Origin of the sequence: Blastomonas sp. AAP25, from assembly GCF_001295965.1 — a bacterium.
Lineage (GTDB): Bacteria > Pseudomonadota > Alphaproteobacteria > Sphingomonadales > Sphingomonadaceae > Blastomonas > Blastomonas fulva.
Window position 1 is genome coordinate 114,790 of record NZ_LJHP01000008.1, and the last position, 56,351, is coordinate 171,140.

The window sequence follows — 56,351 nt, forward strand, 5'->3', positions numbered from 1 at the left end:
TTGGCCTCGCTCTCGACTGAGAAGGTCGCGACCCGGGCCTGGGAAGACAATGGCGCGATCATCGTGGTCGACAGCCTCGAGGACGCGATGTCCTTGGTCAACCGCCTCGCCGCCGAGCATCTCGAGCTCGCGGTGGACGATCCGCAGGCGCTGTTCGCCAAGGTGAAGCACGCTGGATCGGTGTTCCTCGGCCGGCTTACCCCGGAAGCGGTGGGCGATTATGTCGCCGGGCCCAACCATGTGCTGCCCACTGGGCGGCGCGCACGTTTTTCTTCCGGGCTGTCGGTGCTCGATTTCATGAAGCGCACCAGCTTTATCGAGCTGGGTCGCGAAGGCCTGCAGGCGATCGGCCCTGCGGCGGTGGCGCTCGCCGAGATGGAGGGCCTGCCCGCGCATGCCGACAGCGTCCGGCGCCGCCTGACATGATGGAACCCAGATGAACCCGAAATCCCAATCCCGTTCCGCCGCGCGGCTTGCCGCGGTCCAGGCGCTGTACCAGCACACGATGGAGGAAACGCCCATCGCGCAGCTGCTGCACGAATTCCACATGCACCGGCTGGGCGCGGAAATCGAAGACGATCAGTATGCCGATGCGGATGTCGATTTCTTCGACGACATCGTGCAGGGCACCACCGCGCGGCTGGTCGAGATCGACGGGCTGATCGAGGCCAAGCTCGCCAGCGGCTGGTCGCTGACCCGGCTCGACCGCACGCTGCACCAGATCCTGCGCGCGGGCGCCTATGAGCTGCTTGCGCGGCGCGACGTGCCGGTGGGCAGCGTGATCAACGAATATCTCGATGTCGCGCACGCGTTCTTCGATGCCAAGGACACGCGCTTTGCCAACGGGCTGCTCGACGCGATCGCCAAAGATGTGCGGGCTTAACGGCCACTCCCTGTCATTCCCGCGAATGCGGGAATCCCGCTTCAGCGGGAACCTGAAGAAGAAGCGGGACCCCCGCCTGCGCGGGGGTGACGATAGAGGCAAGGTAGGTCGATCTTGACCACCGAGCCCGCCTATATCGACCTTCTCCGCAGCATCGCGACCGATCCGGCAGCGCGGGGGCTGGCCGACGATGCAGCGGTGCTGACCATCGGCAAGCAGTCCCTCGTCCTGACCAAGGACATGCTCGCAGAAGGCGTGCATTTTCTTCCCGCTGACCCGCCTGCCGATCTCGCGTGGAAGCTGGTGGCGGTGAACGTCTCCGATCTTGCCGCCAAGGGCGCCACCCCGCTGGCCTGCCTCACCGGGCACACGCTCAGCGGTGATGCCGCGTGGGACAGCGCGTTTGTTCAGGGGCTGGGCGAAGCGCTTGACCATTACGACATGCTGCTGATCGGCGGCGACACGATCAGCGCGGCGGCAGGCGCGCCGCGCGTGCTCTCGCTGACCGCGATCGGGCTGCCCTCGGTGCCGGTGCCGCCCTCGCGCTCCGGCGCGCTGGCAAGCGACGGACTGTTCGTCACCGGCACCATCGGCGATGGCTGGGCCGGGCTGCAACTGCTGCAAAGCGGCAAGACCGAACCCCGCTCGCTGATCAGCGCCTATCGCCGCCCGCAGGCCCGCATCGCCGACGGCCGCGCGCTGGCGCAGATCGCCCACGCGATGATGGACGTCTCCGACGGGCTGCTGATCGATGCCGCGCGGATGGCAAGCGCGTCGGGGCTGGGCGTCGATGTCGATCTGGCCAAGGTGCCGCTGTCCCAGGATTTCGTCGAGGCGTTCGCGGCGGATCAGGACGCAGCGCTTTCAGCGGCCACCGGAGGCGATGATTATCAGCTGCTTTTTGCCGCCGACGGACAGGCGCATCTGCCGGTACCGGCCGTGCGTGTCGGAGGCTTTGCCGAGGGCTCGGGGCTCACGATCAGCTGGAACGGAATGCCGGTCGACCTGCCGGCAAAACTTGGTTGGCTGCACGGCTGAAGCCGCCGATCCTCACTAACTTTATTAAGTTGCGCCCCCGCAAACCCCGCTTATACCTATGCGCCGGGACGCTGACGTTCATGTGAAGGGCGCGGTGATCACCGACCTTGGCCAACAGGCCTTCGCTTTTTTGGGGGAGCGACGCATGAATGTTGTTTTGATAGCCATCCTGTGTGGGGTGGTTGCAGTTCTGTACGGTATCATCACCAGCCGCCAGGTCCTCAGCCAGTCACCTGGCAACGCAAGAATGCAGGAAATCGGCGCCGCCATCCAGGAAGGCGCACAGGCCTATCTCGGCCGCCAGTATCGCACCATCGCCATCGTCGGAGTCGTCGTGCTCGCGCTCGTCTGGGCGCTTCTCGACAAGTTCGGCAATCCCGTTTCCGCCATCGGCTTTCTGCTCGGCGCGGTGCTCTCGGGCGTGGCAGGCTATATCGGCATGAACATCTCGGTGCGCGCCAATATGCGCACCGCGCAGGCCGCCAGCGTCTCGCTGCAGGCCGGCCTCACGCTGGCGTTCCGGGCGGGCGCGATCACCGGCATGCTCGTGGCTGGGCTCGGATTGCTCGCCACTGCAGGCTATTTCTATTATCTCTACGCGATTGCGGGCCATGGCCTGAGCGATCCCGAAGACCGCAACATCGTCAACGGTCTCGTCGCACTTGCCTTCGGCGCCTCGCTGATCTCGATCTTCGCGCGACTGGGCGGCGGCATCTTCACCAAGGCCGCAGACGTCGGCGCCGACCTCGTCGGCAAGGTCGAGGCCGGAATTCCCGAGGATGACCCGCGCAACCCCGCCGTCATCGCCGATAACGTCGGCGACAATGTCGGCGACTGCGCAGGCATGGCCGCCGACCTTTTCGAAACCTATGTCGTCACCATCGGCGTTACCATGGTCGCGATTGCGCTGCTGGTGGCAGGTGACGATACGGCCTTGCTGCCGCTGGTCGGCCTTCCGCTCGGCATCTGCGGGCTTTGCATCATCACCTCGATCATCGGCACCTATTTCGTCCGGCTGGGATCGTCCAACTCGATCATGGGCGCGATGTACAAGGGCTTTGCGGTCACCGCGGTGCTCTCGGCCATCGGGCTGTATTTCGTCACCGATGCCATCATCGGCATGGGCAGCGCCTATTCGCTCAAGCCCGAAGAGGGCGTGATCACCCAGACCTTCACCGGCATGGACCTGTATCTCACGATGCTGGTCGGCCTGGGCGTTACCGGGCTGATCATCTGGATCACCGAATACTACACCGGGACCAACTACCGTCCGGTGCGCTCGATCGCCAAGGCATCGGAAACCGGGCACGGCACCAACGTCATCCAGGGTCTGGCGATCAGCCTCGAGGCGACCGCGCTGCCGACGCTGCTGATTGTGGTCGCGGTGATCGTCGCGCATCAACTGGCGGGGGTCGTCGGCATCGCCTTTGCCGCAACCGCGATGCTCGCGCTCGCGGGCATGGTCGTTGCGCTGGACGCTTATGGTCCGGTGACCGACAACGCAGGCGGCATCGCCGAAATGGCGGGGCTGGACGACAGCGTGCGTGAAAAGACCGATGCGCTCGATGCGGTGGGCAACACCACCAAGGCCGTGACCAAGGGCTATGCCATCGGTTCGGCCGGGCTTGCCGCTCTGGTGCTGTTCGGCGCGTATACGACCGACCTCAAGGAGTTCTTCCCTGATGTGCCGGTCGATTTCTCGCTCTCCAACCCGTATGTCATCGTCGGACTGCTGCTGGGCGCGTTGCTGCCCTATCTGTTCGGCGCCATGGGCATGACCGCAGTGGGCCGTGCCGCAGGTGCGGTGGTCGAGGAAGTGCGCGAGCAGTTCCGCACCAATCCCGGCATCATGCTGGGCACCTCGAAGCCCGATTACGCCCGCACGGTCGATCTGGTCACCAAGGCTGCAATCAAGGAGATGATCATCCCCTCGCTGCTTCCGGTGCTCGCACCGATCGTGGTGTACTACGTGATCACCGCAGTAGCAGGCCAGGCCAACGGCTTTGCCGCGCTGGGCGCTCTGCTGCTGGGCGTGATCGTCTCCGGCCTGTTCGTTGCCCTCTCGATGACCTCGGGCGGCGGCGCATGGGACAATGCCAAGAAGTACATCGAGGACGGCCATCATGGCGGCAAGGGCTCCGAAGCGCACAAGGCGGCAGTCACCGGCGACACCGTGGGTGATCCGTACAAGGACACCGCCGGGCCTGCGGTCAATCCGATGATCAAGATCACCAACATCGTGGCCTTGCTTCTGCTCGCGGCGCTTGCAGCGGGCTGAGGCTTGCGTTAGCCTCTCCAGTCGAACGACAACTCGCCCCGCCGGTCCATTCCGGCGGGGCTTTTTCTTGCCCGCAGCGCCGCGACATGCTCGCCGCACACGCTTAACGGGTTAACCAATGCACTTAAGCTGTTGTTTCGATGTCTGGGCCTATAGCATCCCCGGGGGGTCCGTGAATGTTGCGGACTGATACAGGACTGCTTTAGCCGCATGGATCAGGGCTTGGTCATGGCCGCATCGACACCCGCCCCGGCGGATGCAGGCGCGGTGCGTCTGACGATGCTCGACCCTGCCGCGCTGGATGCGGCGTTTCTGCGCAGCTGGCGCCTGCTCGCCGATGCAGCCAGCGAGCCCAATGTCTTTCACGCTCCCGAGTTTCTGGTCCCGGCCATCGCGCATTGCGATGCGCTGCGCCGCGCGCAGATCGCCGCGCTGCATGTCGATGGCCAATTGTGCGGTCTGATGCCGATCGCGCGCGAGAAGCATTATGGCCGCTGGCCTGTGCCGCACAGCCAGAACTGGCGCCACCCCAACTGCTTCCTCGGCACGCCTCTGGTGCGGCCAGGGCATGAGAGCGCATTCTGGCAGGCAATTCTCGCCGATCTGGACCGCGACCCTGCCGCCGGGCTGTTCCTCCACCTCTATGGCATCGCAACCGACGGCCCGGTGTTTGCCGCGCTGGAGCGAGTGTGCGCGCGGCAGAAACGCGCCTGCGCCATCGCGCTGGCCGAGGAGCGCGCGATGCTGGCGACCACGCTGGATGGACAGACCTATTACGAGCAGGTGGTGCGCAAGAAGAAGCGCAAGGAGCTCGCGCGGTTGCGCAACCGGCTGGCGGAGCTGGGCACGGTCGAAACCGTCCAGGGCTGCGATCCCGAAGGTCTCGACGCCTGGCTGGACGAATTCCTGGCGCTGGAGCAATCGGGCTGGAAAGGCCGCAACGGCTCGGCGCTCGCCGACATGGCGGAGACCCTCGCGCTGTTTCGCGAGGCGGCGCGTGCCACGCATCAAGCCGGACGGCTGCACCTCATTGCGATGCGGCTCGACGGGCAAGCGATCGCGATGCTGGTCAATTTCCTCAGCCCGCCGGGCGGCTTTTCGTTCAAGACCGCCTTTGCCGAGGACTATGCCCGCTTCTCGCCCGGGGTGCTGCTGCAGATCGACAATCTCGACATCCTCAAGGACTATGGCCTCGCCTGGATGGACAGTTGCGCTGCCGAGGGCCATCCCATGATCGACAGCCTGTGGGCCGAACGCCGCCATGTCGCGCGGGTGTCGGTGGCGCTCAAGGGCTATGGCCGCCCTGCCCTGTTCGGCCTGTTCCGCCAGGGCGAACGTTTCATGGACCGCCGCCGCGCCGCCGCCGCGGGCGATCCCAAGCCTTCCCATTCCGTGGAGAATGATGATGACTGACCAGCCCCATCCGGACCACTTTGCAGGCGCGCTGACCGGTTCGGTGTTCACCGGCGATGCCAAGGCGCGCTTTGCGCTGTGCTATCCAGAAACCCCGCACGTGCTCAGCCACTGTTTGTTGCAGCACCCGCTGCTCGATCTGGAAGCTTTGGCGCTGCTGGGGGAATTGCTGCCCGAAAAGTCGCTCGAGTACAATCGCGGCGACCTGCCGATCGGCATCCGCCCCGAAGACGTGCCCTCGAACGGTATGAGCATCGGCGAGACGATCCGCAGCATCGACAGCGCCAACAGCTGGTGCGTACTCAAGAACATCGAGCAGATCCCCGCCTATCGCGATCTGCTGCTGACGCTGCTGGGCGAGCTTGAGGACGTCACCAAAGGGACGACGGGTGAGATGCTGCGGCCCGAAGGCTTCATCTTCGTCTCGTCACCCGGATCGATGACCCCCTATCATTTCGATCCCGAGCACAACATCCTGCTGCAGCTGCGCGGCTGGAAGACGATGACCGTGTTCCCCGCAGGCGATCCGCGCTTTGCCGCACCTGAGGCGCATGAGGCGTATCACTCGGGTGGCGGCCCGCGCAACCTGCCCTGGGACGATGCGTTCGCGCTGCACGGTACCGATTACCGGCTGGAGCCCGGCCAGGCGATCTTCGTTCCCGTCATGTCGCCGCATTACGTCCGCAATGGCGACAGGCCCTCGATCTCGCTCTCGATCACCTGGCGATCGGAATGGAGCTATGCCGAAACCGATGCGCACGCGATGAACAGCGTGCTGCGCCGGTTCGGCCTCAACCCTTCCCCGCCGCGGCGCTATCCGGTGAACAACGCGGTCAAGTCGTTAGGCTATCGCGTGCTGCGCAGGCTCGGGCTCGATTGAGCGCACCTGCGGCGCGCAGTGACTGGACCTGAAGCGGTTTTTCGCACACAGGTCGGTGCATGTCCGATCGCCTGAGCATCCTGTTCCAGCACCTGCTTCCCAAGCAGCTGGTCACCACGCTTGCCGGGCGCGTCGCCGGAGCGCGTGGCGGCGGCGCCACCACTCGGCTGATCCGCTGGTTCGTCGCCCGATACCGGGTCGACATGAGCGAGGCCGACAACCCCGATATCGCAAGCTACGCCAGCTTCAATGACTTCTTCACCCGCCCGCTGCGCCCGGGCGTGCGCCCGCTGGCAGCGGCCGATTTTGTCTGTCCGGTCGATGGCGCGATCAGCCAGCTGGGCGATATCGACGATCATCACATCGTCCAGGCCAAGGGCCACCGCTATACCATCACCGATCTGGTTGGCGGCGATGCGACCCTGGCAGAGCAGTTCCGCCACGGCCGCTTTGCGAACCTCTACCTCTCGCCGCGCGACTATCACCGGCTGCACATGCCCTGCGACGGCAGGCTGGTGCGGATGATCCATGTTCCCGGCGCGCTCTATTCGGTAAACCCGGTCACCGCACGCGGGGTGCCCAATCTGTTCGCGCGCAACGAGCGCGTGGTGTGCGTGTTCGATTCGCCCGAACATGGGCCGTTCGTGATGGTGCTGGTCGGCGCGACCGTGGTGGGCAGCATGGCGACACCCTGGCACGGTGTGGTCAACGCGGTGCGCACCGGCAGGCCCTCGCAATGGGACTACACCGATCAGGCGATCACGCTTGCCAAGGGCGAGGAGATGGGCCGCTTCCTGCTGGGGTCGACGGTGATCATGCTTTTCCGCCCGGGTGCGATCGCGCTCAACCCGGACTGGACACCCGAACGGCCGGTGCGCCTCGGCGAAATGATGGGCAACGCCCCGCGCTGACCCGCGCGGGCGTTGCGCGTACCGATCAGAGATACCGGTCGAGCGCCTTGAAGATGTCGCGGATCCCCTGCAGGTCGCTGGTCTTGCGCAGCTTGGCGATCGCGGGCTTCACCTCCAGCACATAGTCCTGCACCCCGCCGTCCCATTGCTTGAGCTCGCCGCCGATCGAGCGGATGAAGCCGATCGCTGCGTGGTTTTCCGCCAGCGTCTGGATGTCGAGCACCTGCAGCTGCTCGGCGCAGCAGTTGATCAGCAGCACCGCGGTCAGCATCCGTCCCAGCCCGATGCCGTGATAATCATCGAGGATCGCGACCGAAAACTCGCCCGACCTTCGCTCATCGGTGCTGCGGATCGCGTGCACCGCGCCGATAGCCGGATTGTCCGCCCCATCCAGATGGATCGCGCCCCACGCGATGTGGTCATGCCCGTCGGCGTCGACCAGCCGCGCGATGACGCTGTCCGAGGGCATCGGCTGCAGCGAGAAGAAGCGCAGATAGCGCGATTGGGTGGAAAGGTGCGCGATGCCTTCGCGCATCTGCTCGGCATCGCTGCTGCGGATCGAGCGGATGCAGATGCTCTTGCCGTCGCTGGCGGTGGTGTGAATGATCTGGTCGATGAACTCGCCGGTGTTCTGTTTGCCCATCGCGTATCGCCCTTGCGCATGCCCAAGCCCGCTGGTGCCGATCGACACGCTTCAAGAGGTCGGTCGCATGGCCCGAATGTCAAGGGACGGTAGCTGCCGCCGCTGCACATTTCGCGCTTGGGGTGCGCAAAGGCCATTCCAGCCTAGCAATCTGCAGCGCGCAGACGATATAGCATCAGGCCTTGTTCCCTGGCCCATTAGCCTCGCCCATCGGAAGGTTCTCCCGCGAATGCCTACCCTCCCCCTCGCCGCCGACACCCCAGTGCAGCACAGCCGCGCCGAGACCGTCGAGCTGCTGACCCAGATCGAGCAAAGGCTGCGCTGGCTGTCGTCGTGGATGATCCACAACGCCAACACGCTGCGCGAGAAACGCGACGGGCTCAAGGTCGGCGGGCACCAGGCAAGCTGCGCATCGATGACTGCGATCATGGCGGCGCTGTATTTCCATGCTCTGCGCCCGCAGGACAAGGTCGCGGTCAAGCCGCATGCCGGGCCCGTGCTCCACGCCATCCATTATCTGCTGGACGAGCAGACCCGCGAGAAGATGGAGCGCTTCCGCGGGCTTGGCGGGGTGCAGAGTTACCCCTCGCGCACCAAGGACAGCATCCCGGTGGATTTTTCGACCGGATCGGTGGGCCTTGGGGTTGCGGTCACCGCCTTTTCGTCGCTGGTGCAGGATTATCTGATCGCGCACGGCCAGATGCGCGAGGAGCAATCGGGCCGGATGATCGCGCTGATGGGCGATGCCGAGCTCGACGAGGGCAATATCTACGAATGCCTGATCGAGGGCTACAAGCACGATCTGCGCAACTGCTGGTGGGTGGTCGATTACAACCGCCAGTCGCTCGATGCGACCACCGCTGACCGGATGTTCCGCCGCTTCGACGATATCTTCGAGACCTGCGGCTGGCGCGTCGTCACGCTCAAGCACGGCAAGCTGCAGCGCGCCGCGTTCAAGCGCCCCGGCGGCAAGGCGCTGGAGGACTGGATCGAGACCTGCCCCAACGCCGATTTTGCCGCATTGACCTATCTCGGCGGAGCGGCGTGGCGCGAGCGGCTGATGCACGACATCGGAAAGAAACGCAGTGTGGCCGACCTGCTCGGATCGTTCGACGATGCCGAGCTTGCCCGGCTGATGACCAATCTGGGCGGGCATTGCATCGAAACCCTGCTGGACGCGTTCGACAGCATGGATGACGAGCGGCCCACGCTGCTGATCGCCTATACCGTCAAGGGCTATGGCCTCCCGCTCGCGGGGCACAAGGACAACCATTCGGGCATGATGAACACCGGCCAGATCGAAAGCCTGCGCGATGATCTGGCAATCGCGCCGGGCGAGGAATGGGGCAAATGGTCGGGGCTGGGCGACAATCTTGCGGCCACGCTGCAGGCGTTCGTCGACAGCAGCCCGATCGCGCGCAAACAGGCCGAGCATGCCGCGCCTGCGATACCCCTCCCCGATCGTCTGCCCGTGCCCGAAGGTGCGGAGCAATCGACGCAGGCGGCGTTCGGCAAGGTGCTGCACGACCTTGCCAAGTCGAGCGAGCCGCTCGCCGACCGGCTGGTCACCACCGCGCCCGACGTCACCCAGACCACAAACCTTGGCGCGTTCGTCAACCAGCGCGGATTGTTCCGGCGGCAGGAGCTCGCCGACGTGTTCCAGCGGGTGAAGATCCCCAGCGCGCAGAAATGGTCGGCGCACCGCGCAGGCCAGCATATCGAGCTGGGGATTGCCGAGAACAACTTCTTCCTCGCGCTCGCAGCGCTTGGGCTCGCCGCCCCGCATTTCGGCACCCGGCTGATGCCGGTGGGGACGGTGTATGATCCCTTCATCGCGCGCGGGCTCGATGCGCTCAATTATGGCTGCTATCAGGATTCGCGTTTTCTGCTGGTCGGCACGCCTTCGGGCATCACGCTGGCAGGCGAAGGCGGCGCGCACCAGTCGATCAACACGCCGCTGATCGGCATGGGCCAGCCGGGGCTGGAGAGCTTCGAACCGGCGTTTGCCGACGAGGTCGCGCTGATGATGTGCTGGGCCTTCAGGCACATGCAGGCGGATGGCGGCAGCTCGGTCTATCTGCGGCTCACCACACGGGTGATCGAGCAGGTCGCGCGCGACAGCAGGGCGTGGGAGGATGACGCAATCGCGGGCGCTTATTGGCTGCGCGAACCTTCGGGCGCGGCGGAAGCCGCGATCGCCTTTTGCGGCGCGGTGGCGCCCGAGGCGATGGCGGCGTGGGAAGCGCTCAGCGACGACATTCCCGGGCTCGGGCTGCTTGCCGTGACTTCGCCCGACCGGCTGCACCGCGACTGGTCCGCCCAGCGCGCGGCACGCTGGACCGGCAAGGCGCAGGGGCCGAGCCATATCGAGCGCCTGCTGGGCGCGCTCGGTCCCGATGCGGGACTGGTCACGGTGCTCGATGGCTCGCCTTCTGCGCTCTCGTGGCTGGGCGGTGTGCATGGCCATCGCGTCAGCCCGCTGGGCACCGATCGCTTCGGCCAGACCGGCGACCTGCCCGATCTCTATCGCACCTACAGGCTCGATAGCGAGGCGATCATCGATGCGATGGCCGACCTGCTGCTGCAGCGCGGATGAGGACGGGCGCGCGATGAGCCAATGGCGGCTGGCAGCCGAAATCGACGACATCCGGCCCGTGCTTCTCGCCGAGCGCGATCGTGCCACGATGTGCGCCATCGCGACCCTGGTCGAGATTTCCGGCCCCGCCCCACGCGATATCGGCGCGCAGATGCTGATCACCGACGATCAGCATTGGGGCTTTCTGTCGGGCGGGTGCATCGAGGCCGATGTAGCGGCCCATGGCCGCGCGGCGATGGCCGATGGCGCACCCAGGCTGCTGCGCTATGGCGAGGGCAGCCCGTGGATCGACATCAAGCTGGCCTGTGGATCGGGGATCCTGGTGCTGGTCGAACCGCTGGCGACAAGCGACCCAGCGGTCGCGACACTGCTCAGCGGCTTTGCCGAGCGCACGCCGGTGCTGTGGTCGAGCGACGGGTACGTGCGAGATGCGCGGCCTGGCGGTGATGCACCCGACCGGGCCTGGGATGGATCGCGCTTCGCCAGACTGTTCGAGCCTGCACTGCGGCTGGTGATCATCGGCGAAGATGCCTCGGCGCTGGCGAGCGCCGGGCTGGCGCGGCAGATGGGGCTGGATGTCGTGCTGGTCACGCCCAATGGCCCTGAGGCAGCCCCGTTCGAGGGCATCGGCTATCACCGCAGCTCCCCGCGGGATGCGCTCGACGCAATCGGGCTCGACCGCTGGACCGCAGTCGCAGTGATGTCGCACGACCGCGAGGACGACGAGCAAGGCCTGGCGTACGCGCTCAAGTCGGATGCGTTCTACGTCGGCGCCATCGGCGCACGCGCGCGGCTGGAGATGCGGCGCGACAAATTGCGCGGCCATGGCGTGGGCGAATCCGCCATCGCCAGGCTGCACGCGCCGATCGGGCTTCAGGGCTTCGGCAAGGCGCCGCGCGATATCGCGCTGTCGCTGGTCGCCGACGTGGCGCGCGAGTTCCATGCGCGCTCGGCGGTCAGCAGGTCTGCCGGTGAATCGATGTCGAGTATCGCGCCGATATCGTCGGTCGGCAGATAGCCGATATCGCTGCGCTGCCTGAGACCGAACGCTGCCCCCTGATCGCCTGTCAGCAGCGAAAGATCGCGCACCGCCTCCCCCACAAAGCACACCGGATGGCCGGGCTTGTCCTTGACCACAGGCCGCGCGGCATAGCCGGCCTGAATGGCGATCTCCGCCAGTTGGGCTCCAAGATGCGCAGGCACCAGCGGCATATCGCCCAGAAACACGAACAACCCTGACCTGCACGACGCCAGCGCGGCGCTGCCGGTGCGGATCGAGGCGGCCATGCCCTCTTCCCAGCCAGGGGTCGGAACGATGCGGCAGGACAGCCCCTGGAGCGCGGCGTCGATCCGCGCATGCTCGGCCCCGGTCGCCACCACGACATCGCCGAACCCTGCCGCCAGCACCGCCTCGGTGGTGCGGCGGATCACCGGCGCACCGCCCAGATCGGCGAGCAGCTTGTCCCCGCCAAAGCGCCGCCCGGCGCCCGCCGCGAGGATCAGCGCGCCCCAGCCCTGCAGCATGTCAGCCGCGCCCGGTCAGGCCTTGGCCTGGGTCATCAGCGGCAATGTGCGGATGCGCTTGCCGGTCGCGGCGAACAGTGCGTTCGCCAATGCTGGCGATGCCGGTGGCACGCCGGGCTCGCCGATCCCGCCCATCTTCGCCCCGCTCTCGATGAAATGCACATCGATCACGGCAGGCGCGCCTGCGAGCTTCAGGATATTGTAATCGTTGAAATTGCTCTGCACCACCGCGCCCTTGTCGATGGTGATTGCCTCGCCGATCGCCGATGAAAGGCCCATCACCATGCCGCCTGCGATCTGCGCCTCGGCATTGAGCGGATTGACCGTGGTGCCGCAATCGACCACCGCCCACGCCTTGAGCACCTGAGGGCTGCCATCCTCACGCACCGTCGCCTCTATCACCTCGGCGACGATCGTGCCGAAGCTCTCGACGATGGCGATCCCGCGCCCGACACCCTCGGGCAAAGGCGTGCCCCAACCGGCGCGCTTTGCAACGGTGTCGAGCACCTTGAGATGCCGCGAATCCGCGGGCAAATGCTTGCGGCGGAACTGATAGGGGTCCTCGCCTGCCGCCTGCGCCAACTCGTCGATGAAGCTTTCGTTGTAGAAGCCGATCTGGGTCGAATTGACCGAGCGCCAAGGCCCGTCACGCTGGTTCGACTGATAGCTGAAATGCCTCCGCGAGGTTGCGGGGATGTCGTAGATGAAGCTCGTCTCGCCCTCGGCATCGCCGCTCTGCACATAATCGGTGCGCCACGCGCTGATCTTGCCGTCCTTGCCCAAAGTCGCCTTGAGCTGAGCCGAGGATTGCGGGCGATAGGTGCCGTGCCGCACCTCTTCCTCGCGGCTCCACACCAATTTGACCGGATAGGGCAGCTGCTTGGCGAGCAGCGCAACCTGATCGATGATCTCGGTGACATCGGGGAAGCGGCGCCCGAAGCCGCCACCCATCAGCATGGGGTTGAAGACGACGGCATCGACATCGATCCCGGCCGCCTTGGCCGCACGCACGCGGGTCGACAGCGGGTCCTGCAGACCGCCCCACAAAGTGAGCTTGCCGTCCTTGTAGTGCCCGGTGAGCGTGAACGGCTCCATCATCGCATGGTGCAGGAAGGGCACGCGATAATCGGCGGTAAGCGTCTTCGCGCCCGCCACTCCGAATGCGGCATCGACATCGCCCTCGCCGCCCTCGTTCTCGGGCTTGCCCGATGTGCGCAGCTTTTCCTGCGCGGCATGGATAGTGTCGCTCGACAACGCGCCATGGCCGCCATCGGAGAACTTGGGGCTCAGCGCCTTCAGCCCCTTGAGTGCCTGCCAGTAGCGCTTGGCGACCACGATTACCGCATCGTCCAGCTTCACCACCTTTTCGACTCCGGCAACGCCAAGCGCAGGCTCTTCATCGACCGAGAGCAATTTGCCGCCACGCACCGGCGCCGCCGCGATCGTCGCGACGCGCATGTCGGGCAGAACCAGGTCGATGCCATAGACCGCGCTGCCATCTACCTTGGCGGGGATGTCCAGCCGTGCAATCGGCTTGCCGATGAGCTTGTACTGTTCGCGTGTCTTGAGCGCGGGGCTGCCCGTCAGCGAGCGTTCCGCCGCACCCGCGGCCAGTTCGCCATAGCGCAGCGACTTGCCCGATCCTGCGTGGATGACCTTGCTGTCCGCGGTAATCAGTTCGCTTGCCGGAACGCCCAGCCGGTCGGCGGCCTCCTCGATCAGCGCCAGCCGCACGGCCGCCCCCACCGTGCGCATGCCGACCTGCCCGGTATAGCGCACCGCGGACGATCCGCCGGTGATCTGCAACGGCATCGACCGGGCGATCATCCCGATGATCGCGTTGGGCAGCGCGTTGATCACGCCGGGTGCACCCGACATTTCGGCCAGAAAGCCCTTGCCCAGCGCGCTGTTGGCAAAGGCGAGATCGGCCGGAGCCTGCTCGACCCTGACCTTGCTCCAGTCGGCATCGAGCTCGTCCGCCAGCATCTGGCCCAGCGCGGTGTGCGTGCCCTGGCCAAAATCGATGTGCGGCGAATAGACGGTGACGGTGTCGTCCTCGGCGATCTTCATCCAGCCGAGGAAATTGTGATCGTTGCCGGTTTCGGTAAGCGCCTTGGCGCGGGCATTGGCGGACCTGTCGCTCCAGTAGACGCCGAAGACCCCGCCGCCGACCAGCAGCGCGCCACCGATCAGAAAGGCGCGGCGGACCATGCCCTTCTTCTTTCTGGGCGGAGCAGCTTCCAGCGGAGCATCGAGGTGCGGTGTGGGATTGTCAGCCATCATGCCTCTCCCTTGAGCGCGGTTGCGGCCTGACCGGTCGCCGCCAGAATGGCCTTGCGGATGCGTGGATAGGTGCCGCACCGGCAGATGTTGGTCATCGCCTCGTCGATCTGCGCATCGCTCGGACTGCCGGTCGCCTCGATCAGCGCCACTGCGGCCATGATCTGACCCGACTGGCAATAGCCGCATTGCGGCACCTGCGCGTCGATCCACGCCTGCTGCACCTTGTGCAGCGCGCCATCGGCGCTTTTCAGCCCCTCAATCGTAGTGACCGACTTGCCCGCGATGTCGCTGATCGGCACGCTGCACGACCGGGTGATCTGGCCATCGACATGCACCGAGCATGCGCCGCACGCGGCGATACCGCAACCGAACTTGGTGCCGGTAAGCTCCAGTTCCTCGCGCAGCGCCCAGAGCAGCGGAGTGTCCGCGTCCGCCTCGACGCTGACCTGCTTGCCGTTGACCTTGAAATCGATTGCCACTGCCGCCACCCCCGTCGCCTGGATCAGTCCTGTATGACAACCTAATGGCCGGGGGGCCAATGTAAATACCGCATTGCAGCAAATCCCGACGATTGCGGGGATTGCACTGCGACCCGGGCCCTCTCCAGTGCTCTCGTCATCTGCCGCCAACTGGTGCATGGTCGCAGCATTGCAAGGGACACGCGCTGCATGATCTATATATGGCTGAACATCGCTCCCATTTTCGCCGCGACCCTTGCCGGGCTTGCCCTGGGAGTTGCCTGGGCGAGGATATCGGGGCTGCGCCTGTCGATCGGCTTGGGGATCGCCGCGCTGCTCGCCCAATTCTGGCTTGTCGCGATCCTGGCGGGCGCGGTGATCCTTGCGCCGGATCAGGCCCCGCCCTGGACCATGGCGCTGGGCAGCGCCTTCATCATCTGGATCGGGTTCGTGCTTCCGGTGCTGGTGGTGACATTGGGGGTCGGCAGGGCGAGTGTCCGGACCATCGCCAGCGCGGCGGGATATTGGCTGGCGACGATGCTGCTGCAGGCTGCGCTGCTGCAGGCGATCGGGCTGGTACCGCCGCCTGCGGGATGATCCGCGCGGCTGCAACTGGCGGTCGGCGCAACAATCGCCTATTCGCATCGTATAGAACTCTGGTGCCCACCCGGCGCCTGCCGTCTCCCAAGCCCGTGTTTCAACCAAGGCCAGACATTTCATGACCGCCGCCAGCCCCGAAACCTTTGGTGTCGTGAGCTACAACATCCGCAAGGCGATCGGCGCCGACCGCAGGCACGATCCCGAACGGATCATGCGGGTGCTCGCCGAAACCGGCGCAGACATCGCCGTGCTGCAGGAGGCGGACCGACGCCTCGGCGAGCGGCACAGCGCGCTTCCTGCAGGGCTGGTGGCAGAGGCAGGCTGGCAGGTGGTGCCGGTCTCGACCGCGCGCAACGGCATCGGCTGGCACGGCAATGCCATCCTCGTTTCCCCACGGGTCGAAATCCTGCGCGGCGAACGGCTGAAGCTGCCGATGCTCGAGCCGCGCGGCGCGGTGCTCGCCGATCTGGCGATCGACGGCCACCCCTTGCGCATCGTCGGCGCGCATCTCGATCTGTCGGGCCTGTGGCGCCCGCGCCAACTCAAGGCGCTGGTCGGGCATGTCCACGCTCAGGACGAGGAACGACCGACGCTGATCACCGGCGATTTCAACGAATGGCGGCGCGAGCCTTCGGGCCTGCTGCATCTGGTGCGGCATTTCGAGCATGTCCGCCCCGGCCCCAGCTTCCCTGCACGCTGGCCGGTGGCGCATCTCGACCGGATGTTCGTGTCCGCCGACCTGGCGGTCGAGCAGGCCGCAGTGCACGCCAGCCGGCTGGCAGCGCTGGCGTCGGATCATCTCCCTGTCTGGGCACGGCTGCGGCTGCCGGGCCTTCGCCAGCCCGAGGAATCATGAGCGCCACCGGCTGGATTGCGATTGCCGTCGCCGTTCTTGCTGGCGTGTGGATCGTGCTCCGAATCGCCTTCCGGCTGCCCACCCTGCCACCGCATCCGCCCGCTCCTCCGCCGCAGGACACGCCCGACAGCCGGATCGGCCAGGCGGTTGCCGGGCTCGAGGCCGCGCATCCCGGCCTATCGGGGATCCTCCCGCTGGTGGATTCGCGCGGAGCCTATGCCGCGCGGGTCAAGCTCATCCGCGCCGCCGACCGCTATCTCGACGTGCAGTATTACATCTGGCGCGGGGATGTCGCAGGGCTGCTGATGCTCGAAGAGCTCCGCCAGGCCGCGGACCGGGGCGTGGCCGTCCGGCTGCTGCTCGACGACAACGGCATCGCCAAGCTGGATGACGAGCTGGTGGCGCTGGAAAGCCATCCCAATGTCGAAATCCGCCTTTTCAACCCCTTTGTCATCCGCAAACCCAAGGTCATGGGCTATCTGCTCGACTTTTTCCGGCTCAACCGGCGGATGCACAACAAAAGCCTGACCGCCGACAACCAGATGACCATCATCGGCGGGCGCAACATCGGCGATGAATATTTCGGCCCCGGCGACCAGCCAGAATTCGCCGATCTCGACGTGCTCGCCATCGGGGCGATCGTGCCCGAGATGGCGACGGATTTCGCGCGCTACTGGACCAGCGCCTCCTCCTATCCCGCGCCGTTGATCCTCCCCGCCGCCACGCCAGGTGCGCTCGATGACCTCTCGGGCAGGATCGCGCAGATGATCGAGACCGACCCGCTTGCCAAAGCCTATGCCGCCGCCGTGGACACTTTGTCCTATGCCGATCCGCTGACGCACACTTCGCTCGATTATGACTGGGTGCCGGTGACGATGATCAGCGACAATCCCGCCAAGGCGCTGGGCCATGAACCGAGGTCGCGGACACCGATCGGCGAGATCGGTGCGATCATGGACGAGACGACGCAACGGCTGGCGCTGGTATCCGCCTATTTCGTTCCTGCCAGGTCGGGCGCGGCGATGTTCGAAGCGATCGCGGCGCGCGGTGCATCGGTCGACGTGTTGACCAACGCGCTGGCGTCGACCGATGTCGCGGTGGTCCATGCCGGCTATTCGCGCTACCGCAAGCGGCTGCTGCGCGCGGGCGTGCGGCTTTGGGAGATGAAGGGCGATGCGCCGCGTCACCCCTCCCCGCGCAGCGGAGTGCTGGGCAGCCTGCCGCGCTCCAGCCGGTCCTCGCTGCACGCCAAGACCTTCACCATCGATGGCGAGCGGCTGTTCGTGGGATCGTTCAACTTCGATCCGCGTTCGATGCACCTCAACACCGAGCTGGGTTTTCTGATGGACAGCCCGGCACTGGCGCAAAGGCTGCAGCAGCTGTTCAGTGAACCGATGCGCCAGCGCGCCTATCAGGTGCGACTGACGCCCCGGGGCGAGCTGGAATGGATCGACGAGCGGCCCGAGGGCACGGTGATCCACACCCACGACCCCGGCACCACGCTGGTGCGGCGGATGCAGGTGGTGTTCTGGCGGGCGCTGCCGATTGAATGGCTGCTGTAAGCGCCTGGCGCTATTTTACTGCAACCCGCTTGTAGCGCCACGCCTGCGGCTTGCTGCCATCGATCATCGAAGCTTCGGCGAGCAGCATCCCATCTTCCATCCAGTAACGGATGCGCTGGGGATATGTGTGGTTGGGGTTGACGAACACCACCTCGGCCGGCCCCGCCCTGACCGCGCGAAACGCCGCGGCGGGGTTGCCGAAGGGCGATCCGTAGAACATCAGATCGCCATTCTCGTTGCGCGCGATGCGCATGAACTCATAGCTGGTGACCGCATCGGCGCGGCCGCCGCGCCCGGTTCCCAGCATGGTCTGCGCGCGGCACCCGGTCCAGTTCTCCTCGGTCCACTTGCCTTCGGCTTCCTCGGAGACCCAGCGCCCCTCGATCCAGCACGGCAGCGATGGCGGCGCGGGCAGGCTCGGCAGGGCACCCGCCTGCAATGCCATCGCGATGATCCAGCCAGCCAGTTCCATAGCCCCTACCCCTTTTGGCGTGCCTATTTGCGTCCGTCGCGCAGCAGATAGATGCCGCTGGCGATGATGATCCCGGTTCCGCCCAGCGCCACCAGATCAGGATAATCCTGATAGAACACCACGCCGAGGCCTATCGCCACCAGAATCTGGACATAGACCATCGGCGCGACCACCGCGGCTGATCCGCGCACAGTGGCGGTATAGATCAGCATATGCGCAAAGCTGGCGGAGACCGCGACCACGGTGCACACCAGCACGACATGCTGCGTCGGCCAGCCGATCTGCAGCGGCGGATAGCCCGAAAAGTGGCCGATCGCTGCCGCCAGCAGCAGGATAGGCGCCGCAATGGCCGCCACGATGAACTGCATCAGCAGAACGCTGCCCGACCCTGCCGCGCGCGCATTGGCCATCATCAGCCCGCTCATCCCGAACGCCGCCGCCAGCGGCAGCAATGCTGCCCAGCCCAGCTCGGCAAAGCTGGGGCGCAGCACGATGATCACGCCAATAAACGCCACCAATGTCGCCAACCAGCGCCCTCGGCTGAGCCGTTCGCGATAAAGCAGCGCGGAGATCGCCGCGGTGAGCAAGGGGGCCATGAACTGGATCGACACCGCGGTCGCCAGCGGCATCAGGAAGATGCTGGTGAAGAAGGTGAGCGTGGCGACCGCCAGGAAGAACCCGCGCGCCAGCTGTACTCTGGGCAGGGGAAAGCGAAAGCCCTCACGCCCCTCGACCAGCAGCAGAACGATCCCCAGCCCGACCGCGCCGATGGTGAAGCGCAGCGCCGCAACCGCCATTCCCGGCCATTCGCCGCTGGTCGACTTGATCAGCCCGTCGCCGCCCGAGAGCAGCGCGAACCCGGCAAGCGCATAGGCCATGCCCGCTGCGACATCGCTGCGCCGGGCGTCAGCCGAAGCCGAACCTTCCGCTTTGGAACTGGAATTGTCGGGCAATGCGCACGCCTGCTTGGATGTTGTTAACTTTTGCCGGGCTTAATGCCCGATATCCGGATCGATGCAAGCCGCATCGCCGCTGCCCGGCGTTCTGCGCCAATCCCTCGCCAGCCAGGCGTTAGGATATTGTCAAAGTTTCCGGGCTATTCACCATGTAGGTCATCGGCAGATGTTTCGATCTGTCCGCAAATCCGGGAAAATCGGTCACCATGAGCGCGTTTGGCAGGAAAAACGGAATAGGGCAGATGGGCGCCGGAGCGCGCCCCAGCTTTGGCGTCGCGCGCCCGATGAAGGGCGGATCGGCCGCTCCTGCCCCGGAATCGCGACTGGGCCTGTCGCTCGACATGGGCGGCGACCAGTTCCCCGACCTCGATTCTGCAGACCTTCCCAGCCTGGAAATGCTGGACGAAACCCCCGAAAGCGTTGCGCTGAACGAGGCGATGACCCGGCTGTCGGATCGCGCCAATTCGGTCGCCGATCTGGGCCCGCGGGTCGAAGGCTTCGAAGCTTCTGTCCACAAGATCAAGGAACAGGTGCTGCCGCGCCTGCTCGAGCGCGTCGATCCTGAAGCTGCCGCCACGCTGACCAAGGACGAGCTGGCCGAAGAATTCCGCCCGATCATCCTTGAGGTGCTCGCCGAACTCAAGCTCACGCTCAACCGGCGCGAGCAGTTCGCGCTCGAAAAGGTGCTGATCGACGAGTTGCTCGGCTTCGGCCCGCTCGAAGAGCTGCTCAACGATCCGGATATCACCGATATCATGGTCAATGGCCCCGAGCAGACCTATATCGAAAAGAAGGGCAAGCTCACCATCGCGCCTATCCAGTTCCGCGATGAAGAGCATCTGCTGCAGATTGCGCAGCGCATCGTCAACCAGGTCGGCCGCCGCATCGACCAGACCACGCCGCTGGCAGATGCCCGTCTCAAGGACGGCAGCCGCGTCAACGTCATCATCCCGCCGCTGTCGCTGCGCGGCACCGCGATCTCGATTCGTAAGTTTTCCGAAAAGCCGATCACGCTCGACAACCTCAAGGACTGGGGCGCGATGTCGGAGAAGATGGCGACCGCGCTCAAGATCGCAGGTGCCTGCCGCTTCAACATCGTCATCTCGGGCGGCACCGGTTCGGGCAAGACCACGATGCTCAACGCTCTGTCGAAGATGATCGATCCGGGCGAACGCGTGCTGACCATCGAAGACGCCGCCGAACTTCGCCTGCAACAGCCGCACTGGCTTCCGCTCGAAACCCGCCCGCCCAACCTCGAGGGCAAGGGCGCGATCAGCATCGGCGATCTCGTCAAGAACGCTCTGCGTATGCGTCCCGACCGCATCATCCTCGGCGAAATTCGTGGCGCGGAGTGCTTCGATCTGCTCGCCGCGATGAACACGGGCCACGATGGATCGATGTGTACGCTCCACGCCAACAGCCCTCGCGAGGCATTGGGCCGTATGGAAAACATGATCCTGATGGGCGACATCAAGATCCCCAAGGAAGCGATCAGCCGCCAGATCGCCGAATCGGTCGACATCATCGTCCAGGTCAAGCGTCTGCGCGACGGTTCGCGTCGCGTCACCAACGTCACCGAAGTGATCGGCATGGAGGGCGAGGTCATCGTCACCCAGGAGCTGTTCAAGTTCGAGTACATGGACGAGGGTGCCGACGGAAAGATCATCGGCGAGTACCGCTCGACGGGCCTGCGCCCCTATACGCTCGAAAAGGCGCGGCAGTTCGGCTTCGAACAGGCGTATCTGGAAGCCTGTCTGTAAAAGCCGTCCGGCTTATCAATAGCCCTTGAGAGCGATCGCGGTGGCGAACACGGCGATCACTGCCGACACGATCAGGATCAGCGGCCAGGGCATGAAGCCCACCCGGTCGAAGTCGCGCCTGCGCATCCGTCGCGCATCCGCGATCGCTGCGGTGCCTGCCAGCGCGGACATGGCGATGGCCAACTGGCCCCAGATGCTGTGCAACATGCAACTCTCCTCAGATCGCGTCCATTTGGGGTGGCGCGGCGCATTGTCCAGCCCCAATCGTGCGCGATCCACAGCCATTCCTTGACCAGCGCGGGCGTTAGGTTAGCCTGTGTCACTCTGGAAACCGGGGGGCATGATCATGCGCGGTACTGGAATACTCTGGGAATTGCTCGCCAAGGCGAGCGAAACATCCACATCGACATCCAAAGCCGGGCATGGTCCGGGCCTCAACCGCCGCGACGTGCTGGCGGGTCTGGCCGCGATGGGGCTGGCCTCGACGTGGGACGGAAGCGCGCTGGCGGCAGCGGGCAAGGCATCGCGGATCGCGATCATCGGCGCAGGCCTTGCCGGGCTGGTCGCGCTCGACCGGCTGGTGGCGGCGGGGCTCGATGCGACGATCTACGAGGCGCGCGGCCGCATCGGAGGGCGGGTGCTGACCTCGACCGGCCTGCCCGAGACCAACCTGTACGTCGAGGACGGCGCGCATCTGGTCAACACCAACCACACCGACATCCTTGCGCTGGCCAGGCGCTTCAACATCGGCCTGATCGACCGCGGCGCGATGGTGGCGCGCGAGCGCTTCGTCGTGGATGGCGTGGAGCTATCCGAGGCCGTGCTGATCGCCGAGTTCCGCCCGCTCGCCGCGCGCATTGCCGCAGATGCCACGCTGGTCGACGAGGATTTCGAGCGCAACGCGCCCCGGTTCGACGCAATGTCGGTGCGCCAGTATCTCGACGGCGCAGGTGCCGCCGCGACACCGCGTGCCCGCGCGCTGGTCGAGGCAACGATCCGCACAGAATATGGCTCTGAACCCGGCGAGGTCTCCGCACTCGAGCTGTTCTTCAACCTGCCCGCGATCGCCGACGACCGCGTGGCGCTGATCTCGGGCAGCGACGAGCGCTACAGCCTCGCCGGCGGATCCTCGACCATCCCGCGCGCGCTGGCCGAGCCGCTGATGGACCGGATCAGGACCGGGCACGCGTTGCTGTCGGTCCGCCGCAAGGGCAAGGCGCTGGTGCTCGCCTTCGCCAACGGGCAGAGCGTCACTGCCGACCGGGTGATCATCACCGTGCCCGCGCAGATCCTGCGCACCATCGATTTCGGCGACACCCTTCCGTCCGCATGGCAGGCGCTGACCCAGGAGTTCAGCTGCGGCCGCAACGAAAAGATCAACGCCGGCTATGCCGCCCGCCCCTGGGAGCCGCTGGTGGGCGCAGGCGGCGCGGCGTGGGCGGCGCGGACCGGCGAGCCTGGGCTGTTCAGCGAATTCTGGGGCGCGAGCGCGGGCCAGGACTCCGTGCCGGAGGGCGTGCTGACCTGGTTCTTCGGCGGATCGCAGGTCTCGGGCCTGCAGGACCTCGGCCCCGAAGGCATCCTGCGCGCCTGCGAACGCGAGATCGCCCCGGCCGTCCCCGGCCTTGCCGCGCGCACGCTGCGCCGCACCGCATGGGCCGCCGATCCGTACGCGCAGGGCGCCTATTCGCGCTTCCTGCCGGGCCAGCTCACCCGCTACGCCGCGCATTTCTGGAGCGAGGACGACAATGGCAAGGTGACCGCGCCGCTACCATCGGGAGCGATCCTGTTTGCCGGCGAACATCTGTCCGACAGCCACACCGGCTACATGAACGGCGCCGCGCAGACCGGGCGTCTGGCGGCCAATCAGATCATCGCCGGTGTCAATCGTGCTTGATCGATCCGAACACTGCGGAACGCCAGCCTGAACGCTCGAACGGCTTCCAGTCGTCCTCGGGCAGCGCCAGGCGGTCGGCGATGGCGTACATCACCATCGGGTTGACGCCCAGGCCGCAATGGCTGGCGATCACCTCGATATTGTCGGTCTGCGGACCGGGTTTCTGCACCGATCCACGCCATGCGACAATGCCGTCAGTCTTGGTCAGGATCGATGTCGTCGGAACCGGCGGGGCTTCGTCGAGCTTGCGGAAGCGCCCCTGCTGCAGCGGCTCGGGTTCGGGGCCGTTGAGCCTGTCGAACAGCTTACGCGCATTGGTGTGCCCGCGATCGTTGGAGATCGGGCTGCCCAGCGAAATGACCTGGCGGACCTTGTCCGGCGCGTTCTTGGCAATCTCACGGGCAAACACCCCGCCGAGGCTCCAGCCGATGATCGAAACCTTGCGGCCCGACTGTTCGTGAATGCCGTGGAGCAGATCGTTCATCTGCGTCTCGCGCGCGTTGTCGATCCGGATATTGCGGCCCATGTCCCAGCCATGCGCGTCATAGCCCAGGCTGGTCAGCAGGTTGCGCATCGGCTTGGTCGAGCGGTCGCTGGCGAGGAAGCCGGGCAGCACCAGCACGCTGTGCCCATCGCCCCTGGGCAGCATCGAGAGCGCGCCACGAAATGCGTAGAACGCTCCCAGTTCGACCACCGCCCGGCCTTCCGCCAGGGTCCAGAAAAGGTGCGGCGGCTTGGCAGACTGGGTAGCGGTAGCGGTCATCAATGTCTCCGATCTGTCATGCAATATGGAGCGTCAGGGCCAAAAGACCAGACCCATCACGCAGCGACGCTCGCCTTGCTCTTGCGCTTGCGCCGGGGTGCGGCCTTTTCGGCAGGCGGTGATGCCCCAGCCGCCAGCGCGCCCATCAGGTCAGCAAACGAGGCCTGCAGGCATTCGGAATAGAATTCCGGATCGGGCATCGCCTTGCGGCAGGCGGTGAACGCGATGGTCGCCTGGTCGACATAGCTTTGCACCACATGCCCCAGCGCCAGCCCGTCGGTCAGGCACAAAAGGCCGTGCATGCTGATCATCTTGGCACCGGTCGAATAGATCGGCACCGGCGGTCCCGGGACATTGGTCACCACCGTACTGAACGGCGGCTTCACGTAATTGGCCAGCCCCAGCCGGGTATAGAGCTGCGCGCCCAGCGCCATGAACAATGCGGGCGACACCTTGCTCATTTCGGTCATCTGCCGCGCGCCGATCGCGTCGGTCATGGCCTTGGAGCGGACCGTCTGCTCATGGACATAGGCCAGGCGCTCGACCGGATCGGCGATATGGCTGCCCAAAGGCACGATCATCGCCGACACCTGGTTGCCCATGGTGTTCTTTTCCTGCTCCGCCCGCACCGAAATCGGGGCCATGGCGGTGAGGCTGCTCTCGGGCAGTTCGCCATGCGCCGTCAGATAGCGGTGCAGACCACCGCCGATGATCGCGAGGAACACGTCATTGATCTTGCACCCGGGCGACAGCGCGCGCAGCGCCTTGATATCGGCCAGGCTGAAGGTGCGCCCCTCGACCACGCGGTTGGGCGAGACGGGCACGTTGAACCGGGTGCGCGGGGCGGCGATGGCGGTGTTGAGACTGAACTCGTTGGTCACCAGCCCCTTGGCCGCACGATACAGGCCGGGCGCGGCCTTGGCGATCACGCCGGTCTGCCGCCACGGGTTGAGCCAGGCGCGGGCATAGCCCTTCAGGAACAGGCCCAGCGGATCGGGCACGCGGTCGGGTCGCCAGGCCTGGGACGCTGGCGGAGCCGGGTCATCCGGGCGCAGGGTGTGCAGCGCATCCATCAGATCGATACCCGACATGCCGTCGATCGCGGCATGGTGCATCTTGGTGATCATCGCGAAGCTGCCCTTGGGGACGCCCTCGATATTGTCGAGCCCTTCGACGACGCAGATCTCCCAGGGCGGGCGGGTCAGGTCGAGCGGGCGCGAGAAGATGCGCGCGGCTTGGATGCACAATTGCCGCCAGTCGCCCGGCTTGGGCAAGGCGACGTGGCGAACGTGATATTCAAGATCGAAATCCGGATCCTCGATCCAATAGGGGTAATCGAGGTTGAGCGGCACCTTGACCAGCCGCTGCCGCATGGTCTGCGACAGATGCATGCGCGATTCAAAGAACGCCAATATGTCCTTGAAGCGGACGAACCCGCCCGGCGCGGTCGATGGATCGTAGATCAGGATGGAGCCGATATGCATCGGCGCGTTGCGCTGCTCCAGCGCGACGAATGATGCGTCCATCCCCTGCAGTTGCCGCATAAATGCCCCCTCTCCCGGACACCGGGGCGGGCTTTTGCCCGTCCCCTTGTCCGATCAAGCTAACACACATTGCGGCTGGGGCAAGGTCTAGCGCAGACGCGCGCTTGCAGGCCGGGTCTAGCGACCGGTCCAGTTGCCCGGGCGCTTCTCGACGAACGCGGCCATGCCTTCGGTCTGGTCCTCGCTGCCGAACAGCCCGTGGAACAGGCGGCGTTCGAAGACGACGCCCTGCTGCAGCGTGGTCTCGAACGCGGCGTTGACCATTTCCTTGACCGCCAGCGTGGCGAGCGGCGCCATGCCGGCAATGGTAGCGGCGGCCTTGACCGCCTCGTCGACCAGATCGGCGACGGGCACGACGCGCGCCACCAGACCCGATTGCTCGGCCTCGGTCGCGTCCATCATCCGCCCGGTGAGGCACATGTCCATCGTCTTGGCCTTGCCGATCGCGCGCGCCATGCGCTGCGATCCGCCCATTCCGGGGGTAACGGCGAGCTTGATCTCGGGCTGGCCGAACTTGGCGTTGTCGCCCGCGATGATGAAATCGCACATCATTGCGAGCTCGCAGCCACCGCCCAGCGCATAGCCTGCAACCGCCGCGATCACCGGCTTGCGGGTGGCGGTGACACGATCATAGCCGGCGAAGAAGTTGCCGCCGTACATGTCGGCGAAGGACTGCGTCGCCATTTCCTTGATGTCCGCGCCTGCCGCGAACGCTTTCTCGCTGCCGGTGAGCACCGCGCAGCCCTGGCTGGCATCGGCATCGAACGCGGCGAGCGCGGCGATCAGATCGGCGAGCACCTGGCTGTTGAGCGCGTTCAGCGCCTGCGGGCGGTTCAGGGTGATCAGCGTGACGGCGCCGCGCTGTTCGACGAGCAGGGTTTCATAGGTCATCGGGCAATCTCCAAGGGCGTCCAGGCCTGATCGGCAGGCAGCGGCGCAAAAATGGTGTCGAGCAGCTCGTCGGTCACGCCCTCGGGCGTTTGCGGGTTCCAGCGAGGCGCGTTGTCCTTCTCGATGATCAGCGCGCGGACGCCTTCGATGAAATCGTGCATCTGCACGACGCGCGCACCGATGGCATATTCCTGCACCATTTCGGCAGCGAAATCAGGCATATGTGCGCCGATCTTCAGCTGGCGCAGCGCCACCTTGCACGTTTGCGGCGACTTGTGGCTCAGCGTGGCAAGCTCCTTGGCGCTCCATTCCGAGTCTTCGGCGGTCAGCGCGGCGAGGATGTCCTCGTAGCGGTCCGATGCGAACAGCCGGTCGATCAGCTCGCGGTTGCCCAGGATGCGCGCCGGCGGCGGCTCGACCGCAAGGCTCTCGAGAATTTCGTCGATCCGGTCGGGGTGCTCGGCGATCTGCGTCTTGGCGTTGGCAAGCGTGTCGGACGGCAGATAGTGCGTCGCCAGCCCCAGCGCATGGCACTCCGCGCCATCCAGCCGCGCGCCAGTCAACGCAAGAAACTGGCCGGTACGCCCCGGCAGCCGCGACAGGAACCAGCCGCCACCGACATCGGGAAACAGGCCGATGCCGGTTTCGGGCATGGCAAAGCGCGTGTTTTCGGTGGCGATGCGATAGCGCGCGGGCTGCGACAGGCCGACCCCGCCGCCCATGGTGATCCCATCCATGAACGCGACCACCGGCTTGGGGTAGACGAACAGCAGATGGTTGAGTCGGTACTCGACGAAGAAGAATTCGCGCGCCTCGGCTCCGTCCTTCGCGCCGCTGGTCGCGAGCATGCGGATGTCGCCGCCGGCGCAGAAGCCGCGGCCTTCGGCATGGTCGATCATCACCGCCTCGACCGCAGGGTCGTCGATCCAGGCGACCAGCGCATCGGTCATCGCGCTGCACATCGCGGTGGTGAGCGCGTGGATCGCGCCCGGGCGGTTGAGGCTGATGATGCCGGTGCGCCCTTCGACGCGGGTGAGAACATCGGTGGTCATGGCAGTCGTCCTTACTGGCGCAGCATTTCGCGTGCGACGATCATCCGCATGACCTGGTTGGTACCTTCGAGGATCGAATGCACGCGCAGGTCGCGCCAGAAGCGCTCGATCGGATAGTCCTGCAGATAGCCATATCCGCCAAACAGTTGCAGCGCATCGTTGACGATCTTCGAACCGCTGTCGGTGCTCAGCCGCTTGGCCATCGCGGCGAACTTGGTCTTGTCGGGCGCATTGGCCGAAACCTTGGCGGCGGCGAGATACAGCAACGCGCGCGCCGCCTCCAGATCGGTCGCCATGTCGGCGAGCATAAACTGGGTGTTCTGGAATTCGCTGATCCGCTTGCCGAACTGCTTGCGGTCGTTGGTGTAGTTGACCGCCTCGTCGAGGCAGCGCTGCGCCCCGCCCAGCGAGCACGCGCCGATGTTGAGCCGCCCGCCATCGAGCCCCATCATCGCGAAGCGGAAGCCGTCGCCCTCGGCACCGACTCGGTTGGCAACGGGGATGCGGGCGTTGTCGAAGATCACCTGCGCGGTGGGCTGGCTGTGCCATCCCAGCTTCTTCTCGTTGGCGCCGAAGCTGACGCCCGGGGTGTCCTTGTCGATCACCAGGCACGAAATGCCCTTGGGGCCATCCTCGCCGGTACGCACCATGGTGACATACACGTCGTTGGCGCCCGCGCCGCTGATGAACTGCTTTGAGCCGTTCAGCACATAATGATCGCCATCGCGAACCGCCTTGGTCTTGAGCGCAGCGGCGTCCGACCCCGATCCCGGCTCGGTCAGGCAATAGCTGGCGATCTTGTCCATGGTCACGAGGTCGGGGAGATAGCGGCCCTTCAGATCCTCCGAACCGAAGGTGTCGATCATCCAGGCGGCCATGTTGTGGATCGAGATGAACGCGCTGGTCGAGGGGCAGCCATAGGCCATCGCCTCCATGATCAGCGCCGCCTCGAGCCGTCCAAGCCCGATGCCGCCGCTTTCCTCGCTGACATAGATCGCGGCGAAACCGAGATCGGCGGCTTCCTTGATGGTGTCGCGCGGGAAGATGTGTTTCTCGTCCCATTCGGCGGCAAAGGGCGTGATCCGGTCGGCGGTGAACTTGCGCGCGGCTTCCTGGATGGCAAGCTGGTCTTCGGTGAGCTCGAACTGGGTGGTCATGGCAATCCTGTCGCTGACATCTCTGGTCTGGAGAAGAACTATCCTCAAGGGCATCAGGCGAATAATCCAATCGCCCCGCTTTGGCCAGTGCGACCACCCTGCCCTTTTCCATAGGCCCCATGCGAAAATGCCCGTCCAGGCAAGGCAAGGTGCGATTGTCCGGCACAAATGCGCTGCTCCGGGATGACGCGCGGCCGATTGGCTGATAGCAGGGCAGACAATGGCCCTGCCCGACCCCCTGCCTGCGCCGGAATCAGCGCCTGCTGCCTCGATCAACAGGCCGCTTTACGGCATCGCCGCGCGGCTGTTTTCGGCGATATTCCTCACCGCGATGTTCGCCTGCGTCAAGCTCGCCTCGGCCCGCGGCGTTCATGTGCTCGAAAGCGTGTTCTATCGCCAGCTGATGGGCGTGCTGCTGATGGTCCCCGTCGCGCTGGCCGGCCCCGGGCTGGCCGCGCTCAAGACGCAGCGTCCCTGGACGCATGCCAGCCGGATGGTGGTGGGGATGGTCGCGATGACTCTCAACTTCCTGTCGTTTGCGCTGTTGCCGATCGCAGAGGCGACCGCGATCGGCTTCATGGTGCCGGTGGTCGCCACCTTGCTGTCGATCTTCCTGCTCAGGGAATCGGTCGGGGTGCACCGCTGGGGAGCGATCGCGGTCGGGCTCACCGGCGTGCTGGTCGTGATCCAGCCCGGCGATGGCCACATCCCGCCCACCGGCGCGCTGGTCGCGATGTGCGGCGTGGCGATGACCGCGTGGGTGAGCATCCTGATCCGCAAGCTGGGCGCGACCGAAAGCCCGGTGACCACGATGTTCTGGTTTTCGGTCAGCTCGATGGTGCCATTGGGCATCGCGATGCTGTTCGTCGGCCAGGCGCACGATGCGCAGACTTGGGGGATCATCGCCCTGATGGGGCTGTTCGGGGCCGCCGCGCAGCTGGGCATCACCTGGTCGCTGCGACTGGCGCCGGTGTCCGTTGTGCTGCCGATGGATTATTCGAGCCTGATCTGGGCCGCGCTGATCGGCTGGCTGATCTGGCAGAACTGGCCGGTGCCCGCGACCTGGATCGGGGCACCGCTGATCATCGGTTCGGGCCTGTACATCGCCTGGCGCGAAAACCGGCTGGCGCGGCTGCGCAAGCGCTGATCCCACGTCCGAAGCCAGCCGAACCCTCAGCCGACCTGACGCTCGCGCCCCTGCCAATAGGGCTCGCGCAGCGAGCGGCGCAGGATCTTGCCGGTGGCATTGCGTGGCATCTCGGGGATGACATCGATCGTCTTGGGCGTCTTGAATGGCGCGATGCGCTCGCGCGCCCAGGCGATCACCGATGCGGGATCAACCTCATGGCCCGGCTTGGGAACCACAACGGCTTTCACCGCCTCGCCCCATTTGTCGTCGGGGATGCCGATCACCGCAACCTCGAGCACGTCGGGGTGCCCGAAGATCGCATTCTCGACCTCGGCCGGATAGACGTTCTCGCCGCCCGAGATGATCATGTCCTTCACCCGGTCCTGGATGAAGACATAGCCGTCATCGTCCATATAGGCCGCGTCGCCGGTGCGCAGCCAGCCATCGGCATCGACGGTCTCGCGCGTCTTGGCGTCGTTGCGCCAGTATCCGACCATATTGAGCGGCGAGCGCGTCGCGATCTCGCCGATCGTGCCGTTGGGCACCGGGTTGCCACCGCCATCGACGATACGGATCTCGACGCCCGGGAGCGCCTTGCCCGCCGAGCGCATCCGCTCGTTGCCCGCAGGATCATGATCCTCGGGCGGCAGCGCACAGAAGGTGCCGGTGGTTTCGGTCATGCCGTATTGCTGGCAGAAATCGGCGCCCATGGTCTGCATGCACTGGCGCAGCAGCGCGAGCGGGATCGGCGCTGCGCCATACATCACCAGCTTGAGCGGCGACCAGTCGGTACTGGCGGCGCGCGGGTGGTTGACCACCATCTGCAGCGCGGTGGGCACCAAGAACATGTGCGTCACGCCATCGGCGACGCAATCGAGCACCGCATCGGGCGAGAACTCCGCACGGATCACCGCGCGGCAGCCGTTGTAGAACGCGATCGTCCCCACACCCGAGCCCGCGATATGCGCCACCGGCATGATCACCAGCATCGAATCGTGGTGGTTGATCTTGTACCAATCGACATCGGAAGCCTCGATGACCGGACGCAGGCCGAACATGTTGCGGTTGCACAGCACCGCGCCCTTTGGGTTGCCGGTGGTGCCCGAGGTATAGAGCTGGAGCACACCGCGATCGGGATCGGCGTCGGGAAGGTCGCCTTTGGGCTGCGCATCGGTCCAGGCTTCAAGTGACGTCATGGCTCCGACATCGCTGTCGCCTTCGACCAGCGTGAAACGCAACGACTCAAGGCCTTCGCTTGCCGCTGCCGCCAAGCCTGCACACGCATCCTGACACACCAGCAGCGCGGCACCGGTATCGGCAAGGATATAGCGCACCTCAGGCACTGCCAGCCGCCAGCCGACCGGCACCATCGCCAAGCCCGCGCGCGAGGCTGCGACCAGCAGGATGAAATAGAGGCTCGCGTTCTTGCCCAGCCAGGCGATACGCTCCCCCGGCTGCAGCCCGGCCCCGGCAAACGCGCGGGCATAACGATCCACCAGAGCGTCGAGTTCGCGATAGCTGATCCGCCGCACGCCGTCATCCAGCGCAATGCCCTCGGGGCGTTCGTGCGCCCAATAGGCGATGGTCGATCCCAGATCGGTGCGCGCGAGCGCCGTGGTTGCCAGCATGTCTCTCTCCAATGTCGTGAGGGCGGACCATTTTGGCCCTGCCGTTTACGCGGGCAGGCTAGGCGGAATGCGGGCGGCTTGACAATAGAATTGCGTCAAACCCGGCGATAGACCAGCGACAGGGTGTTTGCCGGGCATCGCGATCAGCGCCGCAGCAAAAAGCCGCCCCACCCCTCATCGTCACCCCGGACTTGATCCGGGGCCCAGAGCAACCACGTACGCCGCCGGGAATCAAAACCCTGGGTCCCGGGTCAAGCCCGGGATGACGGACAAAGCGGGCTGGCCGCCAAGGGGTCTGTGAATGGGTTGTCGGCTTTGGCAGAATTCATCGGATAGCTGCCTGACCGGACTTGGAGAGTTACCGATGCATCGGGAACGACCGTTTGTGGGTGGAAACCAGACATTCGGCTTTTAGTGCGTCGCCTCAACGAAGCTGCCTTCTTAACCAATCGCCCAACCGTCCAAATGACTGGGCTGCGGCGGGTGGCGGATGCTCGCTGATTTTGCTTCCGTTATAGACACTCACCGACCTGCTCACGGAGATGTAAGGCCCGGTGCGCGGCTCGAAGCTCCATCCTGCAAGGTACATGTTGGCCTTCGCAGCCGTCCCCCACATCAGTGGAACCGCACTTGTGAGCCAATCCTCGGTAGGCATGACGTCTTGCCATGCCTCAATGCCGCAGTGCCCTCCCACGTAATCAACATCAAACTCTTGACCACAGTTTTCGAACTCGCGCCTCGCAAGCTGGCAATACTGCGCCTCCATACCCCAGTTTTCCTCATCACCTGACGTGAGGGGGTAAAGGTGGAAGCAGACCTTTGGCTCAGAGATGTTTTGGTCAGCAACGTTTGCTATTTTCCGGATCGCTGCTCGCCCATGCAGCAGGTGATCCTCCATCGTCCAATCCGGCTCGTCCATCCTCGCGTCCATCCTCACCTACAGCCTCTCGCGGAAGAGCGTAGTGTTTTCCACTATAGGGGACAATGGTCAGAGCAGACGTTCCTCAATGTCTGTTTTGGGGTCGCTTGCCGAACGGCAGCTTTTTTCTCGCACCTCAAAAGCCGACATAGCTTCGATTCAGCACGCGCTACGCCGAACGCCTCCGGTAAACCAGCGTGAGATTGTTGGCTGGCATGGCGTGGCGGCTGGTCCGCGCGAAGGCATGGTCCGATGCGACGCGATCCATGTCATCAAGGTGGCGCAGTCCCCATGCCGGATTTCGCGCCTTGAGCGATTCATCGAACGCAAGATTGGAGGCTGCCGTCTCCACGCCCTCCTCGAGATAAGGCCCATAGAGAATGATGGGCGCTTCCGCAGCGAGCGCCCGGGCGCAGCCTTTGAACAGTCCCAGCGTCGCATCCCACGGGCTGATGTGCACCATGTTGATGCAGATGATGGCGTCGGCGCGCTTGAGCGGCCAGCCGGGCTGCGCGGCATCGATCGCGAGCGGCGGCTGCACGTTGGATGCGCCCGCTTGCGCCGCCCAGGCCGCGATCGAGGCGAGCGCGGCGGGCTCGCAGTCGCTGGGTTGCCACACGAGGTGCGGGAAGGCTTGCGCGAAATGCACGATATGCTCGCCGCTGCCGCTCGCGATCTCGAGCACCGTGCCTTGGGGCGGCAGCACGCCGCGAAGCACATCGGTGATCGCATCGCGGTTTCGCAAGGTCGCAGGCGCATGGCGGCGCGCTTCGGCGCCCGCCTCGTCGATCAGCCAGGGTTTCGGGTCAGTCATGCAAAGGACCATGCCGCGATATCGACCACCGCGCAATCAGGCAGCTTGCCAGAGCCGGTACGAGGCGGCACGGTGGCGGCAATGGACGACGAACCACCCCAGCTGCCGCGGATCGATGCCAGCATTGCGCCTGCGGTCGGATTTCCGCCGCCTCTGGTGTTCCTGGGCTTCATCCTGCTCGGGCTACTCGCCGACCGGCTGCTGGGCCTGCCCGTCATGCCGATCAGCCGCGACCTGACATGGGCGGGCTTTGCACTGGTGATGGCGGGGATCATGGTGCTGATCGTCTCGCTCGGGCTGTTCCGCGCCTATGGCGAGAACCCCGAGCCGTGGACGCCCAGCCAGGCGATCATCGCGCGCGGGCCCTATCGGCACAGCCGCAACCCGATGTATCTGGCGATGGTGATCATCCATATCGGCTATGCGATCTGGGATGCCAGCATGGGCGTGCTGCTGTTCGTGCCGTTCGCCTTCATCGCCATCGACCGGGCGGTGATTGCCAAGGAAGAGAAGTATTTGGCGACGCGCTTTGGCAAGCCGTATGAGGATTATTGCCGCCGCGTCCGGCGCTGGCTCTAGGCGCTCGGACCAACGCCGCGATCCGGGAAAGTGCCCACCCGGCGCGTCACCGGGTGGGCCTCCCCTCTCCTATTCTGCAGCTTCCGCCTGAGCGGCGGCGGGCTCGGTCCAGACCAGCACCGGCTTGCGCGCGGCCAAAGTCTCGTCGAGACGGCGGCGCGGCGCGAAATGCGGCGCGCTGTGCAGCGACTGATCACCCGCCTTGGCGCGCAATGCCACCGAGCGGAATGCGCCGATGAACTGGTCGAGCGCCGCCTTGCTTTCGGTTTCGGTGGGCTCGACCAGCATCGCGCCGTGCACCACCAGCGGAAAATAAACCGTCATCGGGTGGAAGCCCTCATCGATCAGCCCCTTGGCGATATCGATGGTCGAGAAGCCCTCGGCCAGCCCCGCATCCGAGAACAGCGCCTCGTGCATGCACGGCCCGGCGCCTGCGAACGGTGCGTCGAGCACGTCCTCGAGCGAGCGCAGCACATAATTGGCGTTGAGCACCGCATCCTCGGCGACCTGCTGCAGGCCGTCCGCGCCATGGCTCAGGATGTACGAAAGCGCGCGCGTAAACATGCCCATCTGGCCGTGGAACGCGACCATGCGGCCAAAGCTCGACGCGTGATGGTCCTCGGCGCTTTCTTCCTCGATCAGCGCGAGCCGGCCATCGTCCATCCGCTCGACGAACGGCAAAGGCGCGAACGGCGCAAGCGCTTGCGAAAACACCACCGGACCCGAACCGGGACCGCCACCGCCATGCGGGGTGGAGAAAGTCTTGTGCAGGTTGATGTGCATCGCATCGACGCCTAGATCGCCCGGGCGCACCTTGCCCACGACCGCATTGAAGTTGGCGCCATCGCAATAGACGAAGCCGCCCGCTGCATGCACCGCATCCGAGATCGTCTTGAGATCGCGCTCGAACAACCCGCAGGTGTTGGGGTTGGTGATCATCACGCCGGCGACATCGGGGCCCAGACGCGCCAGCAGCGCCTCCAGATTGATGCGGCCATCGGCATTGGCGGGGATGTCCTCGACCTGATAGCCGACGAATGCCGCGGTCGCAGGGTTGGTCCCGTGCGCGCTTTCGGGGACCAGGATCACCGAACGCTTGTCGCCGCGCGCCTCGAGCGCCGAGCGGATCGCGAGGATTCCGCACAGTTCGCCATGCGCGCCCGCCTTGGGCGACATCGCGACGCCCGCCATGCCGGTGAGCTTGATCAGCCATTCGCCGAGTTCGTCGATGACCGCGAGAGCGCCCTGCACGGTGTGGATCGGCTGCAGCGGATGGATGTCGGCAAATCCGGGCAGCCGCGCCATCTTTTCGTTCAGCCGCGGATTGTGCTTCATCGTGCACGATCCCAGCGGAAACAGGCCAAGATCGATGGCATAGTTCTGGCGGCTGAGGCGGGTGTAATGCCGCACGGTTTCCTGCTCGGACAGGCCGGGCAGTCCGATCGCGGCCTTGCGCTCGAGCCCGCCGAGGCGCGAAGCGACCTTGGGGGCTTCCATCAGATCGACCCCGGTGCGGGTGGAATCGCTGATTTCGAAGATCAGCGCCTCTTCCAGCATCAGCGCGCGGTTGCCGGTGCTGGTCGCCTGGGCGGTGCCTGCGTCATCGTCCACCGACTGGCGAGTCGGGCGGCCCTGGTTGTTCATGCTCATGCCAGCACCTCCTGCAAAGCGGCCGAGAAGGCCTCGATATCCTCATGCGTCGCCGTCTCGGTCACCGCGACGATCAGCCCGTTCGAAAGCGCTGCTTCTTCAGGGTAAAGCCGTCCGAGCGAAACCCCGCCGAGGATCTGACGATCGGCCAGTTCGCGCACGATCGCGCGCGCGTCCTTGGGAAGAACCAGCGTGAACTCGTTGAAAAAGCTGTCATTAAGGACCGACACGCCGGGAACCTGCGCCAGACGGTCGGCGGCGGTCACCGCCATCGCGTGGTTGATCTCGGCGAGCGAGCGCAGCCCCTTTTCACCCAGCAGGGTCATGTGGATGCTGAATGCCAGCGCGCAAAGCCCCGAGTTGGTGCAGATGTTGCTGGTCGCCTTTTCGCGGCGGATATGCTGCTCGCGGGTCGACAAGGTCAGCACATAGCCGCGCTTGCCTTCGGCATCGACGGTCTCGCCGCAAAGCCGGCCCGGCATCTGGCGGACATATTTCTGCTTGCAGCCGAACAGGCCCACATAGGGCCCGCCGAACTGCAGCCCGACGCCCAGCGACTGGCCTTCGCCGACCACGATGTCCGCGCCCATTTCGCCCGGGCTGCGCAGCGCGCCCAGCGCCACGGGCTCGGTCACCACCGCGATCAGCAGCGCGCCGGCTGCCTGAGTCGCCTGCGCCAGCGCGGTGAGATCACCCACGCGGCCCAGAATGTCGGGATACTGCACGACGACACAGCTGGTGTTCTTGTCGATCTGCGCGATCAGAGCGTCGATATCGGTGTCTGCGGTCAGCGTCGGCGCGGAGTGCACCAGTGCATCGCCGGTGAAGCGCGCCATCGTCTTGGCGACGCCGACATAATGCGGGTGCAGACCCGACGACAGCAGGGCGGTCGCGCGCTTGGTGATCCGCCGCGCCATGCCGATCGCTTCCCAGCACGCGGTCGAGCCGTCGTACATCGAGGCATTGGCGACATCGACTCCCAGCAGCCGTGCGACCTGAGTCTGGAACTCGAACAGCATCTGCAGGGTGCCCTGCGCGATTTCGGGCTGATAGGGCGTGTAGGCAGTGAGGAACTCGCCGCGCTGGATCAGATGATCGACCGAAGCGGGAACGTGGTGGCGATAGGCGCCTGCCCCCATGAAGAACGGCACTTCGCCGGCAACCAGGTTCTGGCCGGCAAGCTTCTTCATATGGCGCTCGACCGACATTTCGGGCGCGTGCATCGGCAGATCGTGGATCGGCCCGCTCAGCCGCGCTTCCTGCGGAATGTCGATGAACAGGTCGTCGATCGTCGCGGCGCCAACGGTGGCCAGCATCGCCTGACGGTCATGGGAGTTGAGGGGAAGATAGCGCATGGGTAAGTGATGTCCTGTGGCGGAATAGCCAGGGTGTAATCAGGGATTGCGTGTCAGATCAGAGGCCTGCGACGTATTTCTTGTACGCGCCCTCATCCATCAGACCTTCAAGTTCGCTGGCATCGCTGAGCTCGAGCTTGAAGAACCAGCCATCGCCTTCGGGATCGGTGTTGACCAAAGCAGGCTCGTCGGCGAGCACGTCATTCCCTTCGACGATGGTGCCCGAGACCGGGCTGTAGACGTCGCTGGCGGCCTTGACCGATTCGACGACTGCGGCTTCATCGCCCTTGTCGAACTGCTTGCCCTCGCCGGGCACGTCGACGAACACCACATCGCCCAGTTGCTGCTGCGCGTAGTCGGTGATGCCGACGGTGGCGATGTCGCCTTCGACTTCGACCCATTCATGTTCTTCGGTAAAATAGCGGCTCATGATCCGGCTCCGTTCGTTCAGGTAAAATCAGGCCGCGGTGGGCCGGTGGTAGCGATGGGGTACAAAGGGCATGGCAGCGACGGTGACCGCGATGCGCTTGCCACGCACCTCGGCTTCCAGCGCGGTGCCGATGGCGGCGTGCGCGGCCGTGACCATGCCCATAGCGATCGGCGCGCCCAGGCTGGGGGCGAAACCGCCCGAGGTAACCTTGCCGACCAGACGATCACCCGCAAACAGCTCGGCGCCCTCGCGCACCGGCTGGCGGCCCTCGACGGCCAGGCCGACGCGCTTGCGCGGTGCACCGCCGGTGAGTTCGCCCAGCACGCGCTCGGCACCGGCAAAGCCGCCTTCGGCGCGGCGACGCTTGCTGATCGCAAAGCCCAGATCGCCCTCGATCGGGCTGGTGTCTTCATCCAGGTCATGGCCGTAGAGCGGCAGGCCCGCCTCAAGCCGCAGCGAATCGCGCGCGCCCAGCCCGATCGGCTTGACGCTGTCGATCGCGCACAACCGGTCGGCCAGTGCCGCGGCATGGTCGCAATCCACGCTGATCTCGAAACCGTCCTCGCCGGTATAGCCCGAGCGGCTGATCCACAGCGACATGTCGTCCAGCGTGAAAGCGCCCGCCTGCATGAAATAGAGCGAGGCCACGTCGGGGATCAGGCTGGCCAGTGCTTCGCCCGCCTTGGGCCCCTGCAGCGCGAACAGCGCGCGCTCGTCGAGCAGCGTGATCACCACCTCATCGGGGAAAGTCTCGCGCATATAGGCAAGGTCATCATATTTGCAGGCGCCATTGACCACCAGATAAAGGTCTCGCTCGCGCCGGGTGATCATCAGATCGTCGAGCACGCCGCCATCCTCGCCGAGCAACAGCGAATAGCGCATGCGGTTGACTGGGAGCTTGGCGATCTCGCCGGGGACCACCGTTTCGAGCGCGCCATCGGGGTCTTCACCGGTCAGCAACACCTGGCCCATATGGCTGACATCGAACAATCCGGCGTTCTCGCGCGTCCACAGATGCTCTGCCATGACGCCTTCATACTGCACTGGCATCTGGTAGCCCGCAAACGACACCATCCGGCCACCCCGCGCGCGGTGCCAGGCGTCCAGCGTCAGCAATTTGTCAGGAATGCGCTCGAGCATCTCGGCGATATAGTCGGTGGTCATCTGGCACTCCGGTGGCATGAGGCTGAACGCCACGGCACGGCCCATTGGCCCTGCCCGACATCCAACCCCCTCTGTCACTTGAACCTGAGAGCTTTCATGATGATCCGCATCGCGGACCCCCATTTACCCCTTCGGTGGAGCAGCCCGGCAGGGCCACCCGCTTTCCAGAGCGCCGACTAACGACACGGTCCCGATGACCTGAGAGATTCCGGGGCGGTTGCTCCTTCGGTGGCGGGGCTTGCACCCCGCGCTCTCCCGTGTCGTTTTCAAGGGCTTGCGCCCCATCGACGCCTGAGGGAATGACCAAAGCCGAAAGGGCTGTCAATCAAATTACGCTGCGTTGCAATATCCGCACGTCAGACGTGGCTGAGCCCCCCGGGCGCATGGCCGAAAATCGCGCGGTGGCAGGTCAGCGCGAATCGGTCGGTCATCCCGGCGAGGAAGTCTGCGATGTGGCGGCTCTGCGCGGGCTCGCTTGCGGGCATGCGGGTACGCCAGTCCTCGGGCAGAAGGCCGGGATCACCGCGATAGGCGGCAAACAGCGCGGCGATGACTTCGCGGGCCAGCGCCGCCGCCTCGAGCTGGCGTGGGTGGTGATATACGCGCTCGTACATGAACGCCTTGAGCTGCCGCTCCTGCGCCGCCATGGGTTCGGAAAATCCGGCGATCGTCTGTCCGGCGCTGCGGACATCCTCGATCGATGTGATCCCCAGAGCGGCGATTCGCGCCCGGGTCGATGCGATCACGTCATTGACCATCAGGCCGATCTGGTCGCGGACGAACTCGGCCTGCAGCCGGTCGGGGCTGACATCGGCAAAGCGCTGGCGGATCGCGTCCCATTGCGCAGCGGCGAACGGCAGAGCGAGCAGGTCGTCGAACGCCAGAAAGCCCGCGCGCAGGCCGTCATCAATGTCGTGGTTGTCATAGGCGATGTCGTCGGCGACCGCTGCCACCTGGGCCTCGAGCGAGGCATGACGGCCGAGGTCGAGATCGAACGCGGCGTCGATCTCTGCCAGCGCCCAGGGTGCGGCGCTGACCGGGCCGTTGTGTTTCGCCAGCCCTTCGAGCACCTCCCAGCTGAGGTTCAATCCCTGCCAGCGCGGATAAGGCGATTCGAGCACGTGCAGCGCGCGCAGCGTGTGGGCGTTGTGATCGAATCCGCCCTGCCCCGCCATCGCTTCCTGCAGCGCATCCTCGCCGGCATGCCCGAACGGCGGGTGGCCGATATCGTGCGCCAGGCACAGGGCCTCGGTCAGATCCTCGTCGAGCCCCAATGCGCGCGCGATCGTCCGCCCGATCTGCGCCACCTCGAGGCTGTGGGTCAGCCGGACACGGTAATGGTCGCCATCGGGCGCGACGAACACCTGCGTCTTGTGGCGAAGGCGGCGAAAGCTGATCGAGTGGATGATGCGGTCGCGGTCGCGCTGGAATGCGCTACGCGGGCCCCGGGTTGGCGCACCGCGTTCGGCATATTGCCGTCCGCGCGTGACGTCGGGATCGCAGGCATAAGGAGCGCGGGGGTGCATTGGCTTGGTACCGTTTTCAAAATATGGCGGGTGCCGGACAAAGGCCGGAAAACGGACCCTCCATCGGCCAAAGCCGCGTGGCGATCAACCCTCGTCCATGATCCAGTCGACCGCGGCATGCGCGTGGATCTCGGTGCCATCATAGATCGGCAGCACATTGGCCTTGGTGTCGATGATCATCTCGAGCTCGGTGCAGCCGAGCACCACCGCCTCGACATCTTCCTTGGCGATGTTGGTGAGGAACGTCTTCATCGTGCGCTCGGATTCGCGCACCACCCGGCCTTCCATCAGCTCGTCATAGATGATCCGGTCGATCTCCTCGACGCGGTCCATCTTGGGCGCGAGCAGGCTGATGCCGTGACGGATCAGCCGCTGGCGATAGAAGCTTTCGAGCATCACGTTGCGCGTCCCGATCAGCGCGGCACGCTTGATGCCATCGGCCTGCATCTTCTCGCCGACGCAATCGGCGATGTGGATGATCGGCACGCTGACGGCGCCCTGCACCCGGTCGTAGACCTTGTGCATCGAATTGGCGCAGATCAGGATCGCGGTGGCGCCCGCCTGTTCGAGCGAGCGCGCCGCTGCGGTGAGCTTTTCGGCGGCATGATCCCAGCCCTCGGGCGTGGTCACCTGCGCCAGATCGCAGAAGTTCAGGCTCTCGATCACCATCGGACCGCTGCACAGCGATCCTGCGCGCTTCTGCACTTCCTTGTTGATCAGCCGGTAATAGGTTTCGGTCGAAACCCAGCTCATCCCGCCGATCAGGCCGATCTTCCGCATCCGGCTCAGTGCCCCAGGTTCTTGCAGATATCCTCGACCATCTTCTTGGCGTCGGCGAGCAGCATCATCGTCTGGTCCATGTAGAACACGTCGTTGTCGACACCCGCATAGCCCACGCCGCCCATCGAGCGCTTGATGAAGAACACGGTCTTGGCCTTGTCGACATCGAACACCGGCATGCCATAGATCGGCGAGGATTTGTCGGTCTTCGCCGCAGGGTTGACCACATCGTTGGCGCCGATGATGAAGGCGACATCGGTCTGCGCGAACTCGCTGTTGATGTCCTCGAGCTCGAACACCTCGTCATAGGGCACGTTGGCTTCGGCGAGCAGCACGTTCATGTGGCCGGGCATGCGGCCTGCGACCGGGTGGATCGCATATTTGACGCTGACGCCTTCCTTCTTGAGCAGGTCGCCCATCTCGCGCAGCGCGTGCTGCGCCTGCGCCACCGCCATGCCGTAGCCGGGCACGATGATCACGCTTTCGGCCTGCTTCATCATGTACGCTGCATCTTCGGCGCTGCCGCGCTTCCAGGGGCGATCGATCTTGGGCGCGCCATCGCCGCCGCCGCCGGATTCGGCACCGAAACCGCCCGCGATCACCGAGATGAAGCTGCGGTTCATCGCCTTGCACATAATGTAGGAAAGGATCGCACCCGACGAGCCGACAAGCGCACCGGTGATGATCATCGCGGTGTTCGACAGGGTGAAGCCCATCGCTGCTGCCGCCCAGCCCGAATAGCTGTTGAGCATCGAGACGACGACCGGCATGTCCGCGCCGCCGATGGGGATGATCAGCAGGAAGCCGATGATGAACGCGAGTACGGTGATCGCGAGGAACAGCCAGCCTTCGCCGGGACCGCCTTCGGGCGACACGGTGTAGACCGCGATCATCCCGAGGATTGCGGCGAGCACGCCCAGGTTGATGACATGACGCCCCGGCAGCATGATCGGCGAGCCCGACATGTTGCCGTTCAGCTTGAGGAACGCGATGACCGATCCCGAGAAGGTGATCGCACCGATCGCGACGCCAAGGCCCATTTCGACGCGGCTGACCGCGAGGATCTGGCCCGTTGCATCGAGAATGCCAAACGCTTCGGGGTTGAGCCACGCGGCCAGCGCCACCAGCACTGCGGCCAGGCCGACAAGCGAGTGGAATGCGGCCACCAGCTGGGGCATGTCGGTCATCTTGATCTTGCGCGCGATGACGAAGCCCGCAACGCCGCCGATTGCGATTGCGGCGATGATCTCGACGATGTTGGCGATGTCATGCGTGATCAGCGTGGTGATCACCGCGATGCCCATGCCGATCATGCCGAAACGGTTGCCGTCGCGGCTGGTTTCGGGGCTGGAAAGCCCGCGCAGCGCGAGAATGAAGAACACGCCGGCGACCAGATAGGCCAGCGAAACCCAGGGGCTCACCGGGGCGGCATCGCCTCCCGAAGCGAACGCGGGAACAGAGGTCAGCGCGCTGCACGCAGCAGCGGCGAACGCCAGCGGACGTTGGCGGATCGAACGGCGGTTGAAATTCATTGCTGCCCCCAGAGCCATCACTTGCGCTCCTTCTTCTTGTACATCGCAAGCATGCGCTCGGTGACGGCAAAGCCGCCGAAGATATTGACCGATGCGAACACCACTGCCAGCAGCCCCAGATATTTGGCGACAGCCGATCCGGCCTCGGCGCTGGCAATCAGCGCGCCGACGATGATCACCGACGAAATCGCATTGGTCACCGCCATCAGCGGCGTGTGCAGCGCGGGGGTCACCGACCAGACAACGTAATAACCCACGAAGCAGGCCATCACGAAGATCGAGAGGATTGAGATGAAGTCCATCTTCACATTCTCCATTCACCCCGGTTGATCGGTCCTACGATCCGTCGGGAATGTGCCGGCGATCGCCGGTCTAAACATCGATTGCTGGCGATCAGCTCGCGAGCAGCCTCTCACTGACTACCTTGCCGCCCATCGTCACGCGGACGCCCTGGACGATCTCGTCATCGTCGGGGAACACGGGCGCCTTGGCTTCCTTGTCCCAGAAGGCCGAGAAGAAGTTGAACAGGTTGCGCGAAAACAGCGCCGAGGCATCGGTGGCAAGACGCGAGGGCACGTTGCGGTGGCCGACGATCTTGACGCCGTGCTTGACGACGACCTCGCCCGCCACGGCGCCTTCGACATTGCCGCCCTGCTCGACCGCAAGGTCGACCAGCACGCTGCCGGGCTTCATGCTGGCGATCTGCGCGTCGGAAACCAGCCGCGGCGCGGCGCGGCCCGGGATCAGCGCGGTGGTGATCACGATGTCCTGCTTGGCGATATGCGACGAGACCAATTCGGCCTGCGCCGCCTTGTATTCGTCCGACATCTCGGTGGCATAGCCGCCTGCGCCTTCGCCCTCGATGCCGGCGACGTTTTCGACGAAGATCGCCTTGGCGCCCAGCGACTGGATCTGTTCCTTGGTTGCCGAGCGGACGTCGGTGGCCGACACCTGCGCGCCCAGACGGCGTGCGGTGGCGATCGCCTGGAGCCCGGCAACGCCGACACCCATCACGAAGACCTTGGCAGCCGACACCGTGCCTGCGGCGGTCATCATCATCGGGAACGCCTTGCCGTATTCGGAGGCGCCATCGAGCACCGCCTTGTATCCGGCAAGGTTCGACTGCGACGACAGGATATCCATCGACTGCGCACGGGTTATGCGCGGCATGAATTCGAGCGCGAGCGCCTGAAAGCCCGCGGCGGCATAGGCATCGATGCGCGCCCGCTCGCCGAACGGATTCAGCGACGCTGCGATCATCGCGCCCGGCTTGGCGCCGGCCAGGCTGGCGGGATCGGGCCCCTGGATGCCGAAGATGATATCGGCACCCGCGAGCACCTCTGCGCGCGAGGCGACGGTGGCACCGGCAGCGGCAAAATCGGCATCGGATACCGACGCGAACTCGCCCGCCCCGGCCTCGACCGCCATTTCCGCGCCCAGCGCGATGAATTTCTTCACCGTTTCCGGGCTCGCCGAAACGCGCCGTTCACCCGATGCCTGCTCCTTGAGGACCGCGATTTTCATGCAGGTCGCCGGTCAGCTGGCGATGAGAACGACGACGAACGCTGTCACCAGCGCCGCGATGATCGTGCCGGTCTTCATCCAGCCCATGAACCCTTCATAGGTCTGGCGGGCGGTTTCGATGTTGTTGCTGGACATGTCGTTGGCCATGGTCAGAGCCTTCCCCATTACAAATGTTGCCGAAATTAAACTCGGTTCGCCTTAACCGAATGCCGGGTGCGGCTCAATCCCGCAAGCGTCAATTCGCTAGTGTGCTCCCAAGCATAGCTTTAATCGGGTTTTTACCACATGCGACTAGACGAACCCATGATGGCAAAAGAACGAACCGACGCAGATCAGCAAATCCGCCGTGTGATGCTGATCGATAACGAACCGGCGCAGTGCCGCTTGGTCGCCGCCTTGGCGGCCAAGGCGGGTTGGCGCACGGTGTTCGCGCATGATTCGGAAACCGCGATCGCGATGCTGGGCACGCAGGAAGGGATGATGCTCGATGCCATCATCCTCGATCAGTGGGTGCCGGGCGACGAGGCCGCCGAACTGATCGCCGAGCTCAAATCCCGTCGCCCTGCCCTGCCGATCCTGATGCTCACCGCCAGCACCTCGCCGCTGCTCGCGGTCGAGGCGATGCGCGCAGGCGCCACCGACTATCTGATCAAGCCGATCGCACCCGACCGTCTGGTCGCCGCGCTCAACGCCGCCGTTCGCAAGGACGACGCCGACGAGCTGCGCCCGCTGACCGAAAAGATCGCAGCGCCGCTCGATTTCGACGAGATGATCGGATCGTCGCCGCGCTTCCGCGCCGCGCTCGCCATCGCCGCGAAATCGGCGCGCACCCATTCGCCGGTGCTGATCGAGGGCGAAAGCGGCACGGGCAAGGAAATGATCGCGCGCGCCATCCATGCTTCAAGCCCGCGCGCCAAGCTGGCGCTGCGGCTGGTCACCTGCGCGGGTGCATCGAGCGGCCAGCTCGAATCGCAGCTGTTCGGGCATGAACGCGGCGCGTTCCCCGGCGCGTTCGACCGCCATGTCGGCGTGATCCAGCGGGTCGAGGGCGGCACGCTTTTCATCGACGAGATCGATCAGGTTCCGCTCGAATCGCAGGCCAAGCTTGCCGATGCCATTCGCGAGGGTGAAATCCGCCCGCTTGGCGCGCGGCACAGTCAGCGCTGCGACGTGCGCTTCATCTGCGCCAGCAACTCGCCGCTCAAGCCGATGGTCGAGGCAGGCACCTTCCGCGAAGACCTCTATTACGCGATCGCCCCGGTGCAGATCACCATCCCCGCGCTGCGCGACCGTTCGAGCGACATTCCTTCGCTGGTTCGCCATTTCCTCAACCGCATCGCCGAACAGCCCGGCATGCGGGGGCTCGGCATCACCGACGAGGCGCTGTCGCTGCTGTCGAGCTTCGACTGGCCGGGCAATGTCCGCCAGTTGCAGAACGCGCTGTTCCGCGCAGCGATCTTCTGCGACGGCGATGCGCTGACCACGGCCGAGTTCCCGCAGCTCACCACTATGCTGGGCGAGGACGAACCGCGGCGCGCGTCGGCCAGCCATGACGGCATCGGGATCCAGCTCTATGCCGAGGACGGCAATCTGCGCCCGCTCGAGGAAATCGAGGCGGATGTCATTCGACTCGCGATCGGCCATTATCGCGGGCGGATGACCGAAGTCGCACGGCGGCTGGGGATCGGCCGGTCGACACTGTACCGAAAGCTGACCGAGCTGGGCATCGACAACGCCGCCTGAGCGGCACGCACACTCGCGGCTTTTTCCCTTCCCTGCGCTGCCCGCCATCCATAAGAGCGGGCAGATGACTCAGCCCATCCTCGACGTGTTGCATGACACCTTCGGTTTCTCGGCCTTTCGCGGCGTGCAGGACCAGGTGGTCAGCCGCGTCCTGGCAGGGCGCAACACGCTGGCGATCATGCCCACCGGCGCGGGCAAATCGCTGTGCTATCAGCTTCCCGCCGTCGCGCTCGATGGTTGCTGCGTCGTCATATCGCCGCTGATCGCGCTGATGCACGACCAGCTGCGCGCGGCGACCGCGCTCGGCATCCGCGCCGCAAGCCTGACCTCGGTCGATGCCGACTGGCAGGAAACGCAGGACCGCTTCCGCGCGGGCGAGCTCGATCTGCTTTATGTCGCTCCCGAACGCGCGAGCTCGGAAGGTTTCCGCAACCTGCTGGGCCGCGCGCCGATATCGATGTTCGCGATCGACGAGGCGCATTGCGTTTCGGAATGGGGGCATGATTTCCGCCCCGATTATCGGCTGCTGCGGCCGCTGCTCGACAGCTTCCCCGATCGCCCGAGGCTCGCGCTGACCGCGACCGCCGATGCGCACACCCGCGAGGACATCCTCAAGCAGCTCGGGATCGAACGCGACGGGATGATTATCGCCGGGTTCGACCGACCCAACATCCGCTATGCGGTGCACCCGCGCGATGGACTTACCCGGCAGATCGGCGATCTGGTCTCCGCCAATCCCGGCCCCGGCATCGTCTATGCGCAGACCCGCGCGGGCACCGAGAAGCTCGCCGAGCAGTTGGCCAAACTCCCTGGACCAGGTGGCAAGCGCCAGGTGCGCGCCTATCACGCCGGGATGCCGCCCGAGGTACGCCGCGCCAACCAGGACGCGTTCATCGCCAGCGAAGACATGGTGATGTGCGCGACCGTCGCCTTCGGCATGGGGATCGACAAGCCCGATGTGCGCTTCGTGGTGCACGCAGGGCTGCCCAAGTCGATCGAGGGATATTACCAGGAATCGGGCCGCGCAGGCCGCGATGGCGAACCGGCCGAGGCGCATCTGTTCTGGGGCGCGGACGATTTTGCGCGCGCCCGGATGCGGATCGGCGAGATCGAGCCCGAGCGCCAGGCGGGCGAGCGCGCGCGGATCTCTGCGCTGGGCGCGCTGGTCGAAACAGGCAACTGCCGCCGCGCGATCCTGCTGCGGCACTTCGGCGAGAGCCCGCCCGAGACCTGCGGCAATTGCGACAACTGCCTCAACCCGCCCGCGAGCGTCGATGCGACGCAGACCGCGCGCAAACTGCTTTCCGCGGTCTACCGCACCGGGCAGAGCTTTGGCATCGGCCATCTCGAAGCGGTGCTGCGCGGCCAGACCAACGACAAGGTCACCCAGCGCGGTCACGACCGGCTTTCGGTGTTCGGGATCGTGCAGGACGACGAGGTCGCGCTGATCAAGCCGGTGGCGCGCGCGCTGCTGCTGCGCGATGCGCTCGACACCAACGAACATGGCGGGCTGATGCTCGGCCCCGGCGCGCGCGCGATCCTGCGCGACGAGGTGCAACTGTCGCTGGTGCTGCCGCCCAAGCGCGCCAAGCGCGGCAGGCGCGGGTCGGACGACAGCCCCAACCCGGTGAGCAATCCGCTGTTCGAGGCGCTGCGGGCGTGTCGCCGCGAGCTGGCGCAGGAGGCCGGCGTGCCGCCCTATGTCATCTTCCACGACAGCACGCTGCGCGAAATGACCGACCGCAGCCCGCGCACGCTTGATGCGCTGTCGCGCATTTCGGGCGTCGGCACCCGCAAGCTCGAGGCTTATGGAGAGGCCTTCCTGCAGGTGATCCTCGACCACGGCGCATAATGCGCGGATATATTGACACGCATTGTGCCAATATATAGCCTTTTCGGGTATCGGACAAACGAGAGGATCCCGCATATGCCCCAGCCCTTCACCGTGTTGAACGAGGTCTTTCCAGGCGATCCAGCGACCATGGCGGGGCTGATGCAGCCGGGGCCCGATGGTCCGATCTTCATGATCAACCTGTTGAAGTTCAAGGACAAGGCGGTGTACGAGGATGGCCGCGAGACCGACCTTACCGGACGCGAGGCCTATATGATCTATGGCCGTGCCGTGGCGCAGTTGCTCCCCACGTTCGGAGGCGTCGCGATGTTCGCCGCAGATGTCACCTTCCTTTCGCTCGGCCAGGTCGGCGAGCTTTGGGACGAGGTCGCGATCGGCGTCTACCCCAAACGTGGCGACATGGTGCGGATGTCGATGTCCGAAGAGTGGCGCGAAATCGCGGTCCACCGCAGCGCCGGGCTTGACGGCCAGCTCAACATCGAGACCGTGCTGTCGGCCGAAGCGATGGCCATGCCCTGGCTGCAGCCTATCCTTGCGCAGATTGGCGCCAAGGGGTGACAGCGACAAGGCTTGCTAGTAAGCCGCTTAACATGGACGCACCCTCCCCAGCACGCCATCCCGATGGCCGCAAACAGCGCAGTGAACGCAGCCGCCTCGCGATTGTCGATGCCATGCTCGACATCATCATGGGGGGCAAGATGGAGCCCAGCGCCGCAGAGATTGCCGAGCGCGCCGGGGTGAGCGCGCGCACGGTGTTCCGCCATTTCGAGGAAATGGACAGCCTTTACAGCGAAATGACCGAGCGGATGGAGGCGCAGATCATGCCCATCATCCAGCAGCCGTTCACCGGTGAAGGCTGGCGCGCGCAGCTGGGCCAGCTGCTCGAGCGCCGCGCGATGATCTATGAAAAGATCATGCCGCTGAAGATCGCCGCCAGCATCCGCCGGTTCAGCTCGGACTATCTGATGCTCAATTACCAGCGCTTCCTGCATCTGGAGCGCACAGGCCTTGAAAACGTGCTGCCTGATGCGGTGCGCAAGAATGCCATCCAGATGTCGGCGATCGAGATGTGCGCGGGCTTCCAGACCTGGCGCAGGCTGCGGCAGGACCAGAATCTGAGCATCGAGCAGGCGACCGACGTGGTCAAGCTGACCATCGAAAAATTGCTGGACTGACCCCAATGCGCGCCGCGCTGGCCCTGCTGTGCGCAGCATCGCTGGCGCTTCCAGGGTGCAAGCAGGCGCCTGACGAGACGCCGGACCAGCCGGCCGCAGCCCGGGCCAGGTGCCTCCCCAAGAGCTTTGTCGCGGGCCGCTTCATCCCCCTGCCCGGCGGATCGTTCCTCAAGGGTGCCGACCCGCTTTATCCGGAAGAGGCGCCGTCGATGCAGCTGCGCGTCAGCGGCTTCCAGATCCAGAGCCATGAGGTCACCAACGACCAGTTCGCCGCATTCGTGCAGGCCACCGGCCATGTCACCGATGCGGAGAAGGCCGCCACCAGCGACGATCCCGCTGCCGGGTCCGCGCTGTTCTTGCGCGACGAAGACGGCCGCAACGGGCGCTGGGTGCTGCGCAAGGGCGCAACCTGGCGCGCGCCAGAGGGCAAGGGATCATCGATCACCGGCAAGGGTCGCCACCCGGTGGTGCATGTGACGCTGGCCGATGCGCGCGCCTATGCCACCTGGGCCGGGGGCCGCCTGCCGACCGAGGAAGAATGGGAATATGCCGCGAGCACCGGTCTTCCCGACGGCGCCAACCGCTTTTCCGGCGCGGTGGACGATGCCGGTAAGCCGCGCGCCAATCACTGGCAGGGCGTGTTTCCGGTGGTCGACCTGGGCAAGGACGGCTTTTCGGGCACGGCGCCTGCGGCCTGCTTCCCCGCGGATCGCAACGGCGTGCACGATCTGATCGGCAACGTCTGGGAGTGGACCGACAGCCCGGCCGACGATGCGCACATGATCATCAAGGGCGGCAGCTGGTTGTGCGCGGCGAATTTCTGCGCGCGCTATCGCCCGGCCGCGCGCCAGCCGCAGGAAAACGACTTTTCCTCCAACCATATCGGCTTTCGCATCATCCGCGATGTCGCAGCGCCAGCGCCAGGAACAGCGCGATGACCGGCAGCGCGACCAACACCGCATAGCTTTCCGGCGGATGATGGGTGCCCGGCTTGAGCACCCAGAAATTGAGCGCGTGCAAGGTCCGCTCGAACAGCAAGAGCGCGAGCGCCAGCGGCACCAGCGCGCGATAGCGCAAAGCCACCGCCAGCATCATCAAGCCCCAGACGATCTGCGTCGCGCCTGCCCAGGCGAACAGGCCAATCGTCCGCCCGCCATCGGGCGCCAGGTCCAGCCCCGCGATCATGCCGGCACCGCCATCGGGCGCGAACACATGGATCATCCCCGGCACCACCGCCAGCATGCCGCACAGCGCGAGGAAGAGGGACGATGCCGTGGCAGGCAGGCGCGGCTCGGCGGCAGGCAGCAATCGGGCCATCAATTGGGCCAGTAGATATAGGGATCGCCCTTCTTGAACTTCACGCCCAGAGGCTTGTCGATCGCCACCGGCGCCTCGATGGTGTGCGGGTAGAGCGGCTTGCGTGCGCCCTTCTGGTGGCTGGCGAGCAGCGCCTTGAGTTCGGCCACCTTGGCGGGATTGCTCGCCGCCAGATCGCGCTTTTCGGTGGGGTCCTGCCTGAGGTTGAACAGCCAGGTCTTGGCGGGGCGCTCAGTCACCTGCAGCTTCCAGTCGCCCTGGCGCACCACCCGGTAATAGGCGCTCTGCCAGTAGATCGCGTCGTCGGGGCGCTTGCCAACGGGGTTTGCGGGATCGTCGCCGAGCAGATCGACGCCGTCGATGGCCAACCCAGCCGGGATCGGCGCGCGACCGGCTTTGGCGAAGGTGGGCATCAGATCGATATGCGCCACCGGCGTGTCGACCACCGTCCCCGGCTTGATCCGTCCGGGCCAGCGCACGAACATCGGCACGCGGATGCCGCCTTCGAACAGCGTCAGCTTCCACCCGCGATAAGGGGCGTTGACCTCGGGCAAGCCTATATAGCCCGCGCCGCCATTATCGCTGGAAAAGACGATGATCGTGTTGTCGTCGAGCCCCTGCTGCTTCAGCGACGCCATGATCCGCCCGACGCTGCGATCGAGCGCGCGCACCATCGCGGCATAGACGCGCAAGCGGTGAGGCTTGATATCGCCCACCGCCTCGTAATCCGCCTTGGTCGCCTGCAGCGGGGTGTGGACGTTCCAGTGCGCAAGATACAGGAAGAACGGGCGGTTGCGGTTCGCCTCGATCACCTTGATCGCCTCGTCGGTCCAGTAATCTGCCAGATAGCCGCCGGGCTTGAACCAGTCGCCGCCATTGTAGCTGGTGGCATATTGCATCCGCGCCCAGAGGAACTTGTCGATCGGGTCGAAGGGCAGCTTGGCGTTGACCGAATTGGGATCATCCTCGGGCAGATGCAGCGCGCTGGCCATCAACAGGCTCTCGTCGAACCCTTGCGCGTTGGCGCTGAACTCGGGCCCATCGCCCAGATGCCATTTGCCGATATGCACGCTGTGATAGCCCGCAGGTTTCAGGATCTCGGCGATCGTGCGCTCGCTGCCGGGCAGGCCCTGGCCATCGAAATCGGGCGCGCCTTCGACCGCTGCCTCCTTGTAGGTCAGCGGCGGCAGACCCGAATCCATCTCCGCCGACAGCGCCGAGACGATGCGCCCCATGCCATCGGGGGTGGGGGTGAACTCGAACCCGGTACGCGTCGGATAACGCCCGGTGAGGATCATCGCGCGCGATGGGGCGCAGCTCGCAGTGCCCGAATAGGCGTTGGAATAGATCGCACCCTCGCCCGCTAGCCGGTCGATATTGGGTGTCGGCACCAGCCCGCCCGCCACGCCGCCGCCAAAGGTCGAGATGTCGTTGATGCCGAGGTCATCGGCGAGGATGAAGACGATATTGGGCGGGCGCTCGCCGGCAGGGAGCGTAGCCACATCGGGGCCCTTCTGCCAGGGAACCGGCCGGTTGGGCGCGACATCGTGCTTGCCGAAGTTCGACGCGGCAAACAGCAGCACGGTGCTCTTGTTGAACCACGCCCAGGTGCCGCCGGCCACCAGCAGCACGAGCAGTGCGATCAGGCCCTTGCGGATCATGCGGCCGGCTCCGTGAGGAACATCTCTTCGCATCCGGTCCCCGCAAGCAGCGCGTCTAGCGCTTGCCTTGCATCCTCGGACAGGGCGTCGCGCGCCGCGCGCAGCGTCAGCAGGCACTTGGCCTGATAGGGAAACACCGGCTGGGTCCAGCGCTTGCCGTCGATACTGGTCTCGAAATCGCTTTGCCGGGCAGCGGCGGCCTGGGCGTTGGCGAGCAGGAACGGAACATAGACGCGGCCGATCTCGGCAAGCAGCTCGCCCAGATGCGCCCAAAGCGCGCCAGGCTCCAGCCATTGGCCATCGGGCAACCCCGACAAGTCCTCCACCCGGTCGAGCCACGCACGCAGGCGCGGCGAGGATTGCGCCATGATCCGCGCAGGCGTGGGGTCGACGATGCCCAGCTGGGTCAGCTGGCCATAGATCGCGAAGTCCGCCGCCGAGGGGCGCGTTCCCAGCACGAAGCCCTGGCGCTGGACGATACGGTCGAGAATGCCGACCAGCCGCTGATAGCTCGCTTCGATGATCGGCGCGGTGATGTCGTTCGATCCCACGACATACAGCCGGTCGATCTGCCGCCGGGCAAAGCCATCGGCCATCGGCCGCGCCACCTCATCGGCATAGCGGCTGTCTTGCCAGAAGATCAGCAGCGGCCCGGCATTGGCGGCGTCCTCGGCATAGTGCCAGCGATAGTGGAACATCGCCTTGGTCATCCACTCGTCGGCGAAATCCTCGATCAGCAGGTCGAGAAAACCCAGCAGCTCATCTTCGGGCAGGACCGAGCGCCCCTCATACTCGGCCTCCAGCCGCCGGATGATCGGGGTGGAATCGACCACCGCCTCGCGATCATCGCCCTCGCTGAAATAGACCGTGGGGAGCAGTTTGACCTTGGGCGCGGGATAGCCGGGCATGGGCTGCATATGGCTGCCCCAGATCATGCGGTGCGCGATTCGGCGATAACGCAGCAGCGCCAGCATCTTGCGCGAATAGGGTGATCCCGGAGCCCCGAGCAACTCGACCGTTTGCATCCATTCCTCCGACCTGATTTTATTGGCACAGGCTATGTCAATAGAGGTGCGGGGTCAAGCGGGCCGCGCGCGCCCCCGCCCCCGCACCCACCGCAGCACGCCATACAGCAGCGCCATCAGCACCAGACCCAGTCCGGCGAGCACCCACCAGTAATGCACCGCCATCTTCTTGAGCGTGTTGATCCCGATCTGCTGGGTGGAATCATAGCCTGCAGGCATTTCGAGCACCCCGTTGCGCTTTGCATAAGCGCGGTAATCGGCCATCAGCTCGGCGAACCTGGCGGGCTCAGCCTTGCTGAGATCGCGCGTCTCGCCGGGATCGCTGGCGATATCGAACAGCCGCCACCGGCCATCGCCATAAGGCTTCAGGTTGCGCACCAGCTTGTACGCTCCCTTGAACAGCGCTGCGTTGCCCGACACTTCGAACCCCACCGGCACGTCGGCAGGGCGCACCGTATCGCTGTCGCCGCTGAGCAGCGGCACCAGCGATGCACCGTCAAAGGCATCGGCGCTCGCGGTGCCGCCCGCCAGCGCCAGCAGCGTCGGCGCGATGTCGCTCACCGTCGTCATCGCCGAGCTGGGCTTGGCCGGCACGATGCCCCGACCGGCCATGATCATCGGCACATGCAGCCCGCCCTCGCTCGCGTAGAACTTGAACATCGCGCCGGGGGATGCGGCGGCATTGGCGAATTCGGGGCCGATAAAGCCATAGGTCCCCTTCTCCCCCCAATTGTCCGCCGACACGCTGTAGCCGTTGGCGCGGGTCCAAAGCTCCATGCTGCGTGCGCCCGCCATCGGGTTGCTGGGCTCCGGGCCATTGTCGGATGTGAACACGAACACGGTATTGTCATACTGGCCGGTGCGCTTGAGGTGCGCGATGAGCCGCCCGACATGATGATCCATCGCCTCGATCATCCCGGCGTTGATCGCCATATGCCGCGCGAACAGCGCCTGCTCTTCCGCGCTCAGGCTGTCCCACTCACGCAGGCCTTCGGGTGGATCGGCGAGCGGCGCGCCCTGCGGGATCAGCCCCATCGCCTGCGCGCGCTGCCAGCGAGCGGTCCGCATCGCGGCCCAGCCCTGGCCATAGGTATCGGCGTATTTTCGGGTGAACTGCGCCGGGGCCTGCACCGGAATGTGCACCGCCTGAAAGCCGATATAGGCGAAGAACGGCTGATCGGCCGGGCCCGTTCCGAGATAGTCGACCATCTGATCGACCAGAAAGCGCGACGAATAGAAGTCCTTGGGCAGGCTCGCGGGCTTGCCGTCCTCGAACCACGGCGCGGTCTTGTAATAGGGCATATAGGACTTCTGTTCCCAGTTGTCCGCGCCCGAGGCATCGAGAATGAACGACCGGTCGAAACCGTGATCGCCCGGCAGGTCGCCCGCGCCATGGCCGAGATGCCATTTGCCGGTCATGTAGGTGCGATAGCCCCGCGCCTTCAGCCGCTCGGCGATCGTCGTCACGCCGGGTTCGAAGCGCAGCGAATAGCCGGTCTTGCCGATATGCTCGGCCGGGATCACCTCCTGGATCGTCGAGACGCCGGTGCGGTGATTGTCGAGCCCCGTCAGCAGCATCGCGCGCGAAGGCGAGCACAAGGGCGAGCTGTAATAGCGGGTGAACATCCGCCCGCGCTGCGCCAGCGCATCGATATTTGGCGTGTTCGCCTCGCCGCCGTAAATCCCCAGATCCATCAGCGCGAGATCGTCCGCAAGCAGCACCACGAAGTTGGGCGGCGCCGCAGCGGTCGGGGCGACGGGGGCCGGTGCTGCGCCGGGCAGAGCGGCGCGCGGTGCCGTTGCGGCGAACGCGACCGAGGCCGCACCCAGCCCGGCGATCGCCCACATGGCCATTTTCCGTCGGATGCCCGCCAAGCCTCATCTCCCGTGCCGCTGGTCGAAGATTATTTTGGCATAGGCTATGACACATGATCGGCAAGCGCAAGACCGACGCGACGGATGGAGTTGGCGGGTCGGGACAGGCATGGCGCGCCCGCAGGAGCGCCGCGGGGTCAGGCGCGCAGCAGCTCGGGCAGCCCGGTGGATATCTGCGGCGGGGACGAACGGCGGAACTTTTCAAGGCTGATCGGCAGTTCGAATTGCAGTCCGGTGCAATCCTCGACCGACCATCGCGCCACCGCGCGGACCTTCAAGTTGACGCCCAACGCCACCTCGAACTCGGTACCGGGCGGCACATCCCAAAGCCCCTCGATCAGCGCGCCACCGGGCGAGATGTTCTTGATGCGCGCGGGGTAGCAATAGCCGTCATGATGGATGCCGATGGTGCGCAGCACCTTGTAGCGCGTTTCGCGGCTGTGCTTGTGGCCGATCGGTTCGACATGGCTGTCGACCCCGGCGAGCCGCTCGTTGGCTTCCTTGAGGCCCAATGGCTTGCCATAGATATAGCCCTGGACATGGCTGCAGCCCAGCGAGCGGATCAATTCGAGCTCGTCGATGGTCTCCGCGCCCTCGGCGGTGGTTTCCATGTTGAGCGCTTCGGCGAGCGAGACGATCGAGCGGATGATCGCGCTGTTGGCGCTGCCCGATTGCGCCGCTCCGCGCACGAAGCTCTGGTCGATCTTGATCTTGTCGAACGGCGCGGTGCGCAGATAGCCCAACGCCGAATAGCCGGTGCCGAAATCGTCGAGCGCCAGCCGCACGCCGATCGCCTTCAGCCGCTCGAAGATCCGGGCGGCGTCGAGCTTGTCGTCGAGGAACACGCTTTCGGTGATTTCCAGCTCCAACCGCTCGGGTTCGAGCCCGCTTTGCGCAAGCGCATTGAGCACGATCGCCGGGAAGGCGGGATCGGCAAACTGCATCGGCGAGACGTTGACCGCGATGCGCACCTGGCGCGGCCAGGCTGCGGCATCGGCGCACGCGGTGCGCAGCACCCATTCGCCCAGCTGCATGATCAGGCCCGATTCCTCGGCAATCGGCACGAACACGCCCGGGCTGATCGGGCCACGCACCGGATGCTCCCAGCGCGCCAGCGCCTCGAACCCGCTGATCGTTTCGGTCGCGACGTTGACCACAGGCTGATAGGCGATGCTCATCCCACCCGCCTGCAGCGCGGCACGCAGCTCGCCTTCCAGCGCGCGGCGTTCATGCGCGACCTTGTGCATGTCCTCGCTGTAGAACTTCCAGATGCCGCGCCCGTTTTCCTTGGCGGAATAGAGCGCAAGGTCGGCGTTGCGGATCATCGTTTCCGCGCCCGAGACGTGGCGGCCATCGGCAATCGCGATGCCGACCGAGGCACCGATGACGATCTGGTTGCCTTCGACCATGTAGGGATGGCTCAGGTTCACGATCACGGATCGGGCGATATCCGCCAGCCGCTCTTCGCTGATGATGCCCGGCAGCACCACCTGGAACTCGTCGCCGCCCAGACGGCCGACCTCGCCGCTGTCGCCGATGGTGCGCTTGAGCCGCTCGGACACCTGCTTGAGCAGCGCATCGCCGATAGGGTGGCCCAGCGTATCGTTGACCTGCTTGAAGCGATCGAGATCGAGCAGGAACAGCGAGCACGGATTGGGCTCGCCGCGGTGGCCGACCAGCGCCTTTTCGAACAGTTCCTTGATGTACAACCGGTTGGCAAGGCCGGTCAGGTTGTCATAGCGCGCCAGCTGGGTCACCGCCTCGTGCGAGCGCTTGACCTCGGTCAGGTCGGTGCCGTGGCCGCGGAAGCCCACGAACTGGCCGAATTCGTTGTAGAACGGACCGCCCGAAAGCGACCAGGCGCGCTCTTCGGCCGACTGGGCGACATGCACCGCCAGATCATTGAACGCGGTGCGCGCGGAGAAATGGAAGTTGAACGTCCGCTCGCTGCCGCCACCTTCGGCGCCAGGCGAGCAGATCACCGAGCTCAGGGGCTGGCCGATGATCGTGTCCGGATCGGCCTCGATCGCGCTGATCGCCTCGTGGCTGATATAGACGATGCGGCCGTGCCGGTCGGTTTCCCAGAACCAGCCGCGGCCCGATTTCTCGTAATCGGACAGCAGGCAGCGCGCGCGCTCGTTGTTGAGCTTCTGCTGGTCGACCTTGGCCTCAGCCTCATGGTCCTCCTTGCTGCGGATCAGCGCGACCAGCAGCATCGCGGGCAGGAACACCATCGCGCCAATCATGAACTGAAGC

Annotated in this window: 50 protein-coding genes, 1 pseudogene and 1 riboswitch (2 of these 52 only partly in view); of the genes and pseudogenes, 21 read left to right on the top strand and 30 right to left on the bottom strand. The window is 65.4% G+C overall.

What is annotated here, in order from left to right:
• The 7 genes from hisD to asd form a co-directional block, all read left to right on the top strand.
• A protein-coding gene (gene hisD / locus IP68_RS08820; RefSeq protein WP_054134611.1) for a histidinol dehydrogenase crosses the window boundary here: on the top strand, window positions 1-426 show its final stretch. The gene continues 864 nt to the left of window position 1, outside the view; 426 of the gene's 1,290 nt are visible here — the last part of the coding sequence; its start codon lies beyond the left edge, outside the window; the stop codon is at window positions 424-426.
• Window positions 427-436: 10 nt separating this feature from the next.
• Entirely contained in the window at window positions 437-883 is a 447-nt protein-coding gene (gene nusB / locus IP68_RS08825; RefSeq protein ID WP_054134612.1) for a transcription antitermination factor NusB, read from the top strand.
• Window positions 884-997: 114 nt separating this feature from the next.
• Window positions 998-1,921, top strand: a complete 924-nt coding sequence (thiL, locus tag IP68_RS08830; RefSeq protein WP_054134613.1) for a thiamine-phosphate kinase — start codon at window positions 998-1,000, stop codon at window positions 1,919-1,921.
• A 145-nt stretch (window positions 1,922-2,066) separates the two neighbouring features.
• Entirely contained in the window at window positions 2,067-4,199 is a 2,133-nt protein-coding gene (locus tag IP68_RS08835) for a sodium-translocating pyrophosphatase (RefSeq protein ID WP_054134788.1), read from the top strand.
• A gap of 210 nt (window positions 4,200-4,409) precedes the next feature.
• Window positions 4,410-5,612, top strand: a complete 1,203-nt coding sequence (locus tag IP68_RS08840; RefSeq protein ID WP_231683845.1) for a GNAT family N-acetyltransferase — start codon at window positions 4,410-4,412, stop codon at window positions 5,610-5,612.
• The gene (locus tag IP68_RS08845) at window positions 5,605-6,492 is read left to right on the top strand and encodes a cupin-like domain-containing protein (RefSeq protein WP_054134789.1); all 888 of its coding nucleotides are present in this window, start codon (window positions 5,605-5,607) and stop codon (window positions 6,490-6,492) included. Before IP68_RS08840 ends, IP68_RS08845 begins: the two co-directional genes overlap by 8 nt.
• Before the next feature lie 59 nt (window positions 6,493-6,551).
• The gene (asd, locus tag IP68_RS08850; protein ID WP_054134614.1) at window positions 6,552-7,403 is read left to right on the top strand and encodes an archaetidylserine decarboxylase; all 852 of its coding nucleotides are present in this window, start codon (window positions 6,552-6,554) and stop codon (window positions 7,401-7,403) included.
• A 25-nt stretch (window positions 7,404-7,428) separates the two neighbouring features.
• Here the strand turns inward: asd and IP68_RS08855 are convergent, their stop codons facing one another.
• Window positions 7,429-8,046, bottom strand: coding sequence for a GNAT family N-acetyltransferase (locus tag IP68_RS08855; RefSeq protein WP_054134790.1), 618 nt, complete (start codon window positions 8,044-8,046; stop codon window positions 7,429-7,431).
• A gap of 229 nt (window positions 8,047-8,275) precedes the next feature.
• Between IP68_RS08855 and IP68_RS08860 the strand changes: the two genes are divergently transcribed.
• Together IP68_RS08860 and IP68_RS08865 are read left to right on the top strand one after the other, a co-directional pair.
• The gene (locus IP68_RS08860; RefSeq protein WP_054134615.1) at window positions 8,276-10,642 is read left to right on the top strand and encodes a transketolase; all 2,367 of its coding nucleotides are present in this window, start codon (window positions 8,276-8,278) and stop codon (window positions 10,640-10,642) included.
• Window positions 10,608-11,660, top strand: a complete 1,053-nt coding sequence (locus tag IP68_RS08865; protein WP_231683849.1) for an XdhC family protein — start codon at window positions 10,608-10,610, stop codon at window positions 11,658-11,660. Before IP68_RS08860 ends, IP68_RS08865 begins: the two co-directional genes overlap by 35 nt.
• A 26-nt stretch (window positions 11,661-11,686) precedes the next feature.
• Here the strand turns inward: IP68_RS08865 and IP68_RS20600 are convergent.
• The 3 genes and pseudogenes from IP68_RS20600 to IP68_RS08875 form a co-directional block, all read right to left on the bottom strand.
• Window positions 11,687-12,166, bottom strand: a pseudogene (locus tag IP68_RS20600) (NTP transferase domain-containing protein); the annotation flags it as partial.
• 15 nt (window positions 12,167-12,181) lie between these two features.
• On the bottom strand, window positions 12,182-14,446 hold the full coding sequence (locus tag IP68_RS08870) for a molybdopterin cofactor-binding domain-containing protein (RefSeq protein ID WP_231683850.1): 2,265 nt from the start codon (window positions 14,444-14,446) through the stop codon (window positions 12,182-12,184).
• Entirely contained in the window at window positions 14,446-14,937 is a 492-nt protein-coding gene (locus IP68_RS08875) for a (2Fe-2S)-binding protein (protein WP_369814838.1), read from the bottom strand. The genes IP68_RS08870 and IP68_RS08875 overlap by 1 nt, the downstream gene beginning before the upstream one ends.
• 180 nt (window positions 14,938-15,117) lie before the next feature.
• On the opposite strand from IP68_RS08875, the gene IP68_RS08880 reads away from it, so the two are divergent.
• From IP68_RS08880 to IP68_RS08890, 3 genes are all read left to right on the top strand, one after another.
• On the top strand, window positions 15,118-15,504 hold the full coding sequence (locus IP68_RS08880; protein WP_054134617.1) for a hypothetical protein: 387 nt from the start codon (window positions 15,118-15,120) through the stop codon (window positions 15,502-15,504).
• Window positions 15,505-15,625: 121 nt separating this feature from the next.
• Window positions 15,626-16,363, top strand: a complete 738-nt coding sequence (locus IP68_RS08885; RefSeq protein ID WP_054134618.1) for an endonuclease/exonuclease/phosphatase family protein — start codon at window positions 15,626-15,628, stop codon at window positions 16,361-16,363.
• A complete protein-coding gene (locus IP68_RS08890; RefSeq protein ID WP_054134619.1) occupies window positions 16,360-17,925 on the top strand; it encodes a phospholipase D family protein in 1,566 nt (521 codons plus the stop codon). The genes IP68_RS08885 and IP68_RS08890 overlap by 4 nt, the downstream gene beginning before the upstream one ends.
• A 10-nt stretch (window positions 17,926-17,935) precedes the next feature.
• Here the strand turns inward: IP68_RS08890 and IP68_RS08895 are convergent, their stop codons facing one another.
• Entirely contained in the window at window positions 17,936-18,397 is a 462-nt protein-coding gene (locus IP68_RS08895; RefSeq protein ID WP_054134620.1) for a DUF6265 family protein, read from the bottom strand.
• A gap of 23 nt (window positions 18,398-18,420) precedes the next feature.
• Complete coding sequence (locus tag IP68_RS08900) at window positions 18,421-19,350, bottom strand: DMT family transporter (protein ID WP_231683851.1); 930 nt, start codon at window positions 19,348-19,350, stop codon at window positions 18,421-18,423.
• Between the two features lie 209 nt (window positions 19,351-19,559).
• Between IP68_RS08900 and IP68_RS08905 the strand changes: the two genes are divergently transcribed.
• On the top strand, window positions 19,560-21,113 hold the full coding sequence (locus tag IP68_RS08905; RefSeq protein WP_054134622.1) for a CpaF family protein: 1,554 nt from the start codon (window positions 19,560-19,562) through the stop codon (window positions 21,111-21,113).
• Between the two features lie 15 nt (window positions 21,114-21,128).
• On the opposite strand, the gene IP68_RS08910 is transcribed toward IP68_RS08905, so the two are convergent.
• On the bottom strand, window positions 21,129-21,320 hold the full coding sequence (locus IP68_RS08910; RefSeq protein WP_054134623.1) for a hypothetical protein: 192 nt from the start codon (window positions 21,318-21,320) through the stop codon (window positions 21,129-21,131).
• Between the two features lie 139 nt (window positions 21,321-21,459).
• Here IP68_RS08910 and IP68_RS08915 point away from each other — a divergent pair, with 139 nt between their 5' ends.
• Window positions 21,460-23,010: an NAD(P)/FAD-dependent oxidoreductase gene (locus tag IP68_RS08915; protein WP_197275759.1), complete on the top strand. Its 1,551-nt coding sequence runs from the start codon at window positions 21,460-21,462 to the stop codon at window positions 23,008-23,010.
• Here the strand turns inward: IP68_RS08915 and IP68_RS08920 are convergent.
• The 5 genes from IP68_RS08920 to IP68_RS08940 all read right to left on the bottom strand — a co-directional run bounded on the left by IP68_RS08920 (window position 22,997) and on the right by IP68_RS08940 (window position 28,417).
• Window positions 22,997-23,773 carry a triacylglycerol lipase gene (locus IP68_RS08920; protein ID WP_054134625.1) on the bottom strand — a complete coding sequence of 259 codons (777 nt, stop codon included), beginning with the start codon at window positions 23,771-23,773 and terminating at the stop codon, window positions 22,997-22,999. The genes IP68_RS08915 and IP68_RS08920 overlap by 14 nt on opposite strands.
• Before the next feature lie 56 nt (window positions 23,774-23,829).
• Window positions 23,830-25,317 (bottom strand): wax ester/triacylglycerol synthase family O-acyltransferase, encoded by a 1,488-nt coding sequence (locus IP68_RS08925; RefSeq protein ID WP_231683852.1) that lies wholly within the window; start codon window positions 25,315-25,317, stop codon window positions 23,830-23,832.
• A 117-nt stretch (window positions 25,318-25,434) separates the two neighbouring features.
• The gene (locus tag IP68_RS08930) at window positions 25,435-26,208 is read right to left on the bottom strand and encodes an enoyl-CoA hydratase (protein WP_054134626.1); all 774 of its coding nucleotides are present in this window, start codon (window positions 26,206-26,208) and stop codon (window positions 25,435-25,437) included.
• Window positions 26,205-27,260 carry an enoyl-CoA hydratase/isomerase family protein gene (locus IP68_RS08935; RefSeq protein WP_054134627.1) on the bottom strand — a complete coding sequence of 352 codons (1,056 nt, stop codon included), beginning with the start codon at window positions 27,258-27,260 and terminating at the stop codon, window positions 26,205-26,207. The genes IP68_RS08930 and IP68_RS08935 overlap by 4 nt, the downstream gene beginning before the upstream one ends.
• Before the next feature lie 11 nt (window positions 27,261-27,271).
• Window positions 27,272-28,417 carry an acyl-CoA dehydrogenase family protein gene (locus tag IP68_RS08940; protein WP_054134628.1) on the bottom strand — a complete coding sequence of 382 codons (1,146 nt, stop codon included), beginning with the start codon at window positions 28,415-28,417 and terminating at the stop codon, window positions 27,272-27,274.
• A gap of 220 nt (window positions 28,418-28,637) precedes the next feature.
• Here IP68_RS08940 and IP68_RS08945 point away from each other — a divergent pair, with 220 nt between their 5' ends.
• Entirely contained in the window at window positions 28,638-29,564 is a 927-nt protein-coding gene (locus IP68_RS08945) for a DMT family transporter (RefSeq protein ID WP_082382238.1), read from the top strand.
• A gap of 26 nt (window positions 29,565-29,590) precedes the next feature.
• Here IP68_RS08945 and IP68_RS08950 read toward each other — a convergent pair whose 3' ends face one another.
• From IP68_RS08950 to IP68_RS08960, 3 genes are all read right to left on the bottom strand, one after another.
• The gene (locus IP68_RS08950) at window positions 29,591-31,174 is read right to left on the bottom strand and encodes a fatty acid--CoA ligase (RefSeq protein WP_054134629.1); all 1,584 of its coding nucleotides are present in this window, start codon (window positions 31,172-31,174) and stop codon (window positions 29,591-29,593) included.
• Window positions 31,175-31,598: 424 nt separating this feature from the next.
• A complete protein-coding gene (locus tag IP68_RS08955; protein ID WP_156318007.1) occupies window positions 31,599-32,093 on the bottom strand; it encodes a hypothetical protein in 495 nt (164 codons plus the stop codon).
• Between the two features lie 169 nt (window positions 32,094-32,262).
• Entirely contained in the window at window positions 32,263-32,907 is a 645-nt protein-coding gene (locus IP68_RS08960; protein WP_054134631.1) for a DUF938 domain-containing protein, read from the bottom strand.
• Window positions 32,908-32,988: 81 nt separating this feature from the next.
• Here IP68_RS08960 and IP68_RS08965 point away from each other — a divergent pair, with 81 nt between their 5' ends.
• Entirely contained in the window at window positions 32,989-33,486 is a 498-nt protein-coding gene (locus tag IP68_RS08965) for an isoprenylcysteine carboxylmethyltransferase family protein (protein WP_054134632.1), read from the top strand.
• Window positions 33,487-33,555: 69 nt separating this feature from the next.
• On the opposite strand, the gene gcvPB is transcribed toward IP68_RS08965, so the two are convergent.
• The 10 genes from gcvPB to IP68_RS09015 form a co-directional block, all read right to left on the bottom strand.
• Window positions 33,556-35,136, bottom strand: coding sequence for an aminomethyl-transferring glycine dehydrogenase subunit GcvPB (gcvPB, locus tag IP68_RS08970; RefSeq protein ID WP_054134633.1), 1,581 nt, complete (start codon window positions 35,134-35,136; stop codon window positions 33,556-33,558).
• Window positions 35,133-36,491 carry an aminomethyl-transferring glycine dehydrogenase subunit GcvPA gene (gcvPA, locus tag IP68_RS08975; RefSeq protein WP_054134634.1) on the bottom strand — a complete coding sequence of 453 codons (1,359 nt, stop codon included), beginning with the start codon at window positions 36,489-36,491 and terminating at the stop codon, window positions 35,133-35,135. Before gcvPA ends, gcvPB begins: the two co-directional genes overlap by 4 nt.
• 58 nt (window positions 36,492-36,549) lie before the next feature.
• Window positions 36,550-36,921: a glycine cleavage system protein GcvH gene (gcvH, locus tag IP68_RS08980; protein ID WP_054134635.1), complete on the bottom strand. Its 372-nt coding sequence runs from the start codon at window positions 36,919-36,921 to the stop codon at window positions 36,550-36,552.
• A 27-nt stretch (window positions 36,922-36,948) separates the two neighbouring features.
• Window positions 36,949-38,085, bottom strand: coding sequence for a glycine cleavage system aminomethyltransferase GcvT (gcvT, locus tag IP68_RS08985; protein WP_117353580.1), 1,137 nt, complete (start codon window positions 38,083-38,085; stop codon window positions 36,949-36,951).
• 175 nt (window positions 38,086-38,260) lie between these two features.
• Window positions 38,261-38,353: riboswitch (glycine riboswitch) on the bottom strand.
• 88 nt (window positions 38,354-38,441) lie between these two features.
• The gene (locus tag IP68_RS08990) at window positions 38,442-39,611 is read right to left on the bottom strand and encodes a deoxyguanosinetriphosphate triphosphohydrolase (RefSeq protein ID WP_054134636.1); all 1,170 of its coding nucleotides are present in this window, start codon (window positions 39,609-39,611) and stop codon (window positions 38,442-38,444) included.
• 84 nt (window positions 39,612-39,695) lie between these two features.
• On the bottom strand, window positions 39,696-40,391 hold the full coding sequence (locus IP68_RS08995; protein ID WP_054134637.1) for an aspartate/glutamate racemase family protein: 696 nt from the start codon (window positions 40,389-40,391) through the stop codon (window positions 39,696-39,698).
• 5 nt (window positions 40,392-40,396) lie between these two features.
• Window positions 40,397-41,923 (bottom strand): NAD(P)(+) transhydrogenase (Re/Si-specific) subunit beta, encoded by a 1,527-nt coding sequence (locus IP68_RS09000; RefSeq protein ID WP_231683853.1) that lies wholly within the window; start codon window positions 41,921-41,923, stop codon window positions 40,397-40,399.
• Window positions 41,924-41,940: 17 nt separating this feature from the next.
• Complete coding sequence (locus IP68_RS09005) at window positions 41,941-42,225, bottom strand: NAD(P) transhydrogenase subunit alpha (protein WP_026091457.1); 285 nt, start codon at window positions 42,223-42,225, stop codon at window positions 41,941-41,943.
• 91 nt (window positions 42,226-42,316) lie between these two features.
• Complete coding sequence (locus IP68_RS09010) at window positions 42,317-43,447, bottom strand: NAD(P) transhydrogenase subunit alpha (RefSeq protein ID WP_054134638.1); 1,131 nt, start codon at window positions 43,445-43,447, stop codon at window positions 42,317-42,319.
• 12 nt (window positions 43,448-43,459) lie between these two features.
• A complete protein-coding gene (locus IP68_RS09015; protein ID WP_054134796.1) occupies window positions 43,460-43,594 on the bottom strand; it encodes an aa3-type cytochrome c oxidase subunit IV in 135 nt (44 codons plus the stop codon).
• Between the two features lie 159 nt (window positions 43,595-43,753).
• On the opposite strand from IP68_RS09015, the gene IP68_RS09020 reads away from it, so the two are divergent.
• From IP68_RS09020 to IP68_RS09040, 5 genes are all read left to right on the top strand, one after another.
• Entirely contained in the window at window positions 43,754-45,190 is a 1,437-nt protein-coding gene (locus tag IP68_RS09020; RefSeq protein WP_054134797.1) for a sigma-54 dependent transcriptional regulator, read from the top strand.
• Between the two features lie 64 nt (window positions 45,191-45,254).
• A complete protein-coding gene (gene recQ, locus IP68_RS09025; protein WP_054134639.1) occupies window positions 45,255-47,042 on the top strand; it encodes a DNA helicase RecQ in 1,788 nt (595 codons plus the stop codon).
• A gap of 75 nt (window positions 47,043-47,117) precedes the next feature.
• A complete protein-coding gene (locus tag IP68_RS09030) occupies window positions 47,118-47,600 on the top strand; it encodes a hypothetical protein (RefSeq protein ID WP_054134640.1) in 483 nt (160 codons plus the stop codon).
• A 32-nt stretch (window positions 47,601-47,632) separates the two neighbouring features.
• The gene (locus IP68_RS09035) at window positions 47,633-48,217 is read left to right on the top strand and encodes a TetR/AcrR family transcriptional regulator (protein ID WP_231683854.1); all 585 of its coding nucleotides are present in this window, start codon (window positions 47,633-47,635) and stop codon (window positions 48,215-48,217) included.
• A gap of 5 nt (window positions 48,218-48,222) precedes the next feature.
• Entirely contained in the window at window positions 48,223-49,155 is a 933-nt protein-coding gene (locus tag IP68_RS09040; RefSeq protein WP_082382240.1) for an SUMF1/EgtB/PvdO family nonheme iron enzyme, read from the top strand.
• On the opposite strand, the gene IP68_RS09045 is transcribed toward IP68_RS09040, so the two are convergent.
• The 5 genes from IP68_RS09045 to IP68_RS09065 form a co-directional block, all read right to left on the bottom strand.
• Complete coding sequence (locus tag IP68_RS09045; protein ID WP_054134641.1) at window positions 49,112-49,534, bottom strand: hypothetical protein; 423 nt, start codon at window positions 49,532-49,534, stop codon at window positions 49,112-49,114. The genes IP68_RS09040 and IP68_RS09045 overlap by 44 nt on opposite strands.
• The gene (locus tag IP68_RS09050) at window positions 49,534-51,195 is read right to left on the bottom strand and encodes a sulfatase (RefSeq protein ID WP_197275760.1); all 1,662 of its coding nucleotides are present in this window, start codon (window positions 51,193-51,195) and stop codon (window positions 49,534-49,536) included. The genes IP68_RS09045 and IP68_RS09050 overlap by 1 nt, the downstream gene beginning before the upstream one ends.
• On the bottom strand, window positions 51,192-52,220 hold the full coding sequence (locus tag IP68_RS09055; protein WP_054134642.1) for a glutathione S-transferase C-terminal domain-containing protein: 1,029 nt from the start codon (window positions 52,218-52,220) through the stop codon (window positions 51,192-51,194). Before IP68_RS09055 ends, IP68_RS09050 begins: the two co-directional genes overlap by 4 nt.
• A 54-nt stretch (window positions 52,221-52,274) precedes the next feature.
• Window positions 52,275-54,068 carry an arylsulfatase gene (locus IP68_RS09060; RefSeq protein WP_156318008.1) on the bottom strand — a complete coding sequence of 598 codons (1,794 nt, stop codon included), beginning with the start codon at window positions 54,066-54,068 and terminating at the stop codon, window positions 52,275-52,277.
• A gap of 164 nt (window positions 54,069-54,232) precedes the next feature.
• A protein-coding gene (locus tag IP68_RS09065; protein WP_231683855.1) for an EAL domain-containing protein crosses the window boundary here: on the bottom strand, window positions 54,233-56,351 show its 3' portion. The gene runs 536 nt beyond the window's last position; 2,119 of the gene's 2,655 nt are visible here — the last part of the coding sequence; the start codon falls outside the window, past its right edge; its stop codon occupies window positions 54,233-54,235.

What these genes read in the sequence shown, in the direction of transcription:
- nusB (WP_054134612.1), top strand. Translation starts at nt 437, where the DNA reads ATGAACCCGAAATCCCAATCCCGTTCCGCCGCGCGGCTTGCCGCGGTC.
- IP68_RS08835 (WP_054134788.1), top strand. Translation starts at nt 2,067, where the DNA reads ATGAATGTTGTTTTGATAGCCATCCTGTGTGGGGTGGTTGCAGTTCTG.
- IP68_RS08840 (WP_231683845.1), top strand. Translation starts at nt 4,410, where the DNA reads ATGGATCAGGGCTTGGTCATGGCCGCATCGACACCCGCCCCGGCGGAT.
- IP68_RS08845 (WP_054134789.1), top strand. Translation starts at nt 5,605, where the DNA reads ATGACTGACCAGCCCCATCCGGACCACTTTGCAGGCGCGCTGACCGGT.
- asd (WP_054134614.1), top strand. Translation starts at nt 6,552, where the DNA reads ATGTCCGATCGCCTGAGCATCCTGTTCCAGCACCTGCTTCCCAAGCAG.
- IP68_RS08855 (WP_054134790.1), bottom strand. Translation starts at nt 8,046, where the DNA reads ATGGGCAAACAGAACACCGGCGAGTTCATCGACCAGATCATTCACACC.
- IP68_RS08860 (WP_054134615.1), top strand. Translation starts at nt 8,276, where the DNA reads ATGCCTACCCTCCCCCTCGCCGCCGACACCCCAGTGCAGCACAGCCGC.
- IP68_RS08865 (WP_231683849.1), top strand. Translation starts at nt 10,608, where the DNA reads ATGCGATGGCCGACCTGCTGCTGCAGCGCGGATGAGGACGGGCGCGCG.
- IP68_RS08870 (WP_231683850.1), bottom strand. Translation starts at nt 14,446, where the DNA reads ATGGCTGACAATCCCACACCGCACCTCGATGCTCCGCTGGAAGCTGCT.
- IP68_RS08880 (WP_054134617.1), top strand. Translation starts at nt 15,118, where the DNA reads ATGATCTATATATGGCTGAACATCGCTCCCATTTTCGCCGCGACCCTT.
- IP68_RS08885 (WP_054134618.1), top strand. Translation starts at nt 15,626, where the DNA reads ATGACCGCCGCCAGCCCCGAAACCTTTGGTGTCGTGAGCTACAACATC.
- IP68_RS08890 (WP_054134619.1), top strand. Translation starts at nt 16,360, where the DNA reads ATGAGCGCCACCGGCTGGATTGCGATTGCCGTCGCCGTTCTTGCTGGC.
- IP68_RS08895 (WP_054134620.1), bottom strand. Translation starts at nt 18,397, where the DNA reads ATGGAACTGGCTGGCTGGATCATCGCGATGGCATTGCAGGCGGGTGCC.
- IP68_RS08905 (WP_054134622.1), top strand. Translation starts at nt 19,560, where the DNA reads ATGAGCGCGTTTGGCAGGAAAAACGGAATAGGGCAGATGGGCGCCGGA.
- IP68_RS08910 (WP_054134623.1), bottom strand. Translation starts at nt 21,320, where the DNA reads ATGTTGCACAGCATCTGGGGCCAGTTGGCCATCGCCATGTCCGCGCTG.
- IP68_RS08915 (WP_197275759.1), top strand. Translation starts at nt 21,460, where the DNA reads ATGCGCGGTACTGGAATACTCTGGGAATTGCTCGCCAAGGCGAGCGAA.
- IP68_RS08920 (WP_054134625.1), bottom strand. Translation starts at nt 23,773, where the DNA reads ATGACCGCTACCGCTACCCAGTCTGCCAAGCCGCCGCACCTTTTCTGG.
- IP68_RS08925 (WP_231683852.1), bottom strand. Translation starts at nt 25,317, where the DNA reads ATGCGGCAACTGCAGGGGATGGACGCATCATTCGTCGCGCTGGAGCAG.
- IP68_RS08930 (WP_054134626.1), bottom strand. Translation starts at nt 26,208, where the DNA reads ATGACCTATGAAACCCTGCTCGTCGAACAGCGCGGCGCCGTCACGCTG.
- IP68_RS08935 (WP_054134627.1), bottom strand. Translation starts at nt 27,260, where the DNA reads ATGACCACCGATGTTCTCACCCGCGTCGAAGGGCGCACCGGCATCATC.
- IP68_RS08940 (WP_054134628.1), bottom strand. Translation starts at nt 28,417, where the DNA reads ATGACCACCCAGTTCGAGCTCACCGAAGACCAGCTTGCCATCCAGGAA.
- IP68_RS08945 (WP_082382238.1), top strand. Translation starts at nt 28,638, where the DNA reads ATGGCCCTGCCCGACCCCCTGCCTGCGCCGGAATCAGCGCCTGCTGCC.
- IP68_RS08950 (WP_054134629.1), bottom strand. Translation starts at nt 31,174, where the DNA reads ATGCTGGCAACCACGGCGCTCGCGCGCACCGATCTGGGATCGACCATC.
- IP68_RS08955 (WP_156318007.1), bottom strand. Translation starts at nt 32,093, where the DNA reads ATGGACGAGCCGGATTGGACGATGGAGGATCACCTGCTGCATGGGCGA.
- IP68_RS08960 (WP_054134631.1), bottom strand. Translation starts at nt 32,907, where the DNA reads ATGACTGACCCGAAACCCTGGCTGATCGACGAGGCGGGCGCCGAAGCG.
- IP68_RS08965 (WP_054134632.1), top strand. Translation starts at nt 32,989, where the DNA reads ATGGACGACGAACCACCCCAGCTGCCGCGGATCGATGCCAGCATTGCG.
- gcvPB (WP_054134633.1), bottom strand. Translation starts at nt 35,136, where the DNA reads ATGAGCATGAACAACCAGGGCCGCCCGACTCGCCAGTCGGTGGACGAT.
- gcvPA (WP_054134634.1), bottom strand. Translation starts at nt 36,491, where the DNA reads ATGCGCTATCTTCCCCTCAACTCCCATGACCGTCAGGCGATGCTGGCC.
- gcvH (WP_054134635.1), bottom strand. Translation starts at nt 36,921, where the DNA reads ATGAGCCGCTATTTTACCGAAGAACATGAATGGGTCGAAGTCGAAGGC.
- gcvT (WP_117353580.1), bottom strand. Translation starts at nt 38,085, where the DNA reads ATGACCACCGACTATATCGCCGAGATGCTCGAGCGCATTCCTGACAAA.
- IP68_RS08990 (WP_054134636.1), bottom strand. Translation starts at nt 39,611, where the DNA reads ATGCACCCCCGCGCTCCTTATGCCTGCGATCCCGACGTCACGCGCGGA.
- IP68_RS08995 (WP_054134637.1), bottom strand. Translation starts at nt 40,391, where the DNA reads ATGCGGAAGATCGGCCTGATCGGCGGGATGAGCTGGGTTTCGACCGAA.
- IP68_RS09000 (WP_231683853.1), bottom strand. Translation starts at nt 41,923, where the DNA reads ATGAATTTCAACCGCCGTTCGATCCGCCAACGTCCGCTGGCGTTCGCC.
- IP68_RS09005 (WP_026091457.1), bottom strand. Translation starts at nt 42,225, where the DNA reads ATGGACTTCATCTCAATCCTCTCGATCTTCGTGATGGCCTGCTTCGTG.
- IP68_RS09010 (WP_054134638.1), bottom strand. Translation starts at nt 43,447, where the DNA reads ATGAAAATCGCGGTCCTCAAGGAGCAGGCATCGGGTGAACGGCGCGTT.
- IP68_RS09015 (WP_054134796.1), bottom strand. Translation starts at nt 43,594, where the DNA reads ATGGCCAACGACATGTCCAGCAACAACATCGAAACCGCCCGCCAGACC.
- IP68_RS09020 (WP_054134797.1), top strand. Translation starts at nt 43,754, where the DNA reads ATGGCAAAAGAACGAACCGACGCAGATCAGCAAATCCGCCGTGTGATG.
- recQ (WP_054134639.1), top strand. Translation starts at nt 45,255, where the DNA reads ATGACTCAGCCCATCCTCGACGTGTTGCATGACACCTTCGGTTTCTCG.
- IP68_RS09030 (WP_054134640.1), top strand. Translation starts at nt 47,118, where the DNA reads ATGCCCCAGCCCTTCACCGTGTTGAACGAGGTCTTTCCAGGCGATCCA.
- IP68_RS09035 (WP_231683854.1), top strand. Translation starts at nt 47,633, where the DNA reads ATGGACGCACCCTCCCCAGCACGCCATCCCGATGGCCGCAAACAGCGC.
- IP68_RS09040 (WP_082382240.1), top strand. Translation starts at nt 48,223, where the DNA reads ATGCGCGCCGCGCTGGCCCTGCTGTGCGCAGCATCGCTGGCGCTTCCA.
- IP68_RS09045 (WP_054134641.1), bottom strand. Translation starts at nt 49,534, where the DNA reads ATGGCCCGATTGCTGCCTGCCGCCGAGCCGCGCCTGCCTGCCACGGCA.
- IP68_RS09050 (WP_197275760.1), bottom strand. Translation starts at nt 51,195, where the DNA reads ATGATCCGCAAGGGCCTGATCGCACTGCTCGTGCTGCTGGTGGCCGGC.
- IP68_RS09055 (WP_054134642.1), bottom strand. Translation starts at nt 52,220, where the DNA reads ATGCAAACGGTCGAGTTGCTCGGGGCTCCGGGATCACCCTATTCGCGC.
- IP68_RS09060 (WP_156318008.1), bottom strand. Translation starts at nt 54,068, where the DNA reads ATGTGGGCGATCGCCGGGCTGGGTGCGGCCTCGGTCGCGTTCGCCGCA.